The 50,474-nt window shown below is 38.3% G+C and carries 45 protein-coding genes, 2 pseudogenes and 2 riboswitches; of the genes and pseudogenes, 12 read left to right on the forward strand and 35 right to left on the reverse strand.

Translation table 11 applies throughout. The features are described 5' to 3' along the window. Window positions 1–116: 116 nt before the first annotated feature. Window positions 117–1,811: a M3 family oligoendopeptidase gene (locus tag J2Y67_RS23630; protein ID WP_310177902.1), complete on the reverse strand. Its 1,695-nt coding sequence runs from the start codon at window positions 1,809–1,811 to the stop codon at window positions 117–119. Window positions 1,812–1,907: 96 nt separating this feature from the next. Continuing rightward, window positions 1,908–2,348, reverse strand: a complete 441-nt coding sequence (locus tag J2Y67_RS23635) for a MarR family winged helix-turn-helix transcriptional regulator (protein WP_310177904.1) — start codon at window positions 2,346–2,348, stop codon at window positions 1,908–1,910. Window positions 2,349–2,590: 242 nt separating this feature from the next. On the opposite strand from J2Y67_RS23635, the gene J2Y67_RS23640 reads away from it, so the two are divergent. Next, on the forward strand, window positions 2,591–4,093 hold the full coding sequence (locus J2Y67_RS23640; RefSeq protein WP_310177907.1) for an ATP-binding protein: 1,503 nt from the start codon (window positions 2,591–2,593) through the stop codon (window positions 4,091–4,093). 174 nt (window positions 4,094–4,267) lie between these two features. Here J2Y67_RS23640 and J2Y67_RS23645 read toward each other — a convergent pair whose 3' ends face one another. Further along, a complete protein-coding gene (locus tag J2Y67_RS23645; protein WP_310177909.1) occupies window positions 4,268–4,615 on the reverse strand; it encodes a hypothetical protein in 348 nt (115 codons plus the stop codon). A gap of 455 nt (window positions 4,616–5,070) precedes the next feature. On the opposite strand from J2Y67_RS23645, the gene J2Y67_RS23650 reads away from it, so the two are divergent. Continuing rightward, window positions 5,071–5,595, forward strand: coding sequence for a hemerythrin domain-containing protein (locus J2Y67_RS23650; RefSeq protein ID WP_310177911.1), 525 nt, complete (start codon window positions 5,071–5,073; stop codon window positions 5,593–5,595). 84 nt (window positions 5,596–5,679) lie between these two features. Here J2Y67_RS23650 and J2Y67_RS23655 read toward each other — a convergent pair whose 3' ends face one another. From J2Y67_RS23655 to J2Y67_RS23705, 10 genes are all read right to left on the reverse strand, one after another. Then, the gene (locus J2Y67_RS23655) at window positions 5,680–5,964 is read right to left on the reverse strand and encodes a ferredoxin family protein (protein WP_310177913.1); all 285 of its coding nucleotides are present in this window, start codon (window positions 5,962–5,964) and stop codon (window positions 5,680–5,682) included. Beyond that, window positions 5,964–7,259 carry an FAD-dependent oxidoreductase gene (locus J2Y67_RS23660; protein WP_310177914.1) on the reverse strand — a complete coding sequence of 432 codons (1,296 nt, stop codon included), beginning with the start codon at window positions 7,257–7,259 and terminating at the stop codon, window positions 5,964–5,966. The genes J2Y67_RS23655 and J2Y67_RS23660 overlap by 1 nt, the downstream gene beginning before the upstream one ends. Beyond that, window positions 7,252–8,277, reverse strand: a complete 1,026-nt coding sequence (locus tag J2Y67_RS23665; protein ID WP_310177915.1) for an electron transfer flavoprotein subunit alpha/FixB family protein — start codon at window positions 8,275–8,277, stop codon at window positions 7,252–7,254. The genes J2Y67_RS23660 and J2Y67_RS23665 overlap by 8 nt, the downstream gene beginning before the upstream one ends. A 31-nt stretch (window positions 8,278–8,308) precedes the next feature. Continuing rightward, the gene (locus J2Y67_RS23670) at window positions 8,309–9,136 is read right to left on the reverse strand and encodes an electron transfer flavoprotein subunit beta/FixA family protein (protein ID WP_310177917.1); all 828 of its coding nucleotides are present in this window, start codon (window positions 9,134–9,136) and stop codon (window positions 8,309–8,311) included. A gap of 699 nt (window positions 9,137–9,835) precedes the next feature. Then, on the reverse strand, window positions 9,836–10,087 hold the full coding sequence (locus J2Y67_RS23680) for an aspartyl-phosphate phosphatase Spo0E family protein (RefSeq protein ID WP_310177919.1): 252 nt from the start codon (window positions 10,085–10,087) through the stop codon (window positions 9,836–9,838). Between the two features lie 213 nt (window positions 10,088–10,300). Next, entirely contained in the window at window positions 10,301–10,834 is a 534-nt protein-coding gene (locus tag J2Y67_RS23685; protein ID WP_310177921.1) for a 1,2-dihydroxy-3-keto-5-methylthiopentene dioxygenase, read from the reverse strand. A 73-nt stretch (window positions 10,835–10,907) separates the two neighbouring features. Continuing rightward, window positions 10,908–11,537, reverse strand: coding sequence for a methylthioribulose 1-phosphate dehydratase (locus tag J2Y67_RS23690; RefSeq protein ID WP_310177923.1), 630 nt, complete (start codon window positions 11,535–11,537; stop codon window positions 10,908–10,910). After that, window positions 11,531–12,205 (reverse strand): 2-hydroxy-3-keto-5-methylthiopentenyl-1-phosphate phosphatase, encoded by a 675-nt coding sequence (locus J2Y67_RS23695; protein ID WP_310177925.1) that lies wholly within the window; start codon window positions 12,203–12,205, stop codon window positions 11,531–11,533. Before J2Y67_RS23695 ends, J2Y67_RS23690 begins: the two co-directional genes overlap by 7 nt. After that, window positions 12,202–13,416, reverse strand: a complete 1,215-nt coding sequence (mtnW, locus tag J2Y67_RS23700; protein WP_310177928.1) for a 2,3-diketo-5-methylthiopentyl-1-phosphate enolase — start codon at window positions 13,414–13,416, stop codon at window positions 12,202–12,204. Before mtnW ends, J2Y67_RS23695 begins: the two co-directional genes overlap by 4 nt. Window positions 13,417–13,494: 78 nt before the next feature. Further along, window positions 13,495–13,603, reverse strand: a riboswitch (SAM riboswitch). Between the two features lie 75 nt (window positions 13,604–13,678). Beyond that, window positions 13,679–14,857 (reverse strand): pyridoxal phosphate-dependent aminotransferase, encoded by a 1,179-nt coding sequence (locus J2Y67_RS23705; RefSeq protein ID WP_310177931.1) that lies wholly within the window; start codon window positions 14,855–14,857, stop codon window positions 13,679–13,681. Between the two features lie 203 nt (window positions 14,858–15,060). Further along, window positions 15,061–15,211: riboswitch (SAM riboswitch) on the forward strand. Between the two features lie 99 nt (window positions 15,212–15,310). Here J2Y67_RS23705 and mtnK point away from each other — a divergent pair. After that, window positions 15,311–16,498, forward strand: coding sequence for an S-methyl-5-thioribose kinase (gene mtnK, locus J2Y67_RS23710; RefSeq protein WP_310177933.1), 1,188 nt, complete (start codon window positions 15,311–15,313; stop codon window positions 16,496–16,498). A 92-nt stretch (window positions 16,499–16,590) separates the two neighbouring features. Here mtnK and J2Y67_RS23715 read toward each other — a convergent pair whose 3' ends face one another. From J2Y67_RS23715 to J2Y67_RS23725, 3 genes are all read right to left on the reverse strand, one after another. After that, entirely contained in the window at window positions 16,591–17,766 is a 1,176-nt protein-coding gene (locus J2Y67_RS23715) for a PAS domain-containing sensor histidine kinase (RefSeq protein WP_310177936.1), read from the reverse strand. A 146-nt stretch (window positions 17,767–17,912) separates the two neighbouring features. Further along, window positions 17,913–20,207, reverse strand: a complete 2,295-nt coding sequence (locus tag J2Y67_RS23720; protein ID WP_310177938.1) for a thiamine pyrophosphate-dependent enzyme — start codon at window positions 20,205–20,207, stop codon at window positions 17,913–17,915. After that, entirely contained in the window at window positions 20,207–21,220 is a 1,014-nt protein-coding gene (locus tag J2Y67_RS23725) for a 2-oxoacid:acceptor oxidoreductase family protein (RefSeq protein ID WP_310177939.1), read from the reverse strand. Before J2Y67_RS23725 ends, J2Y67_RS23720 begins: the two co-directional genes overlap by 1 nt. 449 nt (window positions 21,221–21,669) lie before the next feature. On the opposite strand from J2Y67_RS23725, the gene J2Y67_RS23730 reads away from it, so the two are divergent. Then, window positions 21,670–23,415, forward strand: coding sequence for a B12-binding domain-containing radical SAM protein (locus J2Y67_RS23730; protein ID WP_310177942.1), 1,746 nt, complete (start codon window positions 21,670–21,672; stop codon window positions 23,413–23,415). A gap of 665 nt (window positions 23,416–24,080) precedes the next feature. On the opposite strand, the pseudogene J2Y67_RS28120 reads toward J2Y67_RS23730, so the two are convergent. From J2Y67_RS28120 to J2Y67_RS23750, 4 genes and pseudogenes are all read right to left on the reverse strand, one after another. Further along, window positions 24,081–24,155, reverse strand: a pseudogene (locus J2Y67_RS28120) (transposase); the annotation flags it as partial. A gap of 539 nt (window positions 24,156–24,694) precedes the next feature. Further along, window positions 24,695–24,828, reverse strand: a pseudogene (locus J2Y67_RS28195) (IS5/IS1182 family transposase); the annotation flags it as partial. A 334-nt stretch (window positions 24,829–25,162) separates the two neighbouring features. Further along, window positions 25,163–25,300 (reverse strand): hypothetical protein, encoded by a 138-nt coding sequence (locus tag J2Y67_RS23745; protein ID WP_310177944.1) that lies wholly within the window; start codon window positions 25,298–25,300, stop codon window positions 25,163–25,165. Then, on the reverse strand, window positions 25,300–25,464 hold the full coding sequence (locus J2Y67_RS23750; RefSeq protein ID WP_310177947.1) for a hypothetical protein: 165 nt from the start codon (window positions 25,462–25,464) through the stop codon (window positions 25,300–25,302). The genes J2Y67_RS23745 and J2Y67_RS23750 overlap by 1 nt, the downstream gene beginning before the upstream one ends. A 135-nt stretch (window positions 25,465–25,599) precedes the next feature. Here J2Y67_RS23750 and J2Y67_RS23755 point away from each other — a divergent pair, with 135 nt between their 5' ends. Both J2Y67_RS23755 and J2Y67_RS23760 read left to right on the forward strand, forming a co-directional pair. Beyond that, window positions 25,600–25,953 carry a DUF3905 domain-containing protein gene (locus J2Y67_RS23755; RefSeq protein ID WP_310177949.1) on the forward strand — a complete coding sequence of 118 codons (354 nt, stop codon included), beginning with the start codon at window positions 25,600–25,602 and terminating at the stop codon, window positions 25,951–25,953. Window positions 25,954–26,085: 132 nt separating this feature from the next. After that, the gene (locus J2Y67_RS23760; protein ID WP_133332630.1) at window positions 26,086–26,289 is read left to right on the forward strand and encodes an alpha/beta-type small acid-soluble spore protein; all 204 of its coding nucleotides are present in this window, start codon (window positions 26,086–26,088) and stop codon (window positions 26,287–26,289) included. A gap of 48 nt (window positions 26,290–26,337) precedes the next feature. On the opposite strand, the gene J2Y67_RS23765 is transcribed toward J2Y67_RS23760, so the two are convergent. The 3 genes from J2Y67_RS23765 to J2Y67_RS23775 form a co-directional block, all read right to left on the reverse strand. Then, entirely contained in the window at window positions 26,338–27,522 is a 1,185-nt protein-coding gene (locus J2Y67_RS23765) for an anti-sigma-I factor RsgI family protein (protein ID WP_310177951.1), read from the reverse strand. After that, window positions 27,519–28,274 carry an RNA polymerase sigma factor SigI gene (gene sigI / locus J2Y67_RS23770; RefSeq protein ID WP_310177952.1) on the reverse strand — a complete coding sequence of 252 codons (756 nt, stop codon included), beginning with the start codon at window positions 28,272–28,274 and terminating at the stop codon, window positions 27,519–27,521. The genes J2Y67_RS23765 and sigI overlap by 4 nt, the downstream gene beginning before the upstream one ends. Window positions 28,275–28,541: 267 nt before the next feature. Continuing rightward, window positions 28,542–30,122 carry a peptide chain release factor 3 gene (locus J2Y67_RS23775; protein ID WP_310177953.1) on the reverse strand — a complete coding sequence of 527 codons (1,581 nt, stop codon included), beginning with the start codon at window positions 30,120–30,122 and terminating at the stop codon, window positions 28,542–28,544. 275 nt (window positions 30,123–30,397) lie between these two features. Here J2Y67_RS23775 and J2Y67_RS23780 point away from each other — a divergent pair, with 275 nt between their 5' ends. The 3 genes from J2Y67_RS23780 (at window position 30,398) to J2Y67_RS23790 (ending at window position 33,019) form a co-directional block, all read left to right on the forward strand. Next, window positions 30,398–30,655, forward strand: coding sequence for a hypothetical protein (locus J2Y67_RS23780; protein ID WP_310177954.1), 258 nt, complete (start codon window positions 30,398–30,400; stop codon window positions 30,653–30,655). A gap of 144 nt (window positions 30,656–30,799) precedes the next feature. Beyond that, entirely contained in the window at window positions 30,800–32,521 is a 1,722-nt protein-coding gene (locus tag J2Y67_RS23785) for an AAA family ATPase (protein ID WP_310177956.1), read from the forward strand. 93 nt (window positions 32,522–32,614) lie between these two features. Beyond that, window positions 32,615–33,019 (forward strand): YkvA family protein, encoded by a 405-nt coding sequence (locus J2Y67_RS23790; protein ID WP_310177957.1) that lies wholly within the window; start codon window positions 32,615–32,617, stop codon window positions 33,017–33,019. Window positions 33,020–33,148: 129 nt separating this feature from the next. On the opposite strand, the gene J2Y67_RS23795 is transcribed toward J2Y67_RS23790, so the two are convergent. From J2Y67_RS23795 to ppc, 5 genes are all read right to left on the reverse strand, one after another. Then, the gene (locus J2Y67_RS23795) at window positions 33,149–33,307 is read right to left on the reverse strand and encodes a YjcZ family sporulation protein (RefSeq protein WP_310177959.1); all 159 of its coding nucleotides are present in this window, start codon (window positions 33,305–33,307) and stop codon (window positions 33,149–33,151) included. 20 nt (window positions 33,308–33,327) lie between these two features. Further along, window positions 33,328–33,426, reverse strand: a complete 99-nt coding sequence (locus tag J2Y67_RS23800) for a YjcZ family sporulation protein (RefSeq protein WP_310177962.1) — start codon at window positions 33,424–33,426, stop codon at window positions 33,328–33,330. 225 nt (window positions 33,427–33,651) lie between these two features. Next, a complete protein-coding gene (locus tag J2Y67_RS23805; protein ID WP_310177963.1) occupies window positions 33,652–34,938 on the reverse strand; it encodes a coiled-coil domain-containing protein in 1,287 nt (428 codons plus the stop codon). Between the two features lie 321 nt (window positions 34,939–35,259). Continuing rightward, complete coding sequence (locus J2Y67_RS23810) at window positions 35,260–35,805, reverse strand: hypothetical protein (RefSeq protein WP_310177964.1); 546 nt, start codon at window positions 35,803–35,805, stop codon at window positions 35,260–35,262. A gap of 1,218 nt (window positions 35,806–37,023) precedes the next feature. Further along, on the reverse strand, window positions 37,024–39,786 hold the full coding sequence (gene ppc / locus J2Y67_RS23815) for a phosphoenolpyruvate carboxylase (protein ID WP_310177965.1): 2,763 nt from the start codon (window positions 39,784–39,786) through the stop codon (window positions 37,024–37,026). A 431-nt stretch (window positions 39,787–40,217) separates the two neighbouring features. Between ppc and J2Y67_RS23820 the strand changes: the two genes are divergently transcribed. Continuing rightward, the gene (locus J2Y67_RS23820; RefSeq protein WP_310177968.1) at window positions 40,218–40,841 is read left to right on the forward strand and encodes a transglutaminase-like domain-containing protein; all 624 of its coding nucleotides are present in this window, start codon (window positions 40,218–40,220) and stop codon (window positions 40,839–40,841) included. A gap of 170 nt (window positions 40,842–41,011) precedes the next feature. On the opposite strand, the gene J2Y67_RS23825 is transcribed toward J2Y67_RS23820, so the two are convergent. Both J2Y67_RS23825 and J2Y67_RS23830 read right to left on the reverse strand, forming a co-directional pair. Next, window positions 41,012–41,461 carry a CoxG family protein gene (locus J2Y67_RS23825; protein WP_310177970.1) on the reverse strand — a complete coding sequence of 150 codons (450 nt, stop codon included), beginning with the start codon at window positions 41,459–41,461 and terminating at the stop codon, window positions 41,012–41,014. 126 nt (window positions 41,462–41,587) lie between these two features. Next, a complete protein-coding gene (locus J2Y67_RS23830) occupies window positions 41,588–42,772 on the reverse strand; it encodes an LL-diaminopimelate aminotransferase (protein ID WP_310177972.1) in 1,185 nt (394 codons plus the stop codon). 234 nt (window positions 42,773–43,006) lie between these two features. On the opposite strand from J2Y67_RS23830, the gene J2Y67_RS23835 reads away from it, so the two are divergent. Next, entirely contained in the window at window positions 43,007–43,654 is a 648-nt protein-coding gene (locus J2Y67_RS23835; protein ID WP_310177975.1) for a YitT family protein, read from the forward strand. A 780-nt stretch (window positions 43,655–44,434) separates the two neighbouring features. On the opposite strand, the gene J2Y67_RS23840 is transcribed toward J2Y67_RS23835, so the two are convergent. The 5 genes from J2Y67_RS23840 to J2Y67_RS23860 form a co-directional block, all read right to left on the reverse strand. Further along, window positions 44,435–45,052 (reverse strand): YcnI family copper-binding membrane protein, encoded by a 618-nt coding sequence (locus J2Y67_RS23840; RefSeq protein ID WP_310177989.1) that lies wholly within the window; start codon window positions 45,050–45,052, stop codon window positions 44,435–44,437. A 33-nt stretch (window positions 45,053–45,085) separates the two neighbouring features. Continuing rightward, window positions 45,086–46,741: a copper resistance protein CopC gene (locus J2Y67_RS23845; RefSeq protein WP_310177977.1), complete on the reverse strand. Its 1,656-nt coding sequence runs from the start codon at window positions 46,739–46,741 to the stop codon at window positions 45,086–45,088. 31 nt (window positions 46,742–46,772) lie between these two features. Continuing rightward, on the reverse strand, window positions 46,773–47,348 hold the full coding sequence (locus J2Y67_RS23850; protein WP_310177979.1) for a DeoR family transcriptional regulator: 576 nt from the start codon (window positions 47,346–47,348) through the stop codon (window positions 46,773–46,775). A gap of 191 nt (window positions 47,349–47,539) precedes the next feature. Next, the gene (spoIIP, locus tag J2Y67_RS23855) at window positions 47,540–48,694 is read right to left on the reverse strand and encodes a stage II sporulation protein P (RefSeq protein ID WP_310177981.1); all 1,155 of its coding nucleotides are present in this window, start codon (window positions 48,692–48,694) and stop codon (window positions 47,540–47,542) included. Between the two features lie 160 nt (window positions 48,695–48,854). Further along, window positions 48,855–49,049, reverse strand: coding sequence for an IDEAL domain-containing protein (locus J2Y67_RS23860; protein WP_310177984.1), 195 nt, complete (start codon window positions 49,047–49,049; stop codon window positions 48,855–48,857). A gap of 163 nt (window positions 49,050–49,212) precedes the next feature. Here J2Y67_RS23860 and J2Y67_RS23865 point away from each other — a divergent pair, with 163 nt between their 5' ends. After that, window positions 49,213–50,043 (forward strand): alpha/beta fold hydrolase, encoded by an 831-nt coding sequence (locus tag J2Y67_RS23865; protein WP_310177986.1) that lies wholly within the window; start codon window positions 49,213–49,215, stop codon window positions 50,041–50,043. Window positions 50,044–50,474: the final 431 nt, after the last annotated feature.

Genomic DNA, 50,474 nt, shown 5'->3' on the forward strand with positions numbered 1-50,474 from the left:
GCCAAATTTAATGGCCTTAGCCCGATAGAATATCGAGCTAAGGCCATTGCCTAATTTTATTTTTTTATACTGTCTACTTGACAGGGTGCAGTTCATCTAAGGCTTCGCTTTTTGTTTTACAATTTTTTATCGTCAACTGAATTCAACCATTTTTTAATTTCGCCAATTACAGATTCGACACAGCCATCTTGAAATGGTGAAATTAAATTGGCGGCTTCAACAAGCTTTGTAAAGGACATGCTCCCGCCAAGCTTACAAAGCTTCACATAATCTCTCCATGCCTCTTCTTGATTCTCTCTGGAGCGTTTCCAGAATTGGAAGGCACAAATTTGGGCAAGAGTATAATCAATATAATAAAAAGGTGAATTATAAATATGTCCCTGACGCTGCCAAAAGCCGCCATTTTCTAAATACTCGTTGCTATCATAATCCTTATGCGGCAGGTATTTTTTCTCAATCTCACGCCACTTGAGCTTCCGTTCTTTTGGAGAGGCTTCCGGATTTTCATATATCCAATGCTGGAATTCATCAACAGATACACCATATGGCAAGAACAATAGGGCCTCACTTAAATGGGCAAATTTATATTTTTCGGTATCTTCTTTAAAGAACAGGTCCATCCATGGCCATGTGAAAAATTCCATACTCATCGAATGAATTTCAGCTGCTTCATAGGTTGACCAGTAGTATTCAGGTATTTCAAAATGGCGGCTGGAATAAACCTGGAAGGCATGACCGGCTTCATGTGTCAAAACATCAATATCACCGGAAGTCCCATTAAAATTTGAAAAAATAAACGGCGCTTTATAATTTTCAATATAGGTACAATACCCGCCGCCGGCTTTACCCTTTTTCGCAACAAGGTCCATCAAATTATTTTCCCGCATGAATTCGAAAAAGGCGCCAGTTTCCCCTGAAAGATCCTCATACATCTTTTGACCATTGTCAATAATCCAATCCGGATTCCCTTTTGGAATGGCGTTTCCTGTCTTAAAGACAAATCCTTCATCATAATATTTTAAATGATCAAGGCCAATTCTCTCAGCCTGCCTTGTTTTTAATTTTGTCGCAATCGGAACGATGAAATCTTTGACTTGAGCACGGAAATTTGCGACCATTTCAGCATTGTAATCCGTTCTCATCATACGGTAGTAGCCAAGCTCAACGAAATTTTTAAACCTAAGTTTTTGGGCAATTTCTGTTCTCACTTTCACAAGATCGTCATAAATTCGATCCAGTTCAGCCTCATGCTCAGCCAAGAAATTAAATTTTGCAATGGTAGCCCGCTTTCTCATCTCTCGATCGGTTACCTGTGTAAACGGCTCTAATTGGGCAAGCGTTCTCTCCTCACCTTCAAAGTCAATTTTCGCTGAGGCAAGAAGTTTTGTATATTCGGTGGAAAGACGATTTTCTTTTTGAAGTAAGGGAACAATTTCGGGTTTAAAGGTTTTCAACTGTCCTTCGGCTAGTGCAAAAAGCTGGATTCCCCATTTTTTCTCTAATTCGTTGCGGAACTTGGAGTCGACAAGTGCCTGGTAATATTGATTCACCAATCCCTCAATTTCAGGCTGGATTTCATCCATGTAATCTTGCTCTGTTTTATAAAATTCATCATTCGTATCGACCGAATGACGAATATAACAAAGGTTGAACATCGTTCCTAGATCATTTCTTAGTTTATTTATTTCATTCATCGCCGCTAATTGCGCTTCAATTGCCGAGGCATTTTTAAAACGGTCAATCGCAAATTGAAAATTTTTCTTCACTTCATCTAAGTTTGGACGTTGATATGTATAGTTTTCAAAGCTCATTTTTGCAACCCCTTTATCTTTATTCTAACCTTCTTGTTGTTTTCGACACTACTCATTCATATTCCTCTTAAAAAAAAATACGACCATTTGGCCGTATTAAAATTTTCCTGCCGGTAATCCGAGTTTTTTTAATAATTCAATGGCTTCCGCCTTTTCATCTGCTGTTAGACTTGACATTAAGGTATGAATATTTTCAGCGTGTTCAGGGAAAATCTCTTCAATAAAACTTTTTCCTTTATCGGTAATTTGAGCATAGGTAACCCTTCTGTCATTTGGGCAGGCAATTCGTTTTAACAATCCTTTTTGTTCCAGTTTATCTACTACATAGGTAATACTGCCGCTGGCAAGGAGGATTTTTCCGCCAATTTGCTGCATCGGCTGATCGCCTTTATGATATAAAAGCTCCAGGACTGCAAATTCAGTCGGATTAAGTCCACTCGCCTGAATGCCTTTATTTACATGTTCATTAATCGCTTTATATGCTCTTGAAAGGACTATGAACAGCTTTAAAGATTGAGAAATAGCTTCATTTTCCATTTAAAACTCATCCTTTTTATTTATTTAAAAACGGTAAAACCAAATTTACTATTATCTCGATTTCAAAGTTATTATAAAAAACTTTTCAAAATGTGTCAATTTAATCCGAAGGAGGAATTTTGCTGATAAGTGACGTAACGCAAATAATATTCCTATTTTTTTTAAAGCAGGAATATTTTCTCAAAAAGTGGAACAAATGATATAATGGTTTAGGTCAACATATCGATTTTTGAGGTACTCACATGAAAATTCTCAAGGGCAACTTTTATTTATATCTTATTATAGTAGTTCTTCCTGTTATCTTTATAGGTTCCTATTATTATTCTAACATTCTAAAAGAACATAACCTAGAAGGAAAAGAGCATGCACGATGGGTCGCAACCATTTATCAAAAAAGCTGGGATCAGTTTATTGGTGAGACGACCACTAGTTTAGACATTCTTTCTCTTTCGGTTAAAGGGAATTTAGGAACCCCTGAAAAAGTAGAACCCTTACTTAAGGAAATTAACGATAAAGATCTTAGGTATGGAGGCTTGTATCTACTTGATAAAAATGGAAAAGTGCTGACAGGTTCGGAATTACGAAAATACACAGTGGATTTTTCGCGGCAAAAATATATCCAAGATGTAATGAAGACAAAGGATACGATTATTTCAAATCATCAAGAAATAACCCCAAATAAGCAGCGGATATTGGGATTAGCCACACCAGTTCTGGATAAAAACCATCAGGTAATGGCCATACTCGTCGCTCATTTACGGATTGATTATATGCAAAACCTTATGAAAGTCCTTACCCCAAAAGCAAAACTGATTGTGGTGAACGGTGATAACAAACCAATCGTAAAACTGAATATCAAGGATTCGAATATAAAAGATGAAAATAATTGGATTACCTGGCCAATGGACCGATTACCTTGGAATATCAATGTAAAAATTGCAAATCGAAATCTAAAAGATATTATAGTAGAATTTAGTGAAAAACTTTTTATCATCCTTGTCATCACGCATGTACTATTTTTACTAATTGAATACATTCTTTTAAGAAAGCACACGGTTAAAGAGCGGAAACAAAACGAGGTACAAAAACTGGAACTGGTCGGGACCTTAGCCGCAAGTACTGCTCACGAAATCCGTAATCCCTTAACGGGTGTGAAAGGACTTATGCAACTCTTAGGAGAAAAATATACAGCACCGGAAGACCAATATTATTTTAAAGTTATTGACTCAGAATTAAACCGGATCAATGAAATTGTTAGCGAGTTTTTAATTCTTGGGAAACCGACTGCCCAGTTAACTGATAAAGTTAATATTGCTGAAACACTGTTAGAGCTTAAACCGTTGATTATTTCGGAAGGGAATTTATGCAATGTGGATTGTACTTGGCAAATTCCTTCGAATCCAGTTATGGTTCAGTGTGTTAAAGATCAAATCAAACAGGTTGTGTTAAATATTGCAAAAAATGCGTTTGAATCTATGGAAAGTTCGGGAAAATTAGAAATTATTCTTCAAAGTAATCCACAGGTTTGCCAACTTGAAATTATTGATAATGGGAAAGGAATGACTAAGGAAGAGTTGGATAAAATCTTCCGGCCCTTTTATACATCAAAGGAAACTGGAACTGGACTTGGCTTGGTTGTCTGTAAAAGGATTATCCAATCTTTTGGCGGAAAAATAAAAATTCAGAGTGCTGCCGGAGAAGGCACAAAAGTAGCAATTACCTTACCGGTTGTAAAAAATACTTGATAAAGCACAATTCATGGCTTCTTGAATATGTTTGTCCTTCATCCACCTGATGAAGGGCATTTTTTCTGTTTATATGATTAGAAATTATACCTATGGAAATTACCACTATATGTATATTTTTTCACAAGAGAGTGTAAAAAAGAGGGTGAAACAATAGGATTAACTTGATGAGGTTTAGCTGATTTTCTCTTTTATAGTGGATGGAGAAAGCTTATCGTTTTGACAGCAATCAATAAATGTTTTAGCTAAATTAATTGCATTATCCATGGACTGCATTAGATCAGAACAATAAAAAGGGTGATTCCAATCAAAAGCGCCTTCATAATTAGATGGATAAATGCTTACTTTCCAATGATAATATCCTTTTGGCTGCTGAATGGTTTCACCTTGGATGCCAACTAACCAATGCGTGGTTGGCGAATCGATTTGTTGAATTCCAGACTCTTTTAAGGCCATCATGTCATTTAATCCAATTGGTATTAATGCCTTTTGATAAAAATCACGATAATTTTGGGTTTGCAAAATGATTAACCTCCCATTTCTTTGACTACCTTTATTATATGATAGTTTTTACGTTTAATTGCGTAAAAGTATTAAAATTTTTCGAAAATTGAATACATTTTCATAAAATTGTCAAAATAAAAACATGCTTTTTAAAAAAATCAACTAGTTTGTTGCTTTTAGAGAAGTGGTTGATTTCCACTCCAGGATGCTCGCTTTCCGCCCGCGGAAAGCGAAGTGCCTGGAGCGGAAATCAACAGGCAAATTTAACAGAGCCTTTTTGTAAAAAGAAAAATCCCCCCTATACAAAGTAGGAGGAATTAAATATAAATGGTTTAAGAAAACCCTTGAACCTTCTGACTCGGCGAATGCCGAGAGTCTATTTTTTCTACAGGAGGATCATGTGACCTATATCACAACATTTCATCCCTATTCTTTCTATACTAAAAATAATTGAAATTAAAGAGGTGACTTTAATGAGTGGCTGTATGAGTGGTTTTGGCGGAATGCCTCAAGCTGAATTAAGCAAAGGATTAAAACAGCTAAAGGGGGAGCATCCTCCATTATTAGAACAATTAGATGGATTGTTTAATTTAACAAAGAAAATTGAAGAAGACGAAGATATTGAACAGAGTTTTCCACTATTAATTACAAAAGTAAAGGAATTCAAAGCCGAGCTTGGCCCCCATTCTGAACGAGAAGAAGGAGTCCTTTTTCCGATGATGGGAGCATATATCGGAACAACCTCCGGTCCGATTGCCGTAATGGAATACGAACATGATCAGGCAAAATCAAAAATAGCTGCTTTCCTTGAAAAAGCAGAAAATGACCAGCTTTCAACTGAAGAAAAGAAAAATTTAGCCGACCTAATCAAAAATGCATATTTAATCTTAACCGAACATTTTTCAAAAGAAGAAAATGTGCTGTTCCCTATGGCTGAAAGAATGCTAACAGATGAAGAAAAGGAAGAGTTATTTACTAAGATTCAGGAGATTAAATAAAAGATGGGCACAGCCCATCCTTGTTTCGAAATAATTAATAAAAAAAGGTACTGACCATTTATTAATGATCAATACCTTTTTTTATTACGCTAACCTAAACACAATTCCATGTCCGCCTTTTGGATATTCCCATTTAATATTTTCGTGTGGGCAGCCAATTCGGCAGCTGCCGCATTCGTGGCAGCCTTCATATCCTACCTGCATTCTTGTTCCTTCCCACTTGTAAACTTCGGCTGGGCAAAATACTGTACAAAGCTTATCCGGGCAATTGGTCATGCAAACATCATGATCAAGCACGGTTAAGTGTGATTTCGTGTCGCACTTAAATCTTAGAAGATATTGTTTTTCCTCAAGAGTTGTCGTTGACATTATTTCACCGCCTTCCAAACACGATAAATATCAGTAAGCACTCTGAAAGTTCCTCTTCCGTCTGTAAAACTTTTCATAATTTGTTTTTGTTTATCACGTTTAGGTGTACCATCAACAGTAAAGAATTTACCCATTGCTTTGGTTAGCATTGGAGCGTATTCTTTAAAATATTGTGGATATGACTCAAATGTATGAGGTGCATCTTTGTATTTATCTAAGTCCTTCATGATAAAACTATTGTTAAGAGCTTCTCGGTAATGGTTTAAGCTGGATTCGCTAAAGTCCCCGCGTTTCTTTGCCTGAATAATGGTTTCTGCAGCCAGTTTTCCAGAGTGCATGGCCAGATTTGAACCTTCACCGTGCATCGCATTAACAAGCGATGCTGCGTCGCCAACAACAACGACACCATTTCCAACTACCTTTTGTACTGAACGGTATCCCCCTTCAGGGATTAGGTGGGCAAGATACTCTGCAGATTCCCCGCCTTCAATCAAAGGTTTAATCGTTGGATGATTTTTTAATTGATCCAATAAATCATATGGCTTTAATTTATCTTTGATCATTGCGGCAAGTGTAGTACCGACCCCAATATTTATGCTATCTTGATTCGTATAAAGGAATGCAGCGCCAAAATTTCCTTTTGTCGATTCACCAAAAATTTCAATCGCTACACCTTGGTTTTCTGCAATGTTAAACCGTTCGTTAATTTTTTCTTTTGGCATATTAATAACTTCCATGGCACATAAAGCAACATGTTCCGGCGGATGTTCTTTCCGGAAGCCTAGTTGTTTAGCTAAAAGGGAGTTTACTCCATCGGCTAATACGACTACGTCTGCATATAGGTCCCCGTCGGGACGGTCTGTACGAACTCCAACAACCTTACCGTTTTCTACAATACATTCTGTGACCACTGTTTCATTAACTAGCAATGCTCCTGCTTCCACTGCTTTATTCGCAAACCATTGGTCGAATTTGGCTCTTTGAACGGTAAAACTATTGTAAGGTTCTACACCCCATTCCATACCTTTATACCCTATTTGAATAGCTGATTCCTCACCTAACACCCAATACCTGTGGTCAACAACTGGACGTTCAAGAGGGGCTTCCTTCCAAAATTCAGGAACCAGATCCCTTAATTGTTTGCTGAATAAGACGCCGCCCATAACATTCTTGCTGCCAGGATATTCTCCTCTTTCAAGAATCAATACATTCAAACCGTTTCTTGCGCAAACCAGTGCACAAGCTGAGCCTGCTGGACCTGCTCCAACGATGATTACATCAAATTTCTCAGACATAGCTCATTGCACCGTCCTTCTGAACCTGTTTAAAATGCTCAATTAATTTTGGCAATATTTCCATAGCATCTCCGACTATTCCATAGGTTGCTACGTCGAAAATAGGTGCTTTCGGATCCTTATTAATGGCGATAATGGTATCCGAGTTTTTCATCCCAACCACGTGCTGGATGGCACCTGACACTGCTACTGCAAAGAAAATTTTCGGTGTAACCGTTTCACCCGTCTGACCAATTTGAAGGTAATGTGGAAGCCAGCCAGCTTCAACAACATCCCTCGTTCCACCGACACTCGCACCAATTGTTTCGGCAAATTCATGAATCAGCTGGAAGCTTTTCTCATCCCCCATCCCTTTACCACCGCATACAATGACGTGAGCATCCGCTAAATTCGCCTTTTTTGTGACATCATTCACAATTTGTAGTACTTTCGTACGCATATCTTCTTCTTTAAGGGTGATTTGTTCTTCAATAACCTTCCCTATTCTGCCTGCAACTGGTTCCAATGCCTTCATGACTTTTGGACGAACTGTTGCCATTTGCGGCCGATGTTTCTTACAAAGAATTGTAGCCATTATATTACCGCCGAAAGCAGGACGGCTTGCTTCCAATAGCCGGTTATCCAAATCGATATCAAGCATAGTCGTATCTGCGGTTAAACCGGTATTTAAATCGGTCGCTACTGCACTAGCTAAATCTTTTCCATTAGGTGTCGCCCCATAAAGAATGATTTCAGGCTTATACTTTTCGGCAAGCATGTCTACACCCTTCATATAAGACTCTGTACGGTAATCCTTTAATACAGGATGATCAATGATATATATTTCATCTGCACCATATTCAATAACTTTGGTTGCCAGTGATTTAATGCCTTGTCCAAGTAAAAATCCTCCCAGCGGAACTTGCAGCTTATCAGCTAATTTCCTGCCGGCACCTAACAACTCTAGAGAAACTCCTTCGATTTTCCCATCATTTTGTTCGATAAAGACCCAAACTCCACGATATTCCTCAAGACTCATTTAAATCCCTCCCTGCGAAAAAAATAATGGTTTATTTCGATGACTGGATGGCGAACAGATCTTTTTTCTCCATTAAGACTCCCATGAGCTGTTTCACTTGCTCATCTGCTGAGCCTTCGAGCTGTTTCACTCCACCTTCAGGTCTTGGAGGGGTAAACATTTTTCCTACAACCGTTGGGGAACCCTTTAGACCGAGTTGTGTGCGCTCTACATTTTCCAGATCATTTACTGTCCAAATAATGGATTCATATCTTGCTGCTTTCAACATGTTTGGCATTGGTGCATATTCGATTTCATTAATTTCCTTTTCAACCGTGAGCAGGCATGGCATATCTGCCTGAATTAATTCATATCCGCTGGATAGCTTTCTTCTTAATAAAACAGTCTTTTCTTTTAAATTCACTTCCGATACTTCGATTACATTTGTAATTGGAGGGATATCCATCCTTCTTGCAATCCCGGGACCAACCTGCCCGGTATCTCCATCAATTGCGTGTTTACCGCAAATAACCATATCAACTGGGAGATCCTTGCTGATTCGTTCCAATGCTTTCGACAATGCATAACTAGTTGCAAGTGTATCCGCACCTGCAAACGCACGGTCAGATATTAGATAGCCCCTATCTGCCCCAATTTCAATACTTTTTTTAATGACCTCTGTCGCTTGAGGTGGTCCCATGGATAACACAGAAATGGTACCGCCGGTTTTCTCTTTAATCTTTACAGCTACCTGTACAGCATGAGCATCGTAAGGATTTAGGATGGCTGGTGCGCTGCGGCGGTCGAGTGTGTTGGTTTTGGGATTAATTTTAATAATTTTTGTATCAGGTACTTGTTTGACACAGACGACAATATGCATGTAGGACTTTCCCTCCTCCATAATATCTGATAATTGAAAGCGATTGCCTTCAGATAAAAAATGCTTTTGATTACGAAATTGAATCGCAACTTAAGCATAGTACTAAACTTAGAAAGTTCTCTTTTTTTTCCTTACTTGTTAATTTTAGTATAATTTCAAAAGCGAGTGTATGAACCTTTCTTGAACTTTTGAATAGATTTCAATACATGTGAGCTTTTCTTGATGTTAGTTAATACGGAACTTGAGAATGAAAGGGAATGGAAAAAATCTAGAAGATTATGTAGAAAGAACGTGATGTAAAGTTTTTGAATCTCTTTAATATAACTATATGAAATATTCTGATATAAACAATGATAAAAATCACATTACTGTCTTAAATTAAAGATTTTCAATTTTAACTTTGAGAAACGAAAAAAATGGAGTTCTCAGGGCTGGTTTAATGATTGGAAGTATTCTTTCTGCGTAGCCAATAAAGTTGAAACGAGGAATTTAATTAATTGGCTTTCAAAATGCGCCGGAAGGCCTTTTTGTTGCGTTATTACTAATCAATCAAAAGATGGGTAATTTTAAGGCCTTCATCCTTGCGACGTTAACGGGGGGTAATTGAAAAAGTAAGCTTGGTAATTGGATTTTACCTGACTGTGAATTATAGAAATTTTTTAATAATCGTAATGGCATCCACACTCCTATCCATTCTTTTTAAAAACCCGCAATCACCTTTGGCCATACTAGTAATATTGTTTGTTTAAAGGAAGTCTTTACTTCCTCTTGTTTATTAGAAGTTTGGCTTGCAGCTTTCTGATACTCATAGATTAATTCATCAAGTTCTTGGCTATATTTGATTGTCTCTTCACATGTAAATCCTTTTTTATTTGCGCAATCCATCATGTGTTCTCTTTTTACTTTAATTTCTGCTAACATATCTGAACAACTACTACCGTGCTCGTACAATTTCATCCTTCTCCTTACTAATCACTGTAATCCAAAATAGGCTACTTGATGAATTATACAAGAATTTGTCACAAAGTAAACCATATCGCAAAACTAGACAAAACATTATAATTATTCCATTTATTCGACACAGTTTTTTAGTTTTGAAGATTAATAATATAAATTTAGTAAGAAGGACCGGCAGAATCTGCCGGTCCTTCTTACTTATTTAAATTATTGATTTACTTCTTCTTTTTCATAAATTGGCACCCAGCCTTCGGTTGTCACAAATATACGGACAGCAACGACTTTCCGATCGTCTTCAAGGGTAAAGTAGTGTCTTGTATTCTCCGGAACGGAAATTAAATCTCCTGGATTTAAATGAACTTCAAAAAACTCGCCATCTTTTCCTTGGATTACGAATATGCCATGTCCACTTACGATAAAACGAACCTCGTCATCTGTATGATGGTGCTCTTGTTTAAAGTTATTTAAAAGAACATCAAGGTTTGGGGTGGTATCTGATAAAGAGATTACATCCTGTGCTTGATAACCTCTTCTTGCTGATATATCAGCAATTTCATTGGCAAAAACCGTCAGGATTTCATTTTTTTCTTCATCACCCAGGTTATATTTTGCAACTAAAACCTGCGGTAATTTTGATATATCCCATTGCTCATAAATAACCTCTTGACTCGAAAGGAAGCTTGCGACCTCTTCTTGGTTATGAATTTTTTCTTCCTTATTTTGGAATGTAATATATGCCATTATCAATCTCTCCCTTTAATAAACTAATAATTTTGAGTCCAGCACCTAATCCCTTGAGGTTGCTTCCGCTTTTCTATACAACTTTAAATAACTGATATGGTTTATGCTCTAAAAGTCGTAACTGGTAACGAAACAGAAACTCGGATGCTTCAAGGATTTTCTTCGCTTCAAAAGCTGTTTTTCCCCAAACCGTAATCCCATGATTTCGAATTAAAACAGCACCGGAATCCCCAGAAATGTGCTCAGAAAATTCACGGGCAAGTGTAGGAATATGAGCATAATTATGAATAATCGGTATTTTTAAAACAGCATCTTCTTCCCACATATCAAATGCCTTAATGAGCTCCTGCCCTTTAAATGTCACTTCACCCTGAACACCATACACTTCCGAAATGACATTATTATCAATGGTATGAACATGAAGGCTACATCCGGCACCCGTTTTTCGGTAAATTTCTACATGAAGCAGGGTTTCTGCTGACGGCTTCAAATGAGTTTCCTCAACTGCACGTCCAAATTCATCGACCAGAAGAAAATCCTCATCCGTACGTTTCCGTTTATCCTTGCCGCTGGCCGTAACCAAAAATTGCAGTGGATGATCGCTAACTTTTATCGCAAGGTTTCCACTTGTGCCCATAAACCAATCTCTTTGGGCCAGTTCATCCTTAACATCAGCCAATTCTGACCATCGTTCCTTCAGCATTTCAGTTCACCCACCCCAATTCTTTTTTTTATCTCCTCTATACAATCATAAAATGTTTTAAATCCTCGGTGATTAATTCCCCACTCAACACATTTTTCTTGAAGCAAATCCCTTGCCAGCACAAAATCAGCCTGCTTTGCTGCTTCTAAATCAGTAACAGAGTCCCCAATAACAATTTTGAAACGATCTTCCGCTATGTTCAATTGTCGAATAATGCTCGGCTTACAACAGCCGCAGCGATTATTGCACAGTTCATCACATTCATGCGGCCATAAAATTTTGATTGTTTCACCCGAAAAATCAGATCCATTGCAATAAACTCCATCAAAAGGACCGAACTCATCCAGAATCGGATGAAGAAAAAAGTCGATTCCACCACTGATTATATAGAATGGGATTTTTTCACTGCGGGCAAATTCAACAAATTCTTTGAAACCCGGTCGAATTTTTGCCTTTTCAAGCGCAAAAGCGGTAATTTCATCTTTCCAATCACTAGGCAATAATGAAAATAATTTTCCTACCCCATCACTGATTGATATTTGCTGGGATAAAATTTGATCCTTGATTGCTTCCCATCCCAGGGGGGCAAATCTTTTCATGATGGCAATAATGTTATCACTCTCAGTAACCGTTCCGTCAAAATCACAAAAAATTATCGGTTTGGTCATAAAACCGTTACCTCCGCATTTCCCCATAATTCAAGAGCCTTTTTAAGCTCCGGAAACAATGTAGCACCTTCTGCCAGGGAATCACCTTTTAATTTGGTATCAATTGCCTGCCTAAAAGCTATCCCGCCACCTTTGGCTCCATCTGGATGTCCATGAACACCACCGCCAGCATTGATCACTGAATTTACTCCAAAATCACGAAATAACAGTGGAACTAAACCTGGATGGATTCCGGCAGAAGGAACAGGAAAAGCAGGTTTAAACATATCTTCTTTGGTTAGCTCATCAGCGATGGATAAGGCAAAAGATTTGTCTAATGCCACCGTTCCGTACGGTGATGGGAATAATGACAAGTCTGCACCCGCATATCGTAAAAGCTTTCCAAGTAGTAAGGAATGGGATAGTCCATAATGTGGTGAGGATGTTAACGCCCCACTTACGGCAGGATGTGCCATCAATGGTAATCCAATACCATCATCCTCCCTCAATTCCTGCAGGACATCAAGACCATAAGAAAACACATTAAATAATAAAAGGTCGGCTCCAAGCTCTGCAGCCCTTCTAGCTTTATCCTTAAGCTGGGATGTTCTGCCCGTTAAATTTACCGCATACAAGGTTCTATGCCCTGTCTTTTCATACACCGCTTGTAAGACCTTTTTCCCTTCTGTTATTCTTTTTTCAAATGGTGTTAATTCATTTTCAAAAAGAATCTCATCATCCTTTACCAGGTCTACTCCGCCAAGTGCTTGCTGTTTCAATTGTTCTGCTAAAAATACCAGGTCTTTTCCCAATACCCCTTTAAAGATGCTCATCAATAGCGGGCGATCTTGGACACCTACTTTTTCGCGAATGCCTTCAATTCCAAATCTTGGCCCTGGAAACAGTTTTTTTAATTCTTGACCAAATTCTAAATCAAGAAGTTTAATCTTTCCGTCTAATGAAAGTTTTCCAAAAACAGTCGTTAAAATTGCCGGCAAATCATTGGAGAAATTAACGGTTGGGTAGGCAATCCGAATAATTGACGGCTCATCTTTATCTGAAAGGAAGTCTTCAATGGACACCACCCTGCCCTTATGTTTGCGCAATTGATTTTTTTCAAGTTCAGGCAAATTCGTCCAAGATCCCACCGTTAATCCTAGTGCGATTTCCTCCGCTTTTTTTTCCGGATTTTTTCCCCCATGTAGGAGGTATGTAGCAATGATTTCAGTCATAGATGTTCGTACTTCCTTTCGCTGTATAAATAAAAAACCTCTTCAAAAAAGAAGAGGTTAGCATTCAAAACTACCATCTTCTCATCTTTCAGCTATTTGCTGCAAGATTTAGCACCGTGCTTACACTTTGTGTAAGTCGGTTGCCGGGCTTCATAGGGCTGGTCCCTCCGCCTGCTCTTGATAAGAAAACATTCGTTATATTCACTTATATTCGTTGCTTAACTTTATAATGGATTATCCCAAGAAAAAAAAAGTCTGTCAACTATTTTTTGAAAATTTCCAAAGAACTTATTCTTCTGACAGCTTCTTTCAGTCTTTCCTCGTCTGCTAATAAACCAACACGAACATACCCTTCACCAAAGCTGCCAAAGCCAATCCCGGGAGCAACCATAATATGGGCTTGTTCGAGAAGAAGATTGGCAAATTCTTCTGAGGTAAATCCATTTGGAACTTTTAACCATGCAAAAAAGGATCCTTTCGGCGCCGTTACATCCCAGCCAATTGATCGAAGTCCGTCAATTAAAATATTCCTTCTTCGTTCATAAAGCCGGTTTTGCTCCCTTACACAATCCTGTGGTCCTGTTAATGCTTCCGCGGCCGCTTCCTGTACGGCACCAAACAGACTGACATATAAGTGATCCTGCAAAAGTTCAATTGCAGAAACGACACTTTCATTTCCGACCGCAAAGCCAACACGCCAGCCCGCCATATTATAAGTTTTGGATAGAGTGTAAATTTCAATCCCAATCTCTTTTGCCCCATTCGTCTGTAAAAAGCTTAAAGGTTTTTGACCGTCAAAGCCAACTGCCCCATATGCAAAATCATGGACAACACAAAGATTATGCTCCTTAGCAAGCTTAACAGTATCGGCAAAAAACTCCTCTGTTGCTGCCGCTCCAGTAGGATTATTGGGATAGTTAAGAAACATTAGTTTTGCATTCGTTAAAATTTCTTGTGATAATTCATCATAATCAGGTAAAAAATGATTCTTTTCCCTGAGCGGCATTGTAACCATTACAGCCTGAGCGAGGGCTACACCAGACCAATAATCAGGATAACCCGGGTCAGGGACAAGGATCGTATCGCCGGGATTTAGCAGGCATAAAGGCAATTCTACTAAACCGGCTTTTCCGCCAAATAAAATCGCGATTTCTTTGTCGGGATCAACAGAAACACCATATTCCCTTTGATAGAACTCTGCTGCCGCCTTCTTCAAATATCGATAACCTTGAAATGGCGAATATTTATGATTTAATGGTTTCTCTGCGGCTTCTTTTAGTTTTTCCACAATATGTTTTGGGGTAGGCTGATCAGGGTTGCCCTGACCTAAATTAATCACATCATGACCCGCTTTAATGTACTGAACCACTTTTTTAACTAATGACGCGAAAAATTGTTTCGGTAGATTTTCTAAAAGATTTGATGGTGGAAATGTGTTCAAGGGTTCTCACCTACTTAAAAAGTAAATTTATATTGAAATTCTAGTCACATATGATATAACTTTTATAACGGCTTGTAAAGTAAAAATTCAGATTTTTGAAGAAAGAGAACCTGAATATTACAAATAAATTTTAAAATTATTGACACTATTAATATATTACTGTTATTATTTCAACAGATTGAATAAATCGAAAATTTGATTTTCTCTTATCACGAGCTGGCTGAGGGATTTGGCCCTTTGAAGCCCAGCAACCGACCGTAATTCCATTGTAAAATGGGGCGCATCTGCGCCGGGTTTCCCCCATAAGGCACGGTGCTAATTCCTACAGAAAGAAAACTTTCTGAGAGATAAGAGGTGCGAAGAACAAATGTCCTTTAGCCTCTTTCAGATGAGAAAGAGGCTTTTTTCGTATTGTAAAGAAAAAGCCTCTCTAAGAACTAGGAGGAAGAAATCATGAGCATTTTAAATCTAGAAGCATACCAGCCTTTAACAGAAACTACTGCAACCCAGCTTGCTTTAGAGCTAAAAATATTTGATGAAGAGTCCCAATTATCCTGCAAGGAAATTGGCGATGGAAATCTAAATCTAGTTTTTCATCTTGCAGAACAAAAAAGCGGTAAAAGTATTATTATTAAGCAAGCACTCCCTTACGCAAAAGTGGTCGGAGAAAGCTGGCCGCTGACGATAAAAAGAGCAAAAATCGAAGCGGATGCTTTAAAAATATTTGGCCGAATAGCGCCAGCCTACGTCCCCGAAGTTTATTATACAAACGATATTTTAGCCGTAACCGTAATGGAAGACCTTTCCCATCTTTCCATTGCAAGAACAGGTTTTATTAATGGGGAAACTTACCCTTTCATTTCAAAGCATCTTGGTGAATATCTTGCGAAAACTTTATTCTATACCTCGGATTATGCGTTAGGGCCTGCTGCAAAAAAGGAAAATGTGCAAAAATTTATTAACCCGGAACTTTGTAATATAACAGAGGACCTGATTTTTACTGATCCATATTTTGATGCCGAGACGAATGAATTCGAAGAGGGCTTGCGAGCTGATGTAGAATCCATTTGGAAAGATGATGAATTAATCTTTCATGTTTCTGTATTGAAAAAATGCTTTTTAACAGAAGCTGAGGTTCTTCTTCATGGTGATTTACATACGGGAAGCATGTTTGCAAATCACTCTGAAACAAAAGTAATTGATCCAGAATTTGCGTATTATGGTCCAGCCGGATTTGATATTGGCCAGGTTTTTGCAAATCTACTCTTCCAAGTAATAGTTAACGACGAAAATCGCCATTTATTTATTCACCATGTTGAGACAGTTTGGAATGTTTTTAATGAGGAATTCAGCCGCCTTTGGGAAGCGGAAAATAAAGAAAAATTAGTCAAAACACATTTATTTTTGAATCATGTCGTCTCAAAATATTTTGAAGATGCCCTAGGGTTTACCGGTTGTGAATTGATCAGAAGAACGATCGGACTTGCCCATGTAGCTGATTTAGACCGAATTGAAGATGAAAACATCAGATTAACTGCAAAAAGAAAATCATTAGAATTGGGGAAAATACTCATTAAACAGCGGAAAGAGATAAAAGGGCTATCTGAATTTATCACTGCTGTGAAAGAAATGATTGAATAGAAAAAGCAATCTGCCCGGATTGCTTTTTCTGTTTGACTTCAGCCCATATTTAAAACACTTCCTAATCTGGGAAGTGTTTTGTTTTAGCACGATTAAGAATTTACTAAGAATGGAAGGGTAATGGTGAAGGTGGTTCCCTTCCCTATTTCACTTTCAATGTGGATGGCTCCCTGATGCTCTTCAATAATCCGGTAACTCACCATTAACCCAAGGCCAGTACCCCGTTCCTTCGTTGTATAAAAAGGTTCACCTAGTTTTTTTATTTTTTCTTTCGGAATTCCCATCCCTTCATCCCGAATAGAAATCCGAATTTGGTTATTTTTTGTTTGGTTGATTTTAATTAAAACAATACCGCCTTCCGGCATTACTTCAATAGCATTTTTGATGATATTGATAAAAACCTTTTTTAATTGATTCGGTTCACAAAAAATAAGCGGAAGGTTGTTCTCATAGTTCGTCATAAACTGTACATTATGCAGAACTGCTTGCGCATTCAAAAGGTCAACCGTTTCCTTCATAATTCGTTTGATATCCTTTTCTTGATATCGTATTGCCTGCGGCTTTGCTAAAATCAAAAACTCATTAATGATAGAATCAATGCGCTGCAATTCTGAAGTAATAACTTGATAATACAATTCATGTTCTGATCTAATACTGCCCTCAAGCAATTGAATAAATCCTTTTAAAGCCGTCATTGGATTACGAATTTCATGCGCAATCCCGGCAGCAAGCTCACCTATTACGTTTAACGTATCCGATTTACGAAGCTGTTCTTGTATTTCCATCTTTTCAGTAATCTCTTTAATAACCGTAAAATTTAATCCTTCTACAATCTCCCATTTCGATGAATAGTCAAAATATCTTTTTTGACCTTCTTCCGTTTCAATGATAATCGTTGAAGAATGCTTTCCTTTGCCCATTACATGTTCAATATGTTTGATGATTTCTTTGTTTTTCTCGGTTTCACCGAGTAATCCAAAAAGATGTTTGCCAATAAGAAGGTCTTTAGAAAGGCCAAACATTTCTTCGGCACTGCTATTAAGATCGACAATCTGAAACTGGTTATTCCATAATAGGAGCCCATCCATCGAGTCCTCAAAAATTCTTCTAAACTTCCGTTCACTTTTTTTAATTTTCCTTAATTCTTCAAGAAATGGATGTTTCGGGGTAATTGTATTCCCAACGTGGTTATTTCTATTTTCTTCTTTATGTATATTACCCTCTTCATTTAAAGGTAAAGCGTCTTTTTGCTGAACTTGCTTTTCCACGTATCGCACCCCACGACTTCCAAAAATGTTGCTCCACTCATCATATAATAAATTTATATATTCTACATTATAGAACAAAACTCCTCTCCTGTACCCCAAATCTCTATAAAAAAAGGCAAAACGCTTAGCGTTTTGCCTTTCTTCGCTTATAACATAGGGTTTTCATGCTTTGCTTTTACTCGCAGCCATCTTTTTTCTACTTCAGCTTCAAATTCTTCTAAAATTGGTTTGTTTTCTTCTTTTAATAGGTGCTTTGTTTTACCCATATATTTAAGCCAATCAGCAAGTGGAATCCGTTTGTTTTTCTCTTCAGGATTATAGGTAATATTGGTAACACCCTGTTCAACCTCATAAAGCGGGAAGAAACAGGAATTTACAGCCGCTTCTACAATGGCAGTACCGTACCGATCGTCTGATTTCCAGTTTAATGGACAGGTAATTAAAATTTTTCCATAAACAGTACCAACATTTTGGGCATACCACTGTGCTTTTGCTCCCTTTTTAATCAAATCTTGCGGGAATGCTTCAGAGCCTGTAAACACATATGGAATATTTGTGGCAGCCATGATTTGAGCGGTATCCTTATGATGGAAGCCTTTCCCGCGCTGTGCTTTTCCTACTCCGGAGGTACTAGTCATATGACCTAATGGGGTAGAATAAGACATTTGCGACCCAGTATTCATGTAGCCTTCATTATCATATTCAAGCATGATCAGTTTATGGCCGCGAAGGGCGGTTCCAATTGCAGAGCCCATCCCGATATCCATACCGCCATCGCCGGTAATCATGACAAATGTAACGTCATCGGATACTTGAATTTCCCCACGACGTTTCAATTCCATAAAGGCTTCGACCGTCCCCGAAAGTGTAGCCGGACCGTTCTGGAATAGATTGTGCATCATGGTTTGTTTATGCGAACTATGCGGGTACGCAGTAGTCGTAACATAAGCACAGCCAGTTTGGAAAAGGGTGACGATATCGCCTTCAATTCCTTTGAAGAATAGTTCAAGACCCGCGAAAATTCCACAGCCTGGGCAGGCGCCATGACCGGATGCAATTCGTTTCGGTTTACCGGTTAAGGCTCGGAGCGGCGGGATTTTAACCTTTAACTTATTTGTCTCTTCATCCATTTTTACTTCTATTAATCCCGATTTATAGACATCCCCATGCTGAGGTGTAATAACCGGCTTAAGGATCTTTTCAGGGTTACCCGGAACATGGCCATAGTAACCAAATGGCTCCTCAGCATAGCCTTTTTCCATTGCATCAATCGTTAAGTTGAAGAACTCCTGTGCATCACTGGCATAGAAATCTTTCCCGCCAAGTCCGAACACACGGCTTAATACAATGGTTTGGTTTGCTTTATCGTCTTGAAGAGCAGACTTAACTTCATGTGTTAAGTTTGGTCCATTTGCACCATATGAATCGGCACGTTCGCCAACTAATAAGGCTTTCACATTTTTAAGTGCTTCGCGTATTTCTTTTGCTGGGAATGGGCGAATGATATTTGGACTGATTACACCGGCTTTGATTCCTTTTGCCCGCAATTGGTCAACAACATCCTTTGCCGATTCTGCAGCAGAGTTTAATAGGAATAAGGCAACCTCAGCATCTTCCATTTTATATAAATCAAGAACAGGATATTCTCTTCCGGATAATTTTGCATATTCCGCTGCAACTTCTTTAAAGACTTCACCCGCATTGTACAATGCTTCTGATTGCTGGAAATGATTATTCATCAAATCCTGCCCATTCATGTGGGCTCCAATGGTAACCGGTTTCTGAGGATCCCTGATAAAATTATAATCAGTAGGACACTCCCCAACAAATTGTTGAACGATGCGGCGGTCCTTAAAGTATTCTACTCTGCGCTTTTGATGAGAAGTGAAAAAGCCATCATAGGCAACAATAACCGGCAGGCGGACTTTAGAATGTTCCGCAATTTTAAGAGCGATAATATTCATATCATAAACAGCCTGCGGGGTTTTCGCTGTTAAAATGACCCAGCCAATATTCAACCCATAATATAAATCTGAATGATCGCCTCTGATATCAAGCGGCCCGCTGACGGCACGAGTCACAAGGTTCATCACCATTGGGAAGCGTGTTCCGGCTTGAACCGGAAGCTGCTCGATCATATAAAGGAATCCATTTGCACTTGTCGCATTGAATACCCTGGCACCTGTTGCCGCGGCACCGTAACAAATTCCCGCTGACCCGTGCTCACCATCTGCCGGGATTAATTTGACATCATGCTCCCCGCGTGTTTTCATTTGGTCTAAAAATTGCGCTACTTCTGTTGATGGTGTGATTGGGAAATAGCCCATAATATGATAGTTGATTTGTGCAGCAGCCATCGCCGCCATTTCATTTCCGGATTCAAACGTTGATACTTGTTCCGCGCTTTTATTTATTAATACTTCATCTTCTAAAATTGCCATTAGTAACTACCCCCTGCTACATAAGGAAAGTTTTGCTTAACGCGGTTGGCATCTGCATAACCAATCATTTCACGAAGGTCACCCAGCGCTTCTGTAGGACATACTTCAACACATTTTAGGCAGCCTTTGCAATATTGATAGTCAATTCCTTTCAGGAACATTTGCTTTCTGCCCCGTTTATCTTCTCCCTCTTCCCATACAAAACAATAATCTGGACAAACATTGTCACAGGCTGCACAGTCAATACATTTATCCCGGTTAAATTCCGGAAGAAATCCTTGTCTGGAGCCGCTTAAGTCTTTTAAAATACTATTTCCTTGAGTAATGACAGCGCCGCCTATTTCTTGGGTCATATATCCCAGAAGCGGTTGTGGACGGGAAAATGCTTTACCTTCTGCCCCATCCGGCACTTGATAGGTTTTGAATTGCACATCTTCATAACCGCGATTAAACGTACGAATATTCGGTTCTACAAGATGTGGATATTTTTTTTCAAACGTTCTTCGGATTACCTCCCGCATCGAATTTGGGTCTAAGAAATCACATATTCGATAAAGAGCTCCAAGCATCGCAGTATTGACCTTTGTTTTTTCCTCCACGGCAATGGTTAAGGCATCAACGATGGCAAGCGTACCATATTCAAGTTTTAAATCTTTTTTTACCTCATCAAAATCTCTTGCTGTGTTTACTAATACGATTCCATCAGCGTTTAAGCCGCTGACAACATTAATGGTTTTGTATAATGCTTCATGGAAAACTCCTACTACGTGCGGCTGTTCGATTGGACTATGGTCCCTAATTTGAACTTCCGGCTCACAAAAGCGGATAAAGCTTTTCACTGGAGAGCCCTTTTTCTCTGATCCATAGGATGAAAAGTTAGAGCCATTTAAGCCAAGACCTAATACTCCAGCCTCAGCAAGCATTTTCCCCGCTAAGTTTGCACCTAATCCCCCAATGGATTCCAAACGGATTTCAAAAAATCCCAAATCATTTTTCTTCGGCAATACCGACATACTAGAATCCCCTCCTACTATAAGAAATACAGCTAAGTGTCCTTTTTTAAAAAAAGTAGATTAACTTCCCCAAAAGTATTGTAAGGCAAGCGCGTATAAAAAATCTGTGATAAATGTTATACCTATAGGATTTTTTTATAACACTTTAGAATTTCCATAATAAACCCTTAATAGAAAAAGTTTTAAAGCGTTTTCATAATTATATAACAGATTCGTTTCTGTAGTATAACAGTGTGTATCCTAACTGATTCCAACCCCTTTCACCGGTTTAACATCTATTCTTTTAGCCAAGAATGGGATATAATAAAATGTTATTTATGATAAAGAAAACTCGCCGATTGGCGAGCCCCTTAGGGCGAAGACAGAGGCGTAGTTGCACTTATGCGCAGGAAGAAAGTATAAACTTAGAAAAGTTTATACTTTCTTCCCAGCTAAAAAGGAGAAATCGAATGAAAGTCATTTGTACTACTTTAAATGCCAAGTATATTCATACGAACCTGGCTATTCGTTATTTAAAGGCTTATGCACATCCTGAATTTAATATAAAAATTAAGGAATATACGATAAAAGACCCGGTCATGAATATTGTCACCGACCTTTATCAGCAAAAGCCGGACGTAATTGGATTTAGCTGTTATATTTGGAATATAGAAGAAACAATTAAAGTCGTGAATATGCTTAAAAAAATCGACCCTTCCATCCTCATTGTTTTTGGGGGTCCTGAAGTGTCTTATGATACATCGGAATGGATGGAAAAAATTCCTCAGGTCGATTTTATTGTGATGGGCGAGGGGGAACAAACCTTTAAGCAGCTTCTTTCGGAAATTGAAACGAACAAAAACTATTCGATTGTCCCCGGCATTGCTTACCGGCATGAGGGGCAAGCCGTGATGACACCCCAAATGAATAAGCTTGATTTAAAAGAACTCCCCTCACCCTATCGTTTTCCGGAAGATATCCCGCACCTTGGCAAACGTGTCACCTATATTGAGACAAGCCGTGGTTGTCCATTTAGCTGCCAATTTTGCTTATCCTCTATCGAAGTCGGGGTCCGCTATTTTGAAAGAGAAAAAATTAAAGAGGATATTCGTTATTTAATGGCTAACGGTGCCAAAACGATTAAATTTGTAGACCGTACCTTTAATATCAGCAGAAGTTACGCAATGGAAATGTTCCGCTTTTTGATTGATGAGCATCTTCCTGGGACTGTTTTCCAGTTTGAAATTACCGCAGATATTATGCGACCTGAAGTCATTGATTTTCTCAACCAAGAGGCACCGGAAGGATTATTCCGCTTTGAAATTGGTGTTCAATCCACCAATGATTTTACAAACGAATTGGTAATGCGAAAGCAAAACTTTTCAAAGTTAACTCGAACGGTAACGATGGTGAAAGATGGCGGTAAAATTGACCAGCATCTTGATTTAATTGCCGGTTTGCCGGAAGAAGACTACCATTCCTTCCAAGAAACGTTTAATGATGTTTTTGAATTACGGCCGGAGGAATTGCAGCTAGGATTTTTAAAAATGCTCAGAGGAACCGGAGTTCGGCAACGTGCTGCTGACCATGGATATATTTATATGGACCATTCGCCATATGAAATATTGGGGAATAACGTGCTTTCTTTTGATGACATCGTCAAAATAAAACAGGTGGAAGATGTTTTGGAAAAATATTGGAACGACCATCGTATGGACCTGACGGTAGAATATTTAGTTACAAACGTCTTTTCTTCACCGTTTGATTTCTTCCAACAATTCGGAACCTTCTGGGACGAGCAAGGATGGGGAAGAATCGGTCACCAATTGGAGGACTTATTCCGGAGATTGTATTCCTTCTTAGATCATAACTCGATTAAGGATCTGGATATCGTTATTGGACTGATGAAGTACGACTATTTGATCAACCATAAATATAAACCAAGAAAACCTTGGTGGGAACATAACTTCAATAAAGAGGAACGCGTGAAAATTTATAAGCAAATCGCCGAAGACCCATCTTTATTAGGTCAGTCTTTTATTAATTTGAGGCTTGAGGAAAAAGATTTATTTAAGCATACCATGCTTGAAAAACTTTCTTTTGACCTTAAGGAGTATCTTGCTTCAGGAAGGTTAGTTTTCCATCCATCCTGTTTAGTTGCCTATTTTAACCCGACAAACGAAGAAACGGTGATTTTCTCCTTCAAGGAAAAATAGCCAGAATGCTTCAACCCGGCCTCAGATTGTAGAGAAAGGTTATATTTCTCAGCAATTTTCCATTCTATCTAAAACTTAAATACCGATTTTTATTAAAAGACTTTCCATGCTAAGGGGCCTGTTGATTTCCGCTCCAGGTGCTTCGCTTTCCGCGGGCGTTCCGGGGAGCCTCCTCGTCGCTTCGCTCCTGCGGGGTCTCCCCTGCCCCGTACTCCCGCAGGAGTCTACGCACCTTCCGCTCCAATCAACAGGAAGCGAATCAACAAAATTATTGCAACACACCCTTTCCAATCTGGCTAAGTGTGTTGCAATTTTTTCTTTCCTAAATTTAAAAACATTTTTCTCGATTCAAATAAGCGATTAACCTTACCTTTTTCCTTGTACGGCTATTTCCAGATTTCGTTCTATCTTCTTCAATAGCTTTATTTATCCACTTAAAATATTCCAAATTCTCTACTTCCTCTCTTCCTTTGCATACTTCTGCTTATTAACGTTCCCTTTAAATGGGTTGAAAATCAAAATAAAACACGTCTCCCAACCATTTTGTGATTCATTGCTTGGAGAACAACCTCATTAAAAATATCTTGAAATAAATCAGTATCTTTATAACTGTATGTGACGATTCCAACTAATCGCAGAATAATGTGGAACCAAATCCTAACACTTTAGGCCAAAAACCAACGGTAGGCAATGTTCATTTTAATTTCTCTTTCTAGTTTCCTTTCAGAACGACTGCTAAAAAGATACCCTAGGGCATCATTTTAAAAAGAAAGCTTTTTTGTAAACTTTGTTGCTTTCTTACTAATATTACTCACATAAATACTATTGTACAAAGCTTATGATTTCCAAGGCGATCGAGTCCGAATGGAGTCCTAATTCAGACAGGCTTGTTGATCTCAAAGATGATTGAGTCCAAATGAAGCCCTAATTCAGAAAGGGTTGTTGATTTCGAAGCCGATCGAGTCCGAATGGAGCCCTAATTCAGACAAGGTTGTTGATTTCAAAGACGGTCGAGTCCGAATGGAGCCCTAATTCAGAAAGGGTTGTTGATTTCAAAGACGGTCGAGTCCGAATGGAGCCCTGATTCAGACAGGGTTGTTGATTTCAAAGACGGTCGAGTCCGAATGGAGCCCTAATTCAGAAAGGGTTGTTGATTTCAAAGACGGTCGAGTCCGAATGGAGCCCTGATTCAGACAGGGTTGTTGATTTCAAAGGCGATCGTCCGAATCAACAGGCCCTTTAATCTATTCTAAATACAACAATCTTTGTGAAAACAGCCAAAAAGAATAAGGGGATCAGATGGACGGCCATTATCCTTCCTAAAAGGAGACTAACTTTTTCTAGGAGAAAGGAAAAATCTATATATTTGTCAATCAGGCGAAGAAGGTGGTTGTCCGAAACTAATTCATCAATAGAAACAAATTCACTTCGGCTAGACTCCTTTGGCTACCACTTATTTTTAAATATTTATTGAGAGATGTAATCTTTATTGAATACACCTGTTGATTGGAGCGGAAGGCACGAAGACTCCTGCGGGAGTACGGGGCAGGGGAGACCCCGCAGAAGCGAAGCGACGAGGAGGCTCCCCGGAACGCCCGCGGAAAGCGAAGTGCCTGGAGCGGAAATCAACGGACCTGTTGAACAGCCTATATATTAACCAAATTACATTATAGAATTGTTAAAGAAAGTAAATGACTAAAGGCTATCGAAATTTTCCGACAGCCTGAGCCGGCTTAAAGCCGGCTTTTTATTGTTTTTTACCCTCAATTTTCTTCTTATTTTTATTTGGTATTTGAAGTGTTTCAAAAAGCTTCGTTCCGTTCACATCGCCAAATTCAATACTAAATTCTTCGTTCGGTATTTGTCCCTTGCTGCCGGGTTTCATTACCCTCTACCCTTACTTCCCAATTTTGAATTTCGGTTGGCACCCTTTAAGTGATCATCTTCCCCATGAGAAAATTCCGCTGAGAATTCACTTTCCTGAACATTTTTATGAGGGGTTTTGGAATATTTTTCAACTGCATTAAATTCTGCTTTTCTTTTTGCCATCGTATAATCCTCCCAAAAAAAATAATCTTACATAAGTAGTTTTTATCAAACAATGAGAATCATTCATTTCCTTTTTTTTCTTAATATAAATTTTCTTTGCTGTAGGAAAATATAAGAAAAAGGAGTGAATGATTCATGAAGAAGGAAAATCGTGAAAAATCTATAAAACCATTAGATATAGATGAAACCTTACCACATCAAATTAGTGCTCCTAGTTTTGAGGGCACCGGTATAAAAATGGAGGCACCATTCGTTAACAAGCATGGGGTAGTGATTGGTGACAGTATGTACGCATCTCGGAACTCTCCTTTAGAAAATTGGACAGATGAAACGAATCCGGAAATTATGTCAGGGGATGAGTGGGTTCACCCAACAAATGATATTGGCTGGAATACAAGTGAAAATAAAGAACTGCTCGAGAAGAAACGGAAACCAAACGCCGCCCCTTTTATGCATCCCTCAAAGGACGTTGGTAAAGGGACAGATTAATATTGTTTCACCCTCAATTGCTCTAAAAGAAACCCATATCCGATAAACATTACCACTCATGAAAATAAAGGGATTAAAAATACTATCCTTACAGAGATTTTTCTCTGTAACGATATGAAGGAGTTGATAAATATGGCTAACAGCAGTAACAAATTATTAGTTCCAGGCATTGAACAATACTTGGATCAGGTTAAATATGAAATAGCCCAAGAGTTTGGTGTTCACCTGGGTTCGGACACCGTTTCACGTGCAAATGGTTCTGTTGGAGGAGAAATTACAAAGCGACTTGTGAAACAGGCTCAAGCACAATTATCTGGAAATTCCTCACAAGAATAATTTCATAATTTGGCTAAAAAAAGTCCGGCGGGAAAGCCGGACTTTTACTTATCTTATGTAACGATCCCAATTTGGGTTGTTTTTACTCCAGCTTTGATTTGAGTTTCCCTTGTGGCTGGATTTATTCTTATTATTAGATTGATGCTTATGACTGGAATTGCTCTTGTTACTGTATTGGTGCTTTTGACTGGAATTGCTCTTGTTACTGTATTGGTGCTTTTGACTGGAATTGCTCTTGTTACTGTATTGGCGCTTATAGCTGGAATTGTTTTTGTGACCAGGTTTTGCGTCTTTAGAGCTATGGTCCTTTTTTTCGTATTTTTTCGATTTCTTTTCAGGGCTATTTTTCATCTTACCATGTGAAAGGTTCGATGGACCGTGATTACTTTGTTTTTCTTTATTAGCAGAGAAATTATTAGGTACATTTTTTTCACCATCAAGTTTCTTCTGCTGACCCGGTGGTAATGCAGGCTGTGCCATAGGAGCCGGAACTGCTTTTTGACCTTTAGACTTTCCATTACTCCCGTTCGTTTCGATATTTTCAGCATTTTGAATGGATTGAATTTTATTCTCTTTATACTTCCCAGTAGTAATTCCTAATTGATGAGCTTCTTTTCTTTCTTTTTCCGAACCGCTTAGGACGGTGGCCTCTAGATGCTGTTTATTTACTGTGTCCTTAATTTCCTCAATATTTTCTTTCAGCTTGTCTTCAACCGGTTTTTCAACCTGTTCTGTCCGAACGGTAGAAATAATGACATGTTCCTTTTCCTTTAAATAGCCTTCTTCTTTCATTTCGCTAAGAAGATTTTGGGTGAGGTCTGAAACATCTTTTTTCTCCCAGTTAGAGATATTCGCTATGATTTTCTTTCCCTCTTTATTAAAGCCTGTTAATTCGACCACTTGCATCTTTTTATTTACACCAAGTTCAATACTTGGATTTACATCAATCGACATATAGGCATACGCTTTATTATCTTGATACGCAGGAATAAAGGACCCAAGAATTAAAAGTAGAACCGTTAGCGCTGCCCATACAGGTTTCATTTTTAACAGGTTTTTTACCGTCCATCTGGATCGGGAACCATGTAACTCATTATTTTCCATGGGAAAAAAGTGAATTTCTTCGCCGATTTCATAGGGTTGATTCCTTTTTCTTGCACGTAAAAATTCACCCTCCGGGGTTAAGAGTAATAGAAACGCATCATCAATTTCCATTACAATTCCTTTTTTCATGTTTCAAGCACCCCCTTTATATACTCCTTTAGAAAAACATAATCACCTGATAAAATAAGAGCAATTGCAATAATATACTTACGATTTCGTTCAATTGTTTTTCGGCTTGTCTCTACCATGTTTTCTAATTGTTTAATAGGAAGACGTTTTTTTTCAAGTAATATTTCTTTAAGCTCCGGGTGATCAACAATCATTTTAGCGGTAAGAATTGCATTTTTTCGTGCATCTGCATGCTTTGGAGAATTTTCCACTAAATCACTGAAGTTTAAATCAAAGGTTTTCAGCAGTTGTTGAAATTGAATAATTTCATCCTTTCTGAGCTGCTCATCCGTTTTTTTATGATAATCTTCTAGTGAAAGTTCGTTTACGATTACCGTACTTGGAGACTCTTCCTCAAGGGATGCGCTTTGGAAATCAAGACTAATATGTTGATTTTTTGATTGTTTACGAATATAGTCAATGACTCTTCTTTTAATTAAAACCTCAGCAAAACTTAGGAGTGAACTTCCCCGCTCAGATGAATATTTTTCAATCGCTTCATTAAAGGCTAACAGCCCAATGCTGAATTCATCATCCGTTTCATAAATATATCTTTTGCATACAGAAGAAACTGTTTTTGCAATAAATGGTTTGTACGATTCAATCAGTTCATTAAGAAGAATACGGTCACCTTGCTGAATTAATTTTACCGATTCCTCCAGTGTTTTTTTCTTGTTTTTGGTCATGAACAACAAACTGAGCATTAGACTCACCTCTCTATTCACCCAATTATACCATATGGATGGTGTCATAGATTTTAGGGGGTCATTACCAGCTCAGAAAAACAGTCCGTAATCAACTATTATTTCCTCGTTTATTATCCAAAATGAAACCGTTATCTAGTTTCCTCTCCTTAAGATTTTTTTGCGATCGCTTTTTCATTACAAAAGTACGTTTTATGTAACAGGATTTGTGGGGGTGTGTATAATAAAATTTCCAAAAACATTACAAAAAAACGACGGGAGCTTCCCGTCGCTTTTTTATTCGTGCTGATCCATTGGATTGTATAATTTAACTTTTGGATTTTTCTCTTGGAACCATCTTAGGGCGAAGTCATTTTCAAATAAGAATACAAAATGGTCATAGCGATCCTTTACAAGCAGGCTTCGAGAGCTTGAAAGATTTTCGTCTACTTCATCTCCTTCGACCCATCTGGCAATCTTGGACCCCATGCGTTCCATTAGAACTTCTGCATTATATTCATTCTTCATTCGATGCTCAAAAACTTCAAATTGCAGCTGCCCCACAGCTCCCAACAAATATTCTTCCATTCTAATTGTTTTGTAAAGCTGAATGGCTCCTTCTTGTACAAGCTGTTGAATTCCTTTATAAAAGGACTTTTGCTTCATGACGTTTTTAGCAGATACCTTCACATAGAGCTCCGGTGTAAATTGCGGCAGTCTTTCATATTGAAAATCATCTTTTCCTGTCGTCAATGTATCACCGATTTGGTAAGTTCCAGTGTCATATAATCCGATAATATCACCGCTTACAGCCTCGTCCACCGTATTTCTTTCTTCAGCCATAAACGAGGTCGATTGTGAAAGCTTTAATGGTTTCCCAAGACGAGGGATATTAACCGTCATCCCGCGTTCAAATTTACCTGAACAAATTCGGACAAAGGCAATCCGGTCACGATGCGCAGGATTCATATTCGCTTGAATTTTAAAAACAAAACCTGAAAAATTCTCTCCAAGCGGATCAATTTCCCCAATGGATGAATTTCTTGGTTTTGGAGGCGGAGCAAATTGGAGGTAGGACTCCAAGAATGTTTGCACTCCAAAGTTCGTTAAAGCACTGCCAAAGAAAACGGGCGTTAACGTACCAGCAGCAACTTTTTCAGCAGAAAATTCATTTCCCGCTTCATTAAGAAGAAAGATTTCCTCTACTGTTTGATCATAAAGGCCGGAGCTCTTAATCGAGTGCTCCCCTTCAATTTCCCCTTCATCATTTAAAGGGATAAATCGATCTTCATCACTCACACGAAATTGCTCAACTCGATTGTGGTAACGATCGTAAATTCCAAGAAATTCTTTTCCCATGCCAATAGGCCAATTCATAGGATAGGACTCAATGCCAAGGACTTCTTCTAATTCTGCCAGAAGCTCAAGCGGCGGTTTCCCTTGACGGTCAAGTTTATTCATAAACGTAAAAATTGGAATTCCCCGCATCCGACAAACTTTAAATAATTTAAGTGTTTGTTCCTCAATCCCTTTTGCGGAGTCGATAATCATCACGGCACTATCAACAGCCATTAAGGTGCGATACGTATCTTCACTAAAATCTTGGTGCCCAGGAGTATCTAATATATTGACACGAAATCCATCATAATCAAATTGCATCACACTGGATGTAACCGAAATTCCCCGCTGCTTTTCAATTTCCATCCAGTCACTTGTCGCAAATTTCCCGGTCTTTTTTGCTTTTACCGTTCCCGCATCCCGTATGGCGCCACCGAATAATAACAATTTTTCAGTCAATGTTGTTTTACCGGCATCTGGGTGGGAAATAATAGCAAAGGTCCGGCGCGATAATACTTCTTCTGTAAATTTGTTTCCCATCTTGACTTCCTCTCTTTTTTGGCCGATAGGAAAGAAAACTTTCCTATCAGGCATAAGTTCAACTACGCCTCATGAACCGCCCTTAGGGGCTCGCCAGTCGGCGAGTTTTCTTTAACAATTAATTTTTGTCCATAACTTCAATCTTATATGTCTTGAGATTACTTTGCAATCTCCAATTAATCGACACCAATTATTTTCTTTTTTCTCCATGAAAATAAGAATATAATGAAGAAAGCTGTTTAATAATTTATTTCACAAAAATTTAGGAGGAAATAATGAATCTTACATCGTTTGATCAACCTACCTTAAATTTAATACATAAAGCCTTTGAAATTGTTCTAAGGGAGAATCATATAGCTTATAAAAAAATTGGAATTGTCGAAGATGGCGATCAGTTATTATTTTTGTATGAGGGAAAGTCAGAAAAAGTTCATGTTTTTAAATGGAGCAAAGCACAAAGCCAAGGCGTTAGTATCGGTGTTCTTGCTCAAAGTGTATTAGCACCCATCATTCCAGCCCTTCGTAACCTTTAAACCTTCTTCACTTTAGCTGCCTTTCTGATATCAGAAAGGTTTCCTTTTTCCAAACACTTAAGCTTTTTCCTCCGATTCCCACATCCTTTTTTCGTCATTCCCTTTTATAATAGAGAAGTACTCTGTTAAAGGAGATGATGGAAATTGAATGAAAAAACGAAAAAAATAGTTTCGAAGTTTATTCCGCTCTTTGTAGCGTTTATATTTGTGGTGGTAGGTATTATTTGGGTGGTTCAGAATTCAAATGCAGAAGTGGCAATCCCTTTCTCGTCTGTGGAGAAAACCATACAAAATCAGCAGGGTAAGACGGTTACATTAACCGAGCGTGCTGATGGCAGTATTCATATTAAAGCAGGGAACGCCCAATATATTTCCCATGTTCCCCCCAATAGCCAAATGGTAGACAAGCTAGTAGAAAAATATAAGATTAATTATTCCTATTCGGATAGCAGTCCATACGGAAAATGGGTGCTCGGCGGTGTCATAATTCTTCTTGCAGCCGCCGCATTCGCTCTGCAAAAGAGTAAAGGCGGCTTCGGGCTTACCAACTCCATGAAAAATAGTGTTGCGAAAGCACGAACTCTTCCTTCTACAACATTAGATGATGTAGGTGGCATTGGAGAGGAAATGAAAGAAGAAATTTTACAAACCCTTTACACCCTAAAGGAACCGGAAAGAGCACAAAAATTAGGGATTAAACCGCCAAAAGGGATTTTGTTATATGGACCTCCTGGTACTGGAAAAACATTATTAGCCCAGGCCATAGCCCGAGAGCTAAATGCGTCATTTTTTTCCGCAAGTGGTTCTGCCTTTAATGAACTCTTTGTCGGTGTCGGAGCTAGCAGGGTTCGTTCTTTATTCCAAGCCGCAAGAAAGCAAAGTCCAGCCGTTATTTTTATTGATGAGGTCGATGCACTTGCAGGAAAAAGGAAAGCACATGGCGGGGAAGAAGCAGAAAAAACATTAACAGAGCTTCTTGTACAGCTTGACGGCGGTCATGCGAATGACGGGATCCTTTTTATCGCCGCAACCAACCGTAAAGATATGCTCGATGATGCATTCTTGCGTCCGGGAAGGATTGACTTCTCTTTCCATGTCCCTCTTCCAGATACAAAGGGAAGAAAGGAAATAATCGCGATTCATGCAAAAGGAAAGGCACTTGCTAATAATGTTCTTGTTTCATTAGACGATTTAGCCGAGAGTACATCAGGTTTTTCGGGTGCCGAGCTTCAAGCTTTATTTGAAACAGCAAGCCGACGTGCTGTCCGCGCCGGTAAAGACATGATTTATAAAGAAGACCTTGATTATGCACTTGATCGTACCATCTTAGGAAGTACTTCCCGTACTTTGCAGGATTCTGAAACAAAGCGCCGCGTGGCCATTCATGAAGCAGGACACGCCCTTGTTGCTTCTATAACAAAACCAGGTTCTGTCAGAAAAGCAACCATCATCCCTCGAGGTGATGCACTTGGTTATGTTGCACCAATTCCAAAGGAACTTCATTTATCAACAACCAGTGATCTTCTTGAGCGGATTGCAATGATTTTAGCCGGCGGAGTTGCTGAAAGAATGATGTTGGGTGAACACAGTATTGGTGTTAGCGGTGATGTCCAGCAGGCTAAACAGATTATTGAACAAATGGTTGATACCGGAATGCTGCAAAATGGATTTACCCTTACGTTTAATAAACAGGATAAAGAAACAAAAATGCAGGAACTTTTTGATAGAGGATTAGAAAAGGCCGAAGCTCTGATTCAAACCCATTATCAACAGTATCAGCAATTAGTAGATGCTTTATTAAAAAAGGAAACAATCGAAGGCGACGAAGTGGATGAGATTGTGTTGGGAAATTTAGTTTCAGCCTAGATGAAGAGCACGAGGTGTGCACTACGCACCTCGTGTTTTTTTCTGCTTTTCGTGGCAAACTAACACTGTATTCTTTGGAAAGAAGTGATATCTTTGTTCGGTAATCAGGAAAAGGTAAAAAAAGAATTCAACAAATATAAAAATAAAGCCCTTGAATTCCTCAATAATCAACAAAAAACAGGTGAGTTGCTAACACAGGCACAAAGTAAAGGGAAAGAACAGAAACATTCTTTAGGCAATGCTCTGGGGAAATTGGAACGCTTAATTGAGCTTATTAAAGCCTATTCAAAAGGTGAGTATCGAAACATATCTAAGAGTACACTGGCAACGGTTATTGGTGCTATTCTCTATTTTGTTTCTCCAATTGACATGATTCCCGATTTTATTGTTGGATTAGGAATTGTGGATGATGCTGCCGTGATTGGTTATGCCATCAAAAAAATATCAGGGGAATTAGATGAATTTGAAAAATGGAAAAGCAAAAACCCTCTTGACTGAATATGGATCATTGCCCCAACCACAAAATAAGAAAAGCAAGGGGGTACCTTGCCTTTCTTAATTGGAAGTAGCGATTAAAAAACCGCTGCACTTATTGATTTTTTTAAATTACATTCAAGTTTTAATTTTTTAATAGAAGCAAGCAGCACCTACAATAATTAATAGGATGAACAAGACAACGATTAATGCGAAACCGCCGCCCCAGCCTCCAACTGCTCCACCATATCCGTAACCGCAGCATCCGCCGCCAAAACCACCATATCCACCATATCCACCATATCCAAACATTTTTCATTACCTCCTATTTTTTAAATTACCCATGAAGCTCCGATAATGATTAACAAGATAAATAATACTACTAGAAGGGCAAAGCCGCCGCCGGCGTATCCGCCTACTGCACCAGTCATTTTCATTACCTCCTTATTTAATTTCTATATATCCTATTCATGCACCTAAAAATGTGCACTAGACACTTATCCCTGTTACCCAATTTTGAAAAAAAAGAATAAGCCCATCTTTTAAGAAAGATGGGCAGGGTTATTTTGAGTTACTATGGAGGCTTTTGGTCCATCTAAATAAAAACGATCAATAAAAGAGAGAAGCAGCATATATACCACTTCTCTCTTTTTCAATTAATCAATAATTCGAACAACTCGTCCGTTGAATGTTGACTTCCAATAACTATTTGACATGGATGCAATCGCTACACCTGTGGAGCTTTGCGAACCAATGAACTTTCCGCCGCCGACATAAATTCCAACGTGACCATCCGTTTTATAAGTATTAAAGAATACAAGGTCTCCCGGCTTCATTTGACTTGCAGGAACCTGTCTTCCTGCATACTTTAAGGAGTCAGTACTTGAACCAATATTATATCCTGCTTGTGCATATGCCCAATGAACAAAACTTGAGCAATCAAATCGGCCATGGGCCACATCATATGCGTTACGACCGCCGCCAAATACATAAACAGAATTTCCAATATATTTATTTCCAGCGGTAATGACCTCTTGAACACTTCCACTTGCACCTGTATGAGTCGCAACTGGTGTGTTATCGTCTGAACCGGATTCATTAGACGAAGGCGACGACGGTGATGGTGTTGATGAATTGCTAGTGCTGTTGTCATTTCCAGAATTGTTATTGTTAGCAGAAACAGTCGCAGGAGCAACATTGTTTGCATGCATCATGTTATATTCTTTTAAGGCAAGTTCCCGATCTTTTCCTTTTAGTTTCGCAATGCGATCCAATTGTTCTTTTTCTTTTTGTTTAAGTTCTTTCTTTAATGTATCATTTTCCTTTTTTTGATCTAAAATCTGATCATGCATACCTACAAGTTCTGTTTTCATTTCCTTTAGCTCTGTCAGCTTTTTTTGAACGGTAGCTTGTTTAACTTCAACTTCCTTTTTATCTGCTTCATACTGTTTAATAAAATCCTGATCCGCTTGAACAAACGTAGAAACAGCACCCATTCGATCAATAAAATCACTAAAACTTGAAGCACCTAATAAGACGTCAAGATAATTAACGGTTCCGCCACTTTCTTGGAATGAAACAGCACGTTTTTTTAAAATTTCATTTCGTGTTGCAATTCTTTTTTTTATGACAGAAACTTCTTGTTCTAATTTCTGAACTTGGGATTTCGAATCCTGAATGTTTATTTCTGTTTTTTTCATCATGGAATTATTATCTTTGATCGCTTGATCAACACGGCTAGTTTGTTCTATTAATTTAGCAAGATCACTTTGAACCTTTGTAATTTCGCTATTAGCTTTTGAAATACCCGCTTGAACTCCCGAACGCTGACCTTTTATACTTTGTAAATTGTTATTTGGTGCAGCTTTCACAGCTGGAATGGAATAGGCACTTCCAAGACCAAGCATTACAATCGTACTAAGGGCGGTTAGTTTCTTTTTCAATTGATTCCCTGCTTTCTTATCGTCAAATTTTTTATTTTCCCTCATTGAATTTCGACAAAATTCACGGTAACTATTTGACAAATTTCTATGTATTCTAGTCTATTATTCATAAAATATATCATTATGTATTAGGTCATCTTCATAAAATGACCAATCTTTTAATTATTTTGTTGCAATTAGTAGTATAACATCTAATTTTGTCAAAAAAGTTATGATAATATTACATTTATATTTCAAACGCCATTTTCTAACGAAAGTTAACAATATGTTCAAAAAAAAGAAGACCCAATCAGTTTGATTAGATCTTCTGCACCACTCTTTTTAGCCCGGAAGTATTCTTAATTTGTTCTGTTCATTCACTCCAATATCCCATTGATGGAAATGGAGCTGAAATTGGTCATTTATTTTTTTACGATTTCTGCGCATCCACTTGATTGCATGCCGGTTTGCATCCTTTTCCACCCATGAAAATGAATACGATACGCCCAGTAATGGTGAACCTGTAAGTGACTGTAAAAACTTATGTTCATTTGTGGTAAATTGATGATGATGACGCATTTCATGAAATAAGCAAAAAACGCCATGAAGCTTTTTTAATAAAGGGTCTTGATAAGGCAGGTTAAATAAGTAGATAAAAATTTTGCATTGTTGATAATTATAGCTAGAAAAAATAGAAGACTTCACAAGATGTTTTAGTAAATAATAGCGAGCGGATAAATCACTTCCCTTTTCCGTTTGTGTGGTGATCCCCTGCCAGCCGTCAAATATGTAAATATCGGGTGTTCGGCTATGTGAAGTTGGCAATAAATCTAATAAAAAATCAATCTCGTTTTCTGTTAAAATACTTGAATGACTATAAATCGCCAACCTATTCACCCGATTTCGTTTTTTATTAATAGTATATATAATTTTCGGAATCTTTTAAATTAAAGGTTATCGAAAAACTTTCGACAGTCTTTTATTTCATTCACTCTCATTATCCATTCACCGTGTTAATTTATTATTAAAGGTATTATATAGGCTGTTCAACAGGTCTGATGATTTCCGCTCCAATCGACAGGTGTATTCAATAAAGACCTACAACTCAACCAATAAATAATAAAAATAATTGGTATATTTAATGTTTAAGCCAAAAGAGTCTAGCCAAAGTAAACTTTTCTTTTCCCTTTTTCGGTAAAACCAACTCGTTCGGGCAATGAAACCACTTTTCTTTTCCCTTTTTACGAGAAAAACAGCTCGTTCGGGCAATGAAACCACTTTTCTTTTCCCTTTTTACGAGAAAAACAGCTCGTTCGGGCAATGAAACCACTTTTCTTTTCCCTTTTTACGAGAAAAACAGCTTGTTCGGGCAATGAAACCACTTTTCTTTTCCCTTTTTACGAGAAAACCAGCTCGTTCGAGCAATGAAACCACTTTTCATTTCCCTTTTTACGAGATAACCAGCTCGTTCAGGCAATGAAACCACTTTTCTTTTCCCTTTTTACGAGATAACCAACTCGTTCGGGCAATGAAACCACTTTTCTTTTCCTTTTTTACAGTCATTCCAGCTCGATTGGGCAATGAATGGGAAGAATACAAGGAAAAGGTAAGGTCAAATCGCTTATCTAATACAAGAAAAAAGCTAGAAAGGGAATAAATGAGCGAAGCTTTGTTGTAGACTCAAGAGCTGTACGGGCTTCGCAACTGCCGATTTCGAGGATTGAAGAATGTAAGTGAACAGGATCTCCTTACTGATGCATGCCAAAATATAAAAAAGATTGTCACACACTTGGCCAGGATAGAAAAAGTGTGTGGCAATTCATTAGGTTGATTCTCCCCTGTTGATTGGAGCGGAGGGTGCGAAGACTCCTGCGGGAGTACGGGGTAGGGGAGACCCCGGAGGCGCCAAAGCGCCGAGGAGGCTCCCCTGCACGCCCGCGGAAAGCGAAGCACCCGGAGCGGAAATCAACAGGCCAGTTAGCAGGTACAAATTTTTAATGAAAAAGCGGTAGTTTAAATTCAGACATAATAAAAAATTGCCGAGAAAAATACCCTTTCTCGACAATCTGACAATCTCTGGTAACCAACAGATTGTTTTTTAATAAATCAACCAGTATTCCGAAGTCCTGCAGAGATTCCGCTGATGGTTAATAATACCTCCGTTAACAAATCATCATTAGGCTCGTCCTGGCTGCGCAATTCTTTTATTAACTCAACCTGTAAAAAGTTTAATGGATCAACATATGGATTACGTCTAAATACCGATTCCTTGATATTTGGTGTATGATCGAGCAATTCTTGATCACCTGTTATTTTTAAAAGAATGGCTTTTGTTTTTTCATATTCATTAAGAATATTGGTAAAAATTCTTTCAGCAATGGTTTGATCCTCAACAAGTGTCAAATATTCCTTAGCGGTTGTAATATCTGCCTTCATTAATGCCATATGCAGGTTATCAATTGTCGATTGGAAGAAAGGCCATTTTTGGTACATTTCCTGTAATAAGGTCAAATTCTTCCCATTCTTTGATGCAAAGCTATCTAATCCCGTCCCTGCAGCAAACCAAGCAGGCAGCAGCTGACGGCTTTGTGTCCATGCGAACACCCATGGAATCGCCCGTAAATCTTCGAATCGCCCTTGTTTTTTTCGACTCATCGGTCTTGAACCGATATTTAAGTCCCCTAATTCCCGGAGTGGGGTTGCCTGATTAAAATAAGTAAGAAAATCTGGGTCATGAAACACAAGAGACTGATATTTTACTAAAGATTCGTTGGAAATTTCATCGATTGCTTTTTCCCATTCCGAATTTCTTAATATCCCATGATCAGCTTCTTTTGATACATGTGTTGCAACCTTAAGCAGTGTGGAAATTGCTTGTTCAAGGCTTCGATAGGCAATGTCCTCAAGTAGGTACCTAGAAGACAGCACTTCACCTTGTTCAGTAATTTTCACTCCACCCCCGATGGTTTCGGCAGGCTGTGATAGGATACTTTTGTTTAATGGACCGCCCCCACGTCCAAGCGAACCGCCGCGGCCATGGAAAAATTTCAGAGCAATCTGATAGCGTTTGGCCATCTCGTGAATTTCAATCTGTGCCTTATAAAGTTTCCAGTTAGCGGTTAAGGTCCCACCATCTTTGCTTCCGTCAGAATAACCAAGCATAATTTCCTGCCGGTCGCCCATAATCTGCAAATGATTACGGTATAACGGTATTTTGAAAAGTGTTTCCATAATCTTTGGTCCTGCTGTTAAATCATCTATGGTTTCAAGCAGCGGTGCCACATTCAGATGGCTTTCCAAAGTACCATCCGCATGGAGCCGGTAAATTCCAGCCTCTTTTGCCAAGACAAGTACCTCTAACAGGTCGCTTGGAGATTTTGTCATACTGACAAGATAAACGGATATGGAACGTTTACCAAATTCTTCATGTGCCTTTTTAATCATATGGAATACTTTAATCATTTCTTGTGTTTCTTTCGAATAATCTTCATTTAGCAAAAGGAGCGGACGCGGATCGATTAAAATATTTTGCAGAATTTTCATCTTCTCATCTTCGGAAAGCTCGCCATAGTTTTCTGTGATTCTTACTTTCCTTAAAATTTCCGTAATCGCTGCTTCATGCTCCCCGCTATGGTTTCGGATATCGAGAGTAGCAAGGTGGAAGCCAAACAACTGAACTTGACGGATTAACTTTTGAATGGAGCGCAATTCATGGGCAGCAGGGTGATGACCTTTTAGACTGCTTTGAATGACAAACAAATCTTTTAACAGCTCTTCAGCCGATTGATAACCAACTACAGATTTCCCAACTTGTCTCACCCGCTCAATCATAACTGCAAAAACCCGGCGGTATACCTCCGTTTTGACAGGCCACTGTTTATCTTCCGTTAAATACTTATTTTCTTGCGCCTCCAGCAATTGTAGGAGTTCTTCACTTACTCCTACCCTTGTAGTGGAATGGCTGTACCGTTTCATTAAATCAGTCAGAACCCCTTTATATTTCTTTAACACAATTCTTCTTTGCCGAATTAAAGTCTCCCAAGTCACATCGTGCGTAACATTTGGGTTTCCATCACGATCTCCGCCAATCCATGAACCAAAACGGAGAAAATTTGGAACTTCCCATTTTGTGTCAAGGTAATTTCTTTCAAGGCTATCTTCTACCTCTTGATGGATTTCAGGAAGGACCTCAAAAAGGGTTTGATCAAAATAATAAAGACCGTTGCGGACTTCATCCATTACTGTCGGCTTGTTATGCCGTAATTCATCCGTCTGCCAAAGGATGGTTACCTCATTAAACAAGCTTTCTTCGAGCTTCTTTTGCTCTCTTTTCGTCAATAGCGGATGATCAAGCTTCTCTAAAATTACCGCAATTCGTTGTTGAATTTCAAGGATTGACCGCTTGGTTGCTTCTGTTGGGTGGGCTGTAATCACTAGCTCAAGTGATAACGTTTTTAGGACTTCCTGAATGACTTCTTTCGATATATGGTTTTCTTTTAATGAGAGGACCGCACTTTCAATCGATGCGGGTTGAACGTTACTTTCTGCCTGTAGTTGATACTGCCTGCGTCTGCGAATCCGATGGTTTTGTTCCGCTGCGTTGATTAAATGGAAATACATCGAAAAAGCACGGACCACTTGCATACGCATCGGGTTGTTTAAAGTGGAGATTTCCTTTTTAAGAGCGGAATAGGTTTCTTCCTCATATTCAGTTCGGAGGGATTTGCACATGTTTCTTATTTTTTCGACTTTGTCGAATAATTCTACCCCTCCATGATTGATCAGGATTTCACCAAGCATTTGGCCAAGTAGTTTGACATCTCTACGCAATGGAAGACTGCTGTCATTTACTTTTAATTCTGTTGCCATTCATCTCACCTTCCCTTAATCAAAAAATTCTAATAAATTTTTAAATATAAATATAACATAATCTTCAAAAAATGTAGAATAAAACTCCTTCTTTTTTATAAAATTTTAATCAATTAAATCGATAAAGCGCTTTCATTCATTATTAATCTGTCAGAACCAATTTCACTAAAATCACTATATTCTATATCTTCTATTCTTTATAACAACTAATATTTTTAGTTTTGATGTTATATTGAATAAGCAATTATTTAATTCACTTTACTCTGGAAAAACTCAAATGGAAATAACCTTTCGCTCACCAGATAAAAATAATCAAAATACCAAAAAGTTTTTATGAATAATTCAGGTATTTGTTAAAGGGGATACTATTGAAAAAAGTCACAGAAATCCCGTGGTTAAAGATATATACTAAAACGGGAGCGTGATTATCAATGAAATTAATCGTTTGTTCATCTGAGTTGTCTACCTATTTAGAAGAGTCGGATCCTATAAATTTTCAACATCCTCAAATCCTTAAAAAAGTAAAGGAATTTCAAGGGGATAGTAATAGTAAGTTTGAGTGGGCAGAACAGGCTTTTCATTTTGTAAGAGACGAAATTCAACATTCGTTCGACAAAGAAAGTACAGTTATCACTATTAGCGCTTCAGAAACATTTGAGAAAAAAGAAGGGATTTGTTTTGCGAAATCCCATTTGTTGGCGGCTTTTTTAAGAGCGATGGAAATTCCTGCTGGATTTTGTTATCAGCGCGTGACACGAAAAGGCACACCTGAATCAGGATATGCGCTCCATGGATTCAATGCTGTTTATTTTGAAGAATATGGTGGGTGGTTTCGTGTTGATCCTCGTGGTAATAAGCCGGGGATTTCTTCTGAATTTAGCGTGAATCAGGAGAAACTTGCTTACCCGATTCGTCAAGAATTAGGTGAAATTGATTATCCCTATATTTTTAGTAAACCATTAGAAGAGGTAGTTTTTTCAATGAGGTGTTCCAAGGACTGCAATGAATTATTTTTTAACAGACCGGAAGCCATTCATAATAAATCAACCGTTTGATTCCTCAAACTGTTGTGTTTTTTCTATTCATCAAATAAAGAGGACAATAGTGTAAAGGGGTGCCCCTAAAAGTTATACTTTTGGGACACCCTCTTTTCAAATAGTTTAATAGTAACAATACTTATGGATTTTCCTTCTGGTACCGATAAAGTATTTCCTTCGCCCTTGACTTATACTCGCTTAAGTTCTTCTAATTTTGTAGAGATGGCTAACGCCATTTCCTCCGCTTGCTTCGGAATGGAATTTTTTAAAACAGAATTGACCATTGGTGCCGTAGCACCACTTGCACTAACATCTAAAAATCCTGTCATTTTTGTTTTGTTCGCGCTTTGAGCTTCCGCCTCAAAATAACCCCCGCCGTTATACTTTTCTTTTATTCCTTTTAATGTAAAGGACACTCTTGTCGGCTCATTCCACTCCGTTATTTCAACTAATAATTTAACTTTTTTTTTCATAATCCCGATGTCACTTTTAAATTCCCATGTTGACCTGTGGTCATCTAATTTTTCATGGTGAATATAACCAGGGACAAGTGGTGCCCAATTTTCCATATCCTTCACAAAACCCCAAACTACTTCAATGGGTAAATCCAAAACTACCTGGTGCTTTCCGCTTGGCATTTATTTTCCCTCTTTCCCTTCCAAATAAAAGACCTTCAATTAGCCCAATTGAAGGTCTTTTATTTAGATATATGATTCATTAAGTGAGAATAGAAGAAATACCACTTGATAAACCTATGAAAATCCTTACTTCACACAATACGAATTTTCCTTTAAGAATACCTGAATCCGTTCAGCTGCTTCCGTTAAAAGATCCGTTGGCTGCACCATTGCGATACGTACATAACCTTCCCCTAATTGCCCAAAGGCATCACCTGGAACGACTGCTACCCCCGCGTGATCAATCAATTCAAAGGCAAACTGGCGTGAGGTCCACCCCTCCGGGATCTTCGCCCAAACAAACATGGTTGCTGGAGACTTTGATACTTTCCAGCCGCTTTTTTCAAGACCAGCGATTAACGCATCACGGCGAATCTCATACTCCTTCACTTGGTCACTTAAACAAGTATAATCAGAAGTGAGCGCCTTGACGGCTGCCTGTTGAATCGGATAAAAAATCCCATAGTCAATATGCGATTTTAACCCACCAAGAATTTTCAGCGCCTCTTCATTTCCAACAACATAGCCAATACGGCAGCCGGCCATATTAAAAGTTTTAGAAAGGGAATTAAATTCAATTCCAACTTCCTTTGCCCCGGGAATGGACATAAAACTGATTTGCGGGTGACCGTCAAAAATTAATTCAGAATACGCAAAATCGTGTACAACCAAGATATTATGCTGCTTAGCAAACCTAATTACTTTTTCAAAAAAATCTCGGTCCGCAAGTGCCGTCACCGGGTTACCAGGATAGCTTAAAATCATCATTCGCGTCTTTTCTAAAACGTCTAATGGGATTTCATCAAACTGCGGCAGAAAATCATTTTCTGCACGTAACGCCATCGGATAAACAACACCTCCTGCAATCGTTACGCTCGCTTCGTATATCGGATATCCAGGGTCCGGGACTAATACATAATCACCAGGATTGCAAATAGCAGTAGCTAAATGGGCAAGCCCATCCTGAGAACCCATCAGCTGCAGTACCTCTGTTTCCGGCTCAAGTTTGACACCGTAACGGTGCTGATAAAAATAACTTACGGCATCATGAAATTCTGCAATTCCCTTTAAGGTATAACCATATTTGCTTTTATCCTTGGCAAATTCCACCAACGTATCAACCACAAATGCAGGGGGCGGCAAATCAGGACTCCCCACACTTAAATCAATCACATCTTTTCCATTTCTTATGGCTTGCTTCTTACGGTCTGCAACCTCTTGAAAAATACTTGCCGTCATTTTCTGCAATTTTCCAGATGCAACCAGTTCCATTCCTATTCACCTCGGGTTATTAGTTTTCGCAGGATAATTTTTAATCCGGTTGAAATTTTCCACTCCTTTAATTATAAAACAATTCGAAACTATTTTAACAAACTTTTATTACCTTATTTCATTCATGGACGGTTATTTTCAAAAAATAAATTGATAATACTACCGCTATATTTTAAAATCGTAAGATAGGTTTTAAAATTCTGATAAATTAAGTTTGTGTTTATGGGGGTTAAAGTGGTGGTTATCCTTTTTCGATATTTTTTATTTTTTGCAGGATTGGTTTGTTTCGGACTCGGGAATGCAATCGCGGTCAAGGTGAAACATGTCGGGTTACACCCATGGGAAGTTTTGAATGTTTCTTTATACAATCATTTTGGTCTTTCAATCGGAACATGGTCGGTGATTTGCGGTCTGGTTCTTGTGATCATTTCTTTTGTAACGGATAGAAGGTATATCAATATCGGAACCTTCTTAAACGCTTTGATTATCGGTCCGGTCATGGATTTTTTCCTCTGGCTCGATATCCTTCCGCAGGCTACCCATACTTGGGTGGACTACCTCATTCTGCTATCCGGAATCATCATTACGGGAATTGGTGGAGGCATGTACGTCGCGGCAGGGATTGGAGCAGGCCCGCGAGATGGTTTTATGTTATCCATCTCCGACAAAACTAGATTATCTGTCAGCCAAGCACGAATGATTGTGGAGAGTGTAGTCTTAATCATTGGATTATTATTAGGAGGACCCGTCTTTATTGCAACGTTTTTATACACCTTTATTCAAAGTCCAATTTTTCAGCGTTCTCTAAAAGGCTTTAAAATCTTAGTCGAAGCAGTTAAAAAGAAAAATCAGAAAGATACTCCTGAGAGCGTATATATGTAGAAAGACCGAGCTAGAATTGTAACGGGTTCTCTTTAAAGGTGCAAAACAATAAATCGCAATGCAAATAGGGTGCGAAATCGCAATGATTTTCTCACCCTATTTTTTATTGCTATATCATTGTTTTTTGGCAAAATAGCACATAAAGTCACATAGTAAATAACAACTTGCGAATAGATATTCTCTATCTAATAATTGGATTGTTAAAATAGATGTGAATTACTATGTTAAATTATGTATAAGAAAGTAGTCATAAACAATACATCCCTTCACCAATGAATCGGATTATCAGATAAGGTTATTTATTTTGGCTCTAATATAACTGAATGTTGATTTCACAGTGTTTGAAAAATAAACGGTAAAATTCCGTCTAAATTGGGAAATACCCATATTTCCCTAAAAATAAAGGAAGTTTTTCCGTTTATATTATCCAAATCTTTGGATTTTTTCTTATTTAGAGCAGTTAATCGGAATATCTCCGCTTATATCTGCTTCTTAAGCCTCCACAATATACATTAGCCGGAAATTCTCCGCCTATGAATTCTTATACCTACACGAAAATCAACAATGATGAATAACAGAGCCTTGATTTTAAGGACATTGTTTAAATATCTTAAACACGATAAATTTTTGGGGTTTATATGGGTTTAAAGAAATATAAAAGCATGGTGAATTCCTTTGCGAATTACCATGCTTTTCCGTAAGTTATTTAACCTGTTTCTTCACTTTTTGTACTTCAAAAGAGAACCCGTTACTAGAATTTGCCCGGTCTTTTTTGTTATTTTATCCTCTTTTACGGAATGAAAGTACAAGTGCCACGGCGGAAATCGCGATGGCTGCGATTGGCAGGGCATTGTTTGACTTGGACTTTTCTGCTGTTGTATTTGTGTCTTTCTTCTCGGCTGCAGGCTGTGTATCGTGATGGTCTGTTGTCGTTGCTGTAACAATATCGGTAATGGAATGGGGTGAATCAGAGCTTTCATCTCCTGTCCATTCTACCACACTTCCGTCTTTATAATATTGGAAGGCATCCCATGCGGCTTTGCTTGCAGTATCAGGGTTTTTAGCCACAAATACAAAGGACTGAAATTGCCCCGGTAGAATTCCGTCACCTGTTGTTTCAAATGTGAAGGTTTTTACCTTACCGCTTGAATCCTTTTCAGTTGTATACTTCCAGCCCGGTACCGGTTGATAGGACTCCACTTCTAATCCTTTCGGAACCTTTACTGTAACCTTTGTTGTGGCAACCTCTTTCTCCACTGGAACTTTTAACGTATAGGTTTCCCATGCCCCTGTGGATGAAGTTTTCGGAACAACGGTTACATGTGCACTAGCGATACTAGCAAAGAAAAACAAACTCACTAATGCCGGAACGAATACTCTTGTGACCTTCCCAATCATTTTTTTCATTTTAAATTCTCCTCGTATTTTTATTTACTCGCTTCCAACAAAACATTGGAAATCGGTATCCATGGTATCCAATGACTTGGTTAGGACGTGCAGGTGCACCTTCCAATTCCCTGCCATATTGAAGCTCATGCCTTTCAAGACGTACTTTCCTTCTGCATTTTTCTTTAAGGTAACCGTATTACTACCCATATCCATGTCTAGTGATGTAAACGTTAGGGTAACTTGATCAATCCCATTTATTTGCTGTCCCTTTTTATCCTTGATCGTAACCTCAAATAAATTCTCTCCAATTACATTCGGGGTAACCCTTAATGTAAGCTTATTCCCCTGTTCAATTGTTTTCGTATCCTGAAAAGGCCCTGGAGAGGACATCGCAGTCGGCAAATTGGTGAGCAGAACAGAAAGGATTAAAATAACCACACCAATCAGCAATTCACTCCAAATGGTACCGGAAAGTCCTTTTTCCTTTCTCTTTCTCCCTTTCAAAAAGTTAATTGCGGCTAAAAGTAACATAAAAATAAGGAAAATAACTTTTCCGACTAACACCTTGCCATAATCCGTATGGGTGAGTGAATACAGATTCGGGATGTAAGAAAGACTGCCAAATACACCTGTAAAAGCTAAAAGTACTACAAGGAATAATCCCCATTTGTAAAATTTCCGGATGATAGTTAAATAAACATCCTTTGTTTCGGATTTTTTAACCATAGGCAGCAGTACAACCATTGCTATTAGGCTTCCAATCCAGACAGATGCAGCCAGTAAATGCAAGAAATCAATGGAAACAGAAAGAAATTTATTGGTTGTAGAGGCAGCGTGACTTGTTAACGATTTAGTTAACAATAGACCAATCCCCAGAACAAAACATACCCAATCAAGCCTATCATTTTTGACTTTCTTTCTTCCTAATAAAAGGGTAGGAATCGCAAGAACAACAAGCATGACCACCTGAACAAGCCACATGGCTCCAAACTGCGTATTCAAAATCAAATCCTGGAAGGTAGATAATCGAAATACATCCATCCATCCACTGCTTGTTAAAATTGTAGCCTGAAGCGGCAGGCTTAATAGGATACTAAATAATAAAAATATAAAGGAAAACTTCACTGTCTTGATTAATGGCTTTTTAACTGACAACTCTTCAGCAGATTCTTTCGATATGACAACTAAAATAAAAAAGAGTACACCTATATAGCCTGCATTGCTGATATATTGCAGCCAGCGAATCACAATTAAATCCAGTGTGGGAGTGTATCCTTTTGTAGAAGTATGGATGACAGTTGAATTTTGACCCGAACCGCTCTCACCAATTTGAAACGGAATCACACCTTGAACAGGATGACCATCATTCGAGACAACCTTCCATTGAATTCGATACGTTCCATTTGGAAGATTTTTCTCTAAGCCGCTCTCAAGTATCGAGGGTTGCTTTGGATCAATTCTGCCATTTTTTAAATCCACGCGTTTGCCATTTGAGTCAAACACTTGAACGGAGTTAAACTCTGGCTGGATCGTTTCATCGAATTGAATCATTACTTTTGTCGGTGGTTTTTCTAAAATTTCATTTTCTACAGGTGTTGATTTTTTAATATAAGCATGTGCAGAAGAAATAGATGGAAATAAACAAATAAAAAGAATAAGCACCAGCAAAAATAGGCTACCTTTCTTTTTTACATTCAATGTCCCACCCCCCTCCTTTTTAATTCCACAGCTACTTATGACAGGAACAGCCATGTTCACCATTCATTCTCTTTTGAATATTCACAACCGCCTCCTGGAATCTTAAGATGTTTCCACCAAAACCTTTTTGAAATTGCTCGGCATGTTTTAGCGACTCAAAAGTTAATACCTGCGGCTGGCAGCAATTCAAGTTAAAATCAGCATCCATTAGGTAATAAGCCATCTTGGCACTCACCGTTGAATGATTCAGAAAATCGCGGCAGATAATTTGAGATACATCTTTTTCAATATCCTTATATCGAAGTAATCCACAATGTGGGCAGCATAGCTGCTCCACCCGTAAATCATTCAAAATGATCTGGACAGGGTGACGATTATTCGATTCTTTTAAACAATATGTACAAGCGTTCAAGAAATCATTCATGATTGGCGTTAGGGATATCCCGCCCGAGGTTTTAATTATTTTCTTTTCTTCAAGCAATGGTTTGATATCGCGATAAACCGTCATTTCTGATACATTTAGGCGTTTGCTGATATCGGAAACCGATAATGCACCCTCTTGATTCAACCACGTTACAATTTGTTTTCTCCGTTCAACTGGTAACATTTATATCCACATCCCTAAGAATACCTTCCAATACTCATCTTAATTGACCTAAGCTTGATTAACAATATAACTATATGAACAATTTGTGAATAAATGTTGAACAATCACATTTTCAAACAGAAACACAACATAATTTAACACCCTATACAAAAAAGAAGACCGCTTTTAAATGTGCGGTCCTCTGTTTCAAATTAAAACGCTTTAGCATTTTTCATATTCCAATAATATTCACCGAAAACATCTGCAAAGGCATCGATTGCATTATGGAGTTCTGCCATATTGTTATCGACACCTCCAACCTCTAGCAGTATTGCCCGTGGTGAAAGGTCTTGATTGTAAACCCCATTTCCTTCGCTACGACCTTTTGAAACAACACCTCGACTTAACCCTGGATATTTCTTTTCTAGTGCATTATGAAGCTTTTTAGCCAATATATTATTTTGTTCAAAGTTGGGATTAGCCTGCCCGACGATAAAAACTAATCTAGCATAGCTCTTCCCATTTATTGTCGTAGTTGTTTTTTGCCTTCCTAATGAATCACGGTGAATATCAATCATAAAATTTAGATTTTGATTATCCGCCATTGCCTCTTGAACGACACTTCTTGAATATTTATAGGCCGAGTAATAATCCAACCCTCTTTTGTGAAGCTCTTGCGTAGCATTGATGGTGCTATTGTCACTGCCAATCCCCTTTGCAGCCAAATCCTTAACCAAGTAATCACCAACACCGACAACATTTACGCGGTTATTTGAACTAACAGCTTCATCCGGGTTTGTAACTCCCTTTAATAGTGGCAGATAGGATTCCCAGCTATGTGTATGATAGATAAACACTACTTGTTTTCCATTTGTGGTTTGACTTGGAGGAGGTGTGTTGTTATTTTCTTTTGAATCATTATCATTCAATTGGTTTTGGGCAATTTCTCGTTCTTTTAATAAAACTTCCATAGGCGGTGCGGATTCTATTGGCAATGTAGTTAAATCTGTTCCTTGACCGGCAATTTCAATTTTTGTATTAAATTCTGCAAAACCCGGTAATTCTCTTTCAAAAAAGCTTCGAATGTCACTAATTTTTATATTAGTTGCAATTTGAAATCCAACCTTTGTTAATGGAATATCTTTAATATCCTTACGATTCTGGATATAATATTTGTTTTCACTTCCGAAAAAATACAAATACAGTTTATTTAAATCAGATGTTTCTAGTACCTCTCCAACCGAATCCGAAGACATTTTTAACGAAAAAATCGTTGTCATCCCAGCAATTAGGATAAAAATGATGATAACCGATAGGACCGCACCATTAATGCGGATAAATAAACTAAAAGGCTTATTTTTTTTCATCGCTTTGTACCTCCCTCTATCAAAATGGTATGCAAACGAAATGATAGATAGAAGTAACTTTCTAAAAAATGCTAGGGAAAAAAGTAGAATAAAACAAAGAAGCCCTTTTCGTAGAGAAAGGGGCTTCAAACATTTTAAATGGTTATGGTTAGGGAATGAACTACGAAATTTTCTTTAATTCTTCGGTTAGCTTAAGGAATTTTTCTTTATTTCTTTCCATTAAGGAGTGATCGATTTCCTCCCGGATTTTTGCTTTGCGAAATTCGAGCAAGGCATTGTTTAACACCATTTCAGCCATTTTTGAATCCATATCCTCATTCGGTTGTTGTGGTGAATTAAGTAATTTCTTTTCCATTGGAAATCAACTCCTTTAGTTTTTTTTTATTATACAAGTAATTTTCTAAAAATTCAAATATTTTATTTTAAAAATTTTTGGTAATTTTTTTTTAATGTGTAATAAGCTTTTATTTGGGAAAATTATAGCCATCCATTTTTAATAAGAGTTGGAGGCGGATTAAATGGAACAGGCTGTGTTAACCGGGCATCAGCAAGTAAATAACATCAATATTTATTATGAATTCTATCCAAAATCAACAACGGACAAAACGGTTATTTTATTGCATGGCTTTCTTTCATCCACTTTTACTTTTCGCCATTTAATTCCTTTATTAAAGCAGGATTATCAAGTTTTATCCGTTGACCTTCCCCCTTTTGGGAAAAGTGATAAGTCCAGTCGTTATGTGTACTCCTATAAAAATCTCGCTCAAACGGTGATTAAACTTACGGAGCTTTTTGGAATAAAAAAGATGACATTGCTAGGTCACTCCATGGGCGGCCAAATTGTGCTTAATATCCTGCATATGATGCCGGAGCTTGCTGACAAAGCCATTCTTCTTTGCAGTTCTGCTTACTTAAAACGATCTGGATTACCGCTGATTCTTACCAGTTACATTCCCTATTTCCATCTATTTGTGAAATATTGGATGGCCCGAACCGGTGTGAAGAAAAACCTACAGGATTCTCTCTATAATCATTCATTAATTAATGAGGATATGATAAATGGCTACTTGCAGCCATTTTTACAGGATAATATCTTTGTGGCTCTTACGAAAATGATTCGCCATCGCGAGGGAGATCTCCCAGTGGAGGTGCTTAAACAAATTCAGACACCTTGTTTATTGATATGGGGCGAACATGACCGCTCCATGCCGCTTCATGTGGGAGAACGATTAAATAAGGATTTAGCTAACTCAGAGCTGATCGTTTTAAAAGAAACCGGACATGCTGTTCCGGAAGAACGCCCGGAGGAAGTATACCATCAAATCAAGAGGTTTTTGGCGGCTGTCTAATTTCGAAAGACTTATGAGAACACACTGATAGACATTTTCCACGTTTCCCTACCGAGTTTTGTCCTTCATCGGCTTTATGAAGGACATTTTACTCGTTCCCCTGCTAAGTTTTGTCCTTCATCGGCTTTATGAAGGATATTTTGATCGTTTTCCTGCTGAGTTTTGTCCTTCATCAGCTTTATGAAGGACATTTTGATCGTTTCCCTGCTGAGTTTTGTCCTTCATCGGCTTCATGAAGGACATTTTGATCGTTTTCCTGCTAAGTTTTGTCCTTCATCGGCTTCATGAAGGACATTTTGATCGTTTTCCTGCTAAGTTTTGTCCTTCATCGGCTTCATGAAGGACATTTTGCTCGTTTTCCTACTAAGTTTTGTCCTTCATCGGCTTTATGAAGGACATTTTGCTCGTTTTCCTACTAAGTTTTGTCCTTC

The organism is Neobacillus niacini, assembly GCF_031456445.1.
Classification (GTDB): domain Bacteria; phylum Bacillota; class Bacilli; order Bacillales; family Cytobacillaceae; genus Neobacillus; species Neobacillus niacini_I.

Excerpts from the sequence above, each read along its gene's own strand:
- J2Y67_RS23630 (WP_310177902.1), bottom strand. The coding sequence starts at position 1,811 with ATGAGCTTTGAAAACTATACATATCAACGTCCAAACTTAGATGAAGTG.
- J2Y67_RS23635 (WP_310177904.1), bottom strand. The coding sequence starts at position 2,348 with ATGGAAAATGAAGCTATTTCTCAATCTTTAAAGCTGTTCATAGTCCTT.
- J2Y67_RS23640 (WP_310177907.1), top strand. The coding sequence starts at position 2,591 with ATGAAAATTCTCAAGGGCAACTTTTATTTATATCTTATTATAGTAGTT.
- J2Y67_RS23650 (WP_310177911.1), top strand. The coding sequence starts at position 5,071 with ATGAGTGGCTGTATGAGTGGTTTTGGCGGAATGCCTCAAGCTGAATTA.
- J2Y67_RS23655 (WP_310177913.1), bottom strand. The coding sequence starts at position 5,964 with ATGTCAACGACAACTCTTGAGGAAAAACAATATCTTCTAAGATTTAAG.
- J2Y67_RS23660 (WP_310177914.1), bottom strand. The coding sequence starts at position 7,259 with ATGTCTGAGAAATTTGATGTAATCATCGTTGGAGCAGGTCCAGCAGGC.
- J2Y67_RS23665 (WP_310177915.1), bottom strand. The coding sequence starts at position 8,277 with ATGAGTCTTGAGGAATATCGTGGAGTTTGGGTCTTTATCGAACAAAAT.
- J2Y67_RS23670 (WP_310177917.1), bottom strand. The coding sequence starts at position 9,136 with ATGCATATTGTCGTCTGTGTCAAACAAGTACCTGATACAAAAATTATT.
- J2Y67_RS23685 (WP_310177921.1), bottom strand. The coding sequence starts at position 10,834 with ATGGCATATATTACATTCCAAAATAAGGAAGAAAAAATTCATAACCAA.
- J2Y67_RS23690 (WP_310177923.1), bottom strand. The coding sequence starts at position 11,537 with ATGCTGAAGGAACGATGGTCAGAATTGGCTGATGTTAAGGATGAACTG.
- J2Y67_RS23695 (WP_310177925.1), bottom strand. The coding sequence starts at position 12,205 with ATGACCAAACCGATAATTTTTTGTGATTTTGACGGAACGGTTACTGAG.
- mtnW (WP_310177928.1), bottom strand. The coding sequence starts at position 13,416 with ATGACTGAAATCATTGCTACATACCTCCTACATGGGGGAAAAAATCCG.
- mtnK (WP_310177933.1), top strand. The coding sequence starts at position 15,311 with ATGAGCATTTTAAATCTAGAAGCATACCAGCCTTTAACAGAAACTACT.
- J2Y67_RS23720 (WP_310177938.1), bottom strand. The coding sequence starts at position 20,207 with ATGGCAATTTTAGAAGATGAAGTATTAATAAATAAAAGCGCGGAACAA.
- J2Y67_RS23725 (WP_310177939.1), bottom strand. The coding sequence starts at position 21,220 with ATGTCGGTATTGCCGAAGAAAAATGATTTGGGATTTTTTGAAATCCGT.
- J2Y67_RS23730 (WP_310177942.1), top strand. The coding sequence starts at position 21,670 with ATGAAAGTCATTTGTACTACTTTAAATGCCAAGTATATTCATACGAAC.
- J2Y67_RS23745 (WP_310177944.1), bottom strand. The coding sequence starts at position 25,300 with ATGAAACCCGGCAGCAAGGGACAAATACCGAACGAAGAATTTAGTATT.
- J2Y67_RS23750 (WP_310177947.1), bottom strand. The coding sequence starts at position 25,464 with ATGGCAAAAAGAAAAGCAGAATTTAATGCAGTTGAAAAATATTCCAAA.
- J2Y67_RS23755 (WP_310177949.1), top strand. The coding sequence starts at position 25,600 with ATGAAGAAGGAAAATCGTGAAAAATCTATAAAACCATTAGATATAGAT.
- J2Y67_RS23760 (WP_133332630.1), top strand. The coding sequence starts at position 26,086 with ATGGCTAACAGCAGTAACAAATTATTAGTTCCAGGCATTGAACAATAC.
- J2Y67_RS23765 (WP_310177951.1), bottom strand. The coding sequence starts at position 27,522 with ATGAAAAAAGGAATTGTAATGGAAATTGATGATGCGTTTCTATTACTC.
- J2Y67_RS23775 (WP_310177953.1), bottom strand. The coding sequence starts at position 30,122 with ATGGGAAACAAATTTACAGAAGAAGTATTATCGCGCCGGACCTTTGCT.
- J2Y67_RS23780 (WP_310177954.1), top strand. The coding sequence starts at position 30,398 with ATGAATCTTACATCGTTTGATCAACCTACCTTAAATTTAATACATAAA.
- J2Y67_RS23795 (WP_310177959.1), bottom strand. The coding sequence starts at position 33,307 with ATGTTTGGATATGGTGGATATGGTGGATATGGTGGTTTTGGCGGCGGA.
- J2Y67_RS23800 (WP_310177962.1), bottom strand. The coding sequence starts at position 33,426 with ATGACTGGTGCAGTAGGCGGATACGCCGGCGGCGGCTTTGCCCTTCTA.
- ppc (WP_310177965.1), bottom strand. The coding sequence starts at position 39,786 with ATGGCAACAGAATTAAAAGTAAATGACAGCAGTCTTCCATTGCGTAGA.
- J2Y67_RS23820 (WP_310177968.1), top strand. The coding sequence starts at position 40,218 with ATGAAATTAATCGTTTGTTCATCTGAGTTGTCTACCTATTTAGAAGAG.
- J2Y67_RS23825 (WP_310177970.1), bottom strand. The coding sequence starts at position 41,461 with ATGCCAAGCGGAAAGCACCAGGTAGTTTTGGATTTACCCATTGAAGTA.
- J2Y67_RS23830 (WP_310177972.1), bottom strand. The coding sequence starts at position 42,772 with ATGGAACTGGTTGCATCTGGAAAATTGCAGAAAATGACGGCAAGTATT.
- J2Y67_RS23840 (WP_310177989.1), bottom strand. The coding sequence starts at position 45,052 with ATGATTGGGAAGGTCACAAGAGTATTCGTTCCGGCATTAGTGAGTTTG.
- J2Y67_RS23850 (WP_310177979.1), bottom strand. The coding sequence starts at position 47,348 with ATGTTACCAGTTGAACGGAGAAAACAAATTGTAACGTGGTTGAATCAA.
- spoIIP (WP_310177981.1), bottom strand. The coding sequence starts at position 48,694 with ATGAAAAAAAATAAGCCTTTTAGTTTATTTATCCGCATTAATGGTGCG.
- J2Y67_RS23860 (WP_310177984.1), bottom strand. The coding sequence starts at position 49,049 with ATGGAAAAGAAATTACTTAATTCACCACAACAACCGAATGAGGATATG.
- J2Y67_RS23865 (WP_310177986.1), top strand. The coding sequence starts at position 49,213 with ATGGAACAGGCTGTGTTAACCGGGCATCAGCAAGTAAATAACATCAAT.